Annotated in this window: 34 protein-coding genes and 1 pseudogene; 19 read left to right on the plus strand and 16 right to left on the minus strand. The window is 69.6% G+C overall.

The features are described 5' to 3' along the window. Nucleotides 1-83: 83 nt before the first annotated feature. A pseudogene (gene paaZ / locus PK606_RS10720) lies at nucleotides 84-1,634 on the plus strand (phenylacetic acid degradation bifunctional protein PaaZ); the annotation flags it as partial. Nucleotides 1,635-1,686: 52 nt separating this feature from the next. Here the strand turns inward: paaZ and PK606_RS10725 are convergent. After that, nucleotides 1,687-2,607, minus strand: coding sequence for a COX15/CtaA family protein (locus PK606_RS10725; protein WP_324563707.1), 921 nt, complete (start codon nucleotides 2,605-2,607; stop codon nucleotides 1,687-1,689). Between the two features lie 198 nt (nucleotides 2,608-2,805). Between PK606_RS10725 and PK606_RS10730 the strand changes: the two genes are divergently transcribed. The 9 genes from PK606_RS10730 to PK606_RS10770 all read left to right on the plus strand — a co-directional run bounded on the left by PK606_RS10730 (nucleotide 2,806) and on the right by PK606_RS10770 (nucleotide 12,812). Beyond that, on the plus strand, nucleotides 2,806-2,970 hold the full coding sequence (locus tag PK606_RS10730) for a hypothetical protein (protein WP_324563709.1): 165 nt from the start codon (nucleotides 2,806-2,808) through the stop codon (nucleotides 2,968-2,970). A 117-nt stretch (nucleotides 2,971-3,087) separates the two neighbouring features. Next, the gene (locus PK606_RS10735) at nucleotides 3,088-3,552 is read left to right on the plus strand and encodes a cupredoxin domain-containing protein (protein ID WP_324563712.1); all 465 of its coding nucleotides are present in this window, start codon (nucleotides 3,088-3,090) and stop codon (nucleotides 3,550-3,552) included. A 15-nt stretch (nucleotides 3,553-3,567) separates the two neighbouring features. Further along, nucleotides 3,568-5,268, plus strand: coding sequence for a cbb3-type cytochrome c oxidase subunit I (locus PK606_RS10740; RefSeq protein WP_324563714.1), 1,701 nt, complete (start codon nucleotides 3,568-3,570; stop codon nucleotides 5,266-5,268). 216 nt (nucleotides 5,269-5,484) lie between these two features. Continuing rightward, entirely contained in the window at nucleotides 5,485-6,333 is an 849-nt protein-coding gene (locus tag PK606_RS10745) for an SCO family protein (protein WP_324563716.1), read from the plus strand. Next, complete coding sequence (locus PK606_RS10750; RefSeq protein ID WP_324563719.1) at nucleotides 6,330-7,931, plus strand: hydrogenase iron-sulfur subunit; 1,602 nt, start codon at nucleotides 6,330-6,332, stop codon at nucleotides 7,929-7,931. The genes PK606_RS10745 and PK606_RS10750 overlap by 4 nt, the downstream gene beginning before the upstream one ends. Continuing rightward, the gene (locus PK606_RS10755) at nucleotides 7,928-8,473 is read left to right on the plus strand and encodes a hypothetical protein (protein WP_324563720.1); all 546 of its coding nucleotides are present in this window, start codon (nucleotides 7,928-7,930) and stop codon (nucleotides 8,471-8,473) included. The genes PK606_RS10750 and PK606_RS10755 overlap by 4 nt, the downstream gene beginning before the upstream one ends. Continuing rightward, entirely contained in the window at nucleotides 8,470-9,903 is a 1,434-nt protein-coding gene (locus tag PK606_RS10760; RefSeq protein WP_324563723.1) for a cbb3-type cytochrome c oxidase subunit I, read from the plus strand. Before PK606_RS10755 ends, PK606_RS10760 begins: the two co-directional genes overlap by 4 nt. Continuing rightward, complete coding sequence (locus tag PK606_RS10765; RefSeq protein WP_324563726.1) at nucleotides 9,900-11,804, plus strand: cytochrome b N-terminal domain-containing protein; 1,905 nt, start codon at nucleotides 9,900-9,902, stop codon at nucleotides 11,802-11,804. The genes PK606_RS10760 and PK606_RS10765 overlap by 4 nt, the downstream gene beginning before the upstream one ends. Before the next feature lie 342 nt (nucleotides 11,805-12,146). Beyond that, the gene (locus PK606_RS10770) at nucleotides 12,147-12,812 is read left to right on the plus strand and encodes a Crp/Fnr family transcriptional regulator (protein WP_324563728.1); all 666 of its coding nucleotides are present in this window, start codon (nucleotides 12,147-12,149) and stop codon (nucleotides 12,810-12,812) included. Nucleotides 12,813-12,849: 37 nt separating this feature from the next. Here the strand turns inward: PK606_RS10770 and PK606_RS10775 are convergent, their stop codons facing one another. Then, nucleotides 12,850-14,487 carry a cytochrome D1 domain-containing protein gene (locus PK606_RS10775; RefSeq protein WP_324563731.1) on the minus strand — a complete coding sequence of 546 codons (1,638 nt, stop codon included), beginning with the start codon at nucleotides 14,485-14,487 and terminating at the stop codon, nucleotides 12,850-12,852. A gap of 180 nt (nucleotides 14,488-14,667) precedes the next feature. Between PK606_RS10775 and nadC the strand changes: the two genes are divergently transcribed. Beyond that, nucleotides 14,668-15,540 (plus strand): carboxylating nicotinate-nucleotide diphosphorylase, encoded by an 873-nt coding sequence (gene nadC, locus PK606_RS10780; protein ID WP_502920830.1) that lies wholly within the window; start codon nucleotides 14,668-14,670, stop codon nucleotides 15,538-15,540. Next, complete coding sequence (nadA, locus tag PK606_RS10785) at nucleotides 15,537-16,652, plus strand: quinolinate synthase NadA (protein ID WP_324563733.1); 1,116 nt, start codon at nucleotides 15,537-15,539, stop codon at nucleotides 16,650-16,652. The genes nadC and nadA overlap by 4 nt, the downstream gene beginning before the upstream one ends. 50 nt (nucleotides 16,653-16,702) lie before the next feature. Here nadA and nirJ read toward each other — a convergent pair whose 3' ends face one another. From nirJ to PK606_RS10815, 6 genes are all read right to left on the minus strand, one after another. Continuing rightward, complete coding sequence (nirJ, locus tag PK606_RS10790) at nucleotides 16,703-17,950, minus strand: heme d1 biosynthesis radical SAM protein NirJ (protein WP_324563735.1); 1,248 nt, start codon at nucleotides 17,948-17,950, stop codon at nucleotides 16,703-16,705. A gap of 101 nt (nucleotides 17,951-18,051) precedes the next feature. After that, nucleotides 18,052-19,095 (minus strand): siroheme decarboxylase subunit beta, encoded by a 1,044-nt coding sequence (ahbB, locus tag PK606_RS10795; protein ID WP_324563737.1) that lies wholly within the window; start codon nucleotides 19,093-19,095, stop codon nucleotides 18,052-18,054. Further along, nucleotides 19,085-20,086 carry a siroheme decarboxylase subunit beta gene (ahbB, locus tag PK606_RS10800; protein ID WP_324563740.1) on the minus strand — a complete coding sequence of 334 codons (1,002 nt, stop codon included), beginning with the start codon at nucleotides 20,084-20,086 and terminating at the stop codon, nucleotides 19,085-19,087. Before ahbB (PK606_RS10800) ends, ahbB (PK606_RS10795) begins: the two co-directional genes overlap by 11 nt. Nucleotides 20,087-20,097: 11 nt before the next feature. Beyond that, nucleotides 20,098-21,294 carry a cytochrome D1 domain-containing protein gene (locus PK606_RS10805; protein WP_324563778.1) on the minus strand — a complete coding sequence of 399 codons (1,197 nt, stop codon included), beginning with the start codon at nucleotides 21,292-21,294 and terminating at the stop codon, nucleotides 20,098-20,100. Then, nucleotides 21,294-21,653, minus strand: a complete 360-nt coding sequence (locus PK606_RS10810) for a c-type cytochrome (protein ID WP_324563742.1) — start codon at nucleotides 21,651-21,653, stop codon at nucleotides 21,294-21,296. The genes PK606_RS10805 and PK606_RS10810 overlap by 1 nt, the downstream gene beginning before the upstream one ends. Before the next feature lie 179 nt (nucleotides 21,654-21,832). After that, complete coding sequence (locus tag PK606_RS10815) at nucleotides 21,833-23,587, minus strand: cytochrome D1 domain-containing protein (protein WP_502920831.1); 1,755 nt, start codon at nucleotides 23,585-23,587, stop codon at nucleotides 21,833-21,835. Nucleotides 23,588-24,056: 469 nt separating this feature from the next. On the opposite strand from PK606_RS10815, the gene purL reads away from it, so the two are divergent. Together purL and PK606_RS10825 are read left to right on the plus strand one after the other, a co-directional pair. Next, nucleotides 24,057-28,088 (plus strand): phosphoribosylformylglycinamidine synthase, encoded by a 4,032-nt coding sequence (purL, locus tag PK606_RS10820; protein WP_324563744.1) that lies wholly within the window; start codon nucleotides 24,057-24,059, stop codon nucleotides 28,086-28,088. Nucleotides 28,089-28,095: 7 nt separating this feature from the next. After that, nucleotides 28,096-28,629 (plus strand): GNAT family N-acetyltransferase, encoded by a 534-nt coding sequence (locus tag PK606_RS10825; protein WP_324563746.1) that lies wholly within the window; start codon nucleotides 28,096-28,098, stop codon nucleotides 28,627-28,629. A gap of 17 nt (nucleotides 28,630-28,646) precedes the next feature. Here PK606_RS10825 and PK606_RS10830 read toward each other — a convergent pair whose 3' ends face one another. The 3 genes from PK606_RS10830 to PK606_RS10840 form a co-directional block, all read right to left on the minus strand. Then, nucleotides 28,647-29,630 (minus strand): calcium/sodium antiporter, encoded by a 984-nt coding sequence (locus tag PK606_RS10830; protein ID WP_324563748.1) that lies wholly within the window; start codon nucleotides 29,628-29,630, stop codon nucleotides 28,647-28,649. Further along, the gene (locus tag PK606_RS10835; RefSeq protein ID WP_324563749.1) at nucleotides 29,627-32,329 is read right to left on the minus strand and encodes a cation-translocating P-type ATPase; all 2,703 of its coding nucleotides are present in this window, start codon (nucleotides 32,327-32,329) and stop codon (nucleotides 29,627-29,629) included. Before PK606_RS10835 ends, PK606_RS10830 begins: the two co-directional genes overlap by 4 nt. 117 nt (nucleotides 32,330-32,446) lie before the next feature. Further along, on the minus strand, nucleotides 32,447-33,523 hold the full coding sequence (locus PK606_RS10840; RefSeq protein ID WP_324563751.1) for a quinone-dependent dihydroorotate dehydrogenase: 1,077 nt from the start codon (nucleotides 33,521-33,523) through the stop codon (nucleotides 32,447-32,449). A gap of 48 nt (nucleotides 33,524-33,571) precedes the next feature. On the opposite strand from PK606_RS10840, the gene rpiA reads away from it, so the two are divergent. Together rpiA and PK606_RS10850 are read left to right on the plus strand one after the other, a co-directional pair. Then, nucleotides 33,572-34,246 carry a ribose-5-phosphate isomerase RpiA gene (rpiA, locus tag PK606_RS10845; protein WP_324563754.1) on the plus strand — a complete coding sequence of 225 codons (675 nt, stop codon included), beginning with the start codon at nucleotides 33,572-33,574 and terminating at the stop codon, nucleotides 34,244-34,246. A gap of 3 nt (nucleotides 34,247-34,249) precedes the next feature. After that, a complete protein-coding gene (locus PK606_RS10850) occupies nucleotides 34,250-34,789 on the plus strand; it encodes a hypothetical protein (RefSeq protein ID WP_324563756.1) in 540 nt (179 codons plus the stop codon). A gap of 36 nt (nucleotides 34,790-34,825) precedes the next feature. Here PK606_RS10850 and PK606_RS10855 read toward each other — a convergent pair whose 3' ends face one another. From PK606_RS10855 to PK606_RS10875, 5 genes are all read right to left on the minus strand, one after another. After that, nucleotides 34,826-35,557, minus strand: coding sequence for an ABC transporter ATP-binding protein (locus PK606_RS10855; RefSeq protein WP_324563758.1), 732 nt, complete (start codon nucleotides 35,555-35,557; stop codon nucleotides 34,826-34,828). 184 nt (nucleotides 35,558-35,741) lie between these two features. Beyond that, complete coding sequence (locus PK606_RS10860; RefSeq protein WP_324563760.1) at nucleotides 35,742-36,968, minus strand: ABC transporter permease; 1,227 nt, start codon at nucleotides 36,966-36,968, stop codon at nucleotides 35,742-35,744. Nucleotides 36,969-36,973: 5 nt separating this feature from the next. After that, on the minus strand, nucleotides 36,974-38,251 hold the full coding sequence (locus tag PK606_RS10865; protein WP_324563762.1) for an efflux RND transporter periplasmic adaptor subunit: 1,278 nt from the start codon (nucleotides 38,249-38,251) through the stop codon (nucleotides 36,974-36,976). A gap of 220 nt (nucleotides 38,252-38,471) precedes the next feature. Further along, a complete protein-coding gene (locus PK606_RS10870) occupies nucleotides 38,472-39,953 on the minus strand; it encodes an amidase (RefSeq protein WP_324563764.1) in 1,482 nt (493 codons plus the stop codon). 326 nt (nucleotides 39,954-40,279) lie between these two features. Further along, nucleotides 40,280-41,092: a hypothetical protein gene (locus PK606_RS10875; protein ID WP_324563766.1), complete on the minus strand. Its 813-nt coding sequence runs from the start codon at nucleotides 41,090-41,092 to the stop codon at nucleotides 40,280-40,282. A 256-nt stretch (nucleotides 41,093-41,348) separates the two neighbouring features. Between PK606_RS10875 and PK606_RS10880 the strand changes: the two genes are divergently transcribed. The 3 genes from PK606_RS10880 to PK606_RS10890 all read left to right on the plus strand — a co-directional run. Beyond that, the gene (locus PK606_RS10880) at nucleotides 41,349-42,422 is read left to right on the plus strand and encodes a CHAT domain-containing protein (protein ID WP_324563768.1); all 1,074 of its coding nucleotides are present in this window, start codon (nucleotides 41,349-41,351) and stop codon (nucleotides 42,420-42,422) included. Next, complete coding sequence (locus PK606_RS10885; RefSeq protein ID WP_324563771.1) at nucleotides 42,419-44,050, plus strand: ShlB/FhaC/HecB family hemolysin secretion/activation protein; 1,632 nt, start codon at nucleotides 42,419-42,421, stop codon at nucleotides 44,048-44,050. The genes PK606_RS10880 and PK606_RS10885 overlap by 4 nt, the downstream gene beginning before the upstream one ends. A 1-nt stretch (nucleotide 44,051) precedes the next feature. After that, a partial coding sequence (locus tag PK606_RS10890; protein ID WP_324563774.1) for a two-partner secretion domain-containing protein occupies nucleotides 44,052-47,993 on the plus strand: 3,942 nt, incomplete at its 3' end.

The raw sequence follows: 47,993 nt of genomic DNA on the forward strand, positions 1-47,993 counted from the left end.
GTCCGCTATGCGGCAGCATGAGCGTATGTTAGGCATTTGCCTGACTGATCAATAATGCTTGGTCTAGAGAGGAAATCATCGTCATGAGCACTTCACAGCTTCAGAGTTTCATCGCCGGCCGCTGGATCGGTGGCCAGCCCGCGCAGGCACTGCGCAGCGCCATCGACGGCTCGGTCGTCGCCCACACGCACGACGAGGTCATCGATTTCGGCGAGGCGCTGCACTTCGCCCGCAGCGTCGGCCTGCCGGCCATGCTGAAGACCGACTTCAAGCAGCGCGCCGCCATGCTGAAGAGCCTGGCCAAGTACCTGGGCGAGCGCAAGGAGGAGATGTACGCGCTGTCGTTCCACACCGGCGCCACGCGCAGCGATGGCTGGGTCGACATCGAGGGCGGCACCGGCACCCTGTTCGCTTACGCCAGCATGGCGCGGGACCTGCCCAGGACCGGCAACCTGTGGCATGAAGGCCCGCAGATGCCGCTCGGCAAGACCGGTGCCTTTGCCGGCACCCACATCCTGGTGCCGCGCGGCGGCGTGGCGGTGCACATCAACGCCTTCAACTTCCCGGTCTGGGGCCTGCTGGAGAAATTTGCGCCCACCTTTCTGGCCGGCATGCCCTGTATCGGCAAGCCGGCCACGGCCACCAGCTTCCTGACCGAGAAGCTGGTGCGGCTGATCAATGAATCCGGCATCCTGCCCGAGGGCGCGCTGCAGCTGATCATCGGCGGCACCGGCGACCTGCTGGACCGGTTGCAGGTGCAGGATGCGGTGACCTTCACCGGCTCGGCCGACACCGCTGCCAAGCTGCGCGTGACGCCGAACCTGGTGCTGAACAGCATCCCCTTCAACGCCGAGGCCGATTCGCTCAACTGCGCCATCCTGGCGCCCGACGTGACGCCCGACGACGAGGAGTTCGACCTGTTCGTCAAGGAGGTGGCGCGCGAGATGACGCAGAAGGCCGGTCAGAAATGCACCGCGATCCGGCGCGCCATCGTGCCGGCCGAGCGCGTCGATGCCGTCGCTGCCAAGCTGACCGAGCGGCTGGCCAAGACCAGCGTCGGCGATCCGCGGCTGGACAACGTGCGCATGGGTGCGCTGGCCAGCAAGGCCCAGCAGGGCGACGTCAGTGAGCGCGTGAGCACGCTGCGGCAGGGCGCTGAACTGGTGTTCGGCGGCAGCGAGGACTTCGCGCTGGTCGGCGACGCGGTGGCCGGCGGCGCCTTCTTCCAGCCGACGCTGCTGCTGGCGGGCAGCGCGCGGGACCACGCGGCGCACGAGGTGGAAGCCTTCGGCCCGGTCAGCACGCTGATGGCCTACGACGGCATCGACGAGGCAGTCGCGCTGGCGGCCAGGGGCCAGGGCAGCCTGGCCGGCACGCTGGTGACCAGGAGCGCCGAGGTGGTAGCTCAGGTCGTGCCGCAGCTCGCCATGCTGCATGGGCGCATCCAGATCCTGGACCGCGTGGCAGCGGCCGAATCCACCGGCCATGGTTCGGCGCTGCCGTACCTCAAGCACGGTGGCCCCGGCCGCGCCGGTGGCGGCGAGGAGTTGGGCGGCCTGCGCGCCGTCAAGCACCTGATGCAGCGCGCCGCGCTGCAGGGATCGCCGGCCATGCTGGCGGCGGTGACCGGCGAGCCGGCGGCGAGCTAGGCGGAGCCGGGGCTGCGGGGTGCTGCTGCTGCGCTGGTCAGAGCCAGCGTGCCAGCAGCGCCAGCGTCGCCGCGGCCAGCACGTTGTGCAGCAGCACCAGCGCCAGCGGGAAACCCGTCGACGCCAGCAGCAGGCCCGATCCGAGCTGCAGCAGCAGGCAGGCGAGCAGCCACAGCGCGCCGATGATGTCGTGGCGCCGCAACGCGATGGCCAGCGGCAGGCTGCACAGCAGCACGACCACGGCGCCGAGGCGATGCAGCCACTGCACCGGCGCACCAGCCGCCTGGGCGAACGCGTTGTTTTCCGGCATCGGTACTCGCCATGGGTCGAGCACCTGCCAGGACTGGGTTTGCGCCTCCGACCAGCAGTCAAGCAGGCCGTTGCAGCTCAGCGCGGCGTGGGTGGCGCTCACCATGCCGCCCAGCGCCACCTGCGCCAGCAGCAGAAGGGCCGCGACCCAGACCCATGCCCGTAGGCTCGCTGAGCTGCGTACCGGCCTGGGCGCTGCCAGCCGCAGGCACATGGCCAGCATCAGGAAGCCGCCGAGCAGGTTGCCCAGCGTGACCGCGGGCAGCAGCGATCGCGCCGACCAGCGGCCCAGCACGGCGAGGAACAGGGTGACGACCAGCAGCGCCAGCACCAGCGCCGCCTCCCGGCGCAGGCGCGGTCGTGCGCGCAGGCAGGCGGCCAGCATGGCCAGTACCAGCAACAGCACCGCCACCGCGGCCACTCGATGCGCCAGCCGCGCCGCCACGATGGCGGCTGACGGTTCGCCCGCCTCGGCGGTGCTGGCCGCGTCGGTCAGGGCCTGCCCGTAGCACTGCGGCCAGTCCTCGCAGCCGATGCCGGACTTGTTCAGCCGCATGTAGGCGCTCAGCGTCGTCACCAGCAGCACCAGCAGCACGCAGACCCAGGCCATGCGCCGCAGCGTCGATCGACTGGCCTCAGCAGACGACATGCGGTGCGCGCGAACGGCCGTTTCGGACGGGCTTCATGGAGCGCGATGGTACTGCATACCCCCATGACCTATCAGGCTGCGCACTTGTTTTATTGAACTAGTTCAAGTCATACTTGAGTGGCGCGGTCGAGAATTGAGCAGTCGTTACCCGCGGCGGTTCATACTGATGGTGCGCGCGCTTTTCTACTGGAGGGACTTATGAGTTCACACGACGACCTGAACGATCCGAACGAGCCGATTCCCTGGATGCAGAAGTTGCTGGACAGCCCGTTCCTGCTTCTGTTCCTGGGAGTCCTGATACCCATGCTGGTGTACAACGGCTGGGGCGTGTTCGAGATCCTGATCTTGCCCGTCGGCGAGTAGGGCCGGTCTACTCATTCCCTGCAACTTGAAAGGCACACGCCAATGAGCGCAATATTGCCGCCGTCAGATCGGCTTTGGTACAAGGAACCCATCGATCGGGTCGAAGGCACGTGGATCGTGCTGTCGCTGATCTGGTGCATGGTCCTGTTCTTCATGATGGTGGGCTGGCACATCTGGGGCGACCAGAACCTGTCCACTGAAACCTACCGCACCACGCCGGACAAGTTCATGGCCAAGGCCCAGGCCGTCGTGGACAAGTACACCGTGCGTACCGAGACCGACCAGAACGTGCCGGTGGTGGCGCCGCCGCCCGGCAGCGACGTCTACATGCTGGGCCGCCTGTGGTCGTTCTGGCCGATTCTCGAACTGGAGAAAGGGCAGTCATACCGCCTGCACCTGACCGCCATGGACTACAACCACGGCTTCTCCCTGCAGCCGGCCAACATCAACGTCCAGATGGTGCCGGGCTTCGAGCACGTGCTGACCGTGACGCCCAACCAGAGCGGCACCTACTCGGTGGTGTGCAACGAGTACTGCGGCATCAACCACCACACGATGGTGGGCCGCATCTACGTCAAATAACAAGAGGGACCAATCATGGGCCAAACCACTTACCGCACTTGCCCGCGATCAGGCCTCCAGTTCGAGGCTCAGGCTGAAAAGCTGATCACCTACAACGCCGTCGCCGGCGTCGTGTTCCTGCTGCTTGGCGGCATCCTGGCCATCGGCGTCGTGCTGACGCGCTGGCCGGCCATCCACTGGCTCGAGGCCGACACCTTCTACATGGTGCTGACCGCGCACGGCCTGGACATGCTGATCTACTGGCTGATCTTCTTCGAGATCGCGATCCTGTATTTCTGCTCATCGACCTTGTTGCGATGCCGGATCGCGGCGCCCAAGATCGCCTGGCTGGCGTTCGCGCTGATGGTGATCGGCGCGGTCGGCAACAACATCGTCATCTTCCAGGGCAGTTCCAGCGTGATGATGACCTCGTACGTGCCGATGATGGCATCGCCGTGGTTCTACCTGACCATCATCCTGTTCGCGGTCGGCGCGCTGATCGGCTGCTTCGTGTTCTTCGGCACCCTGGTGGTGGCCAAGCGCGAGAAGACTTATGAAGGCTCGGTGCCGCTGGTGACCATGGGCGCGCTCACGGCGGCCATCATCGCCGTGTTCACGCTGCTGTCGGGCGCCATCATCCTGGTCCCGACCTGGCTGATGTCGATCGGCCTGGTCAAGCAGGTCGATCCGCTGATCTACCGCACCATCTGGTGGGCGCTGGGCCACTCGTCGCAGCAGATCAACGTGGCCGCGCACATCTCGGTCTGGTACCTGGTGGCGGCGGTGGTGTTCGGCGCCAAGCCGATGTCCGAGCGCGTCAGCCGCACGGCCTTCCTGCTCTACATCCTGTTCCTGCAGCTCGCGAGCGCGCACCACCTGCTGGCCGACCCCGGTCTGTCGGTGCCCTGGAAGATCATCAACACCAGCTACTTTATGTACTTCGCGGTGCTGGCCTCGATGCTCCACGGCCTCACGGTGCCGGGCGCGATGGAAGTGGCGCAACGCAGGAAGGGCTACACCAAGGGCCTGTTCGAATGGCTGCGCAAGGCGCCATGGAGCAACCCGACCTTCTCCGGCGTGTTCATCTCGATCATCGGCTTCGGCTTCCTCGGCGGCATCTCCGGCGTGATGATGGGCACCGAGCAGCTGAACATGATCATCCACAACACCATCTACGTGCCGGGTCACTTCCACGCCACGGTGGTGATCGGCACCACGCTGACCTTCATGGCGCTGACCTACTACCTGATCCCGGTGCTGTTCAAGCGCGAGATGATCGCGCCCAAGATGGCGCAGTGGCAGCCCTACGTGTTCGGCCTGTCGATGTACTTCTTCACCCTGGTGATGATGGGTGCCGGTACGCTCGGCGTGTCGCGCCGCCACTGGGACATGGCGTTCAGCGGCCACGCGCTGGCCTATGAATGGCCGGGTGCCGCCTACCTGATGATGGGTCTGGTCGGCATCACCGGCATGGCAGCCATCGCCGGCGGCGCCATGTACATCTACGTCACCGTCGGTTCGTTGCTGTGGGGCAAGAAGCTCGAGAAGGGCAGCGTCAGCGCGACCTTCACGCCAGTCCCGCGTGCCGCGCCGTCGGTTGCCGCGCAGACCAGCCATGGCTCCTCGGGCTTCGCCGCCCCGGGCACCTTCGTGCTTGCCATGGTGTTCCTGACCGCCTTCGTGCTCTACTACTTCATCAACTGGAAGTACCTGTCGACCCTGTGGGGTCTGAGCTGAGGCGATTCGAGGTCTCGCGCGACCGGCCGGTGCGGTGTGGCGAGACCGGAGAGTGATACCGGGAAAGGGGTGCCGAACCGCAGGGGACGGCACTGCTTTCGTGAGCGACAGGCGGCGCGTGTTGGGCTGCCGCCTCGTCCACAGTGGGATGAGTGAGGTATGTTGTCCTTGATCGGATCAGGAGTCGAGCGGACGGCGCGCATCGCAGCGCGAACCGTGGCTGCAGGCCTGCTGCTCGGGTTCGCGCTGGCGTCCTGGGCGGCCAAGCCGGCCAGTACCGTCCCGACCCTGGATGAGAGCACCGCGCTGGCGCTGGGTCAGGCGGTGGTCGGCACCAAGGTGCCGGATTACACCCTGCTGGATCGCCAGGGCAAGCCGATCCGCCTGTCGGAGTACCGCGGCAAGCCGCTGCTGGTCAGCTTCATCTACACCGGCTGCTTCGAGATCTGTCCGACCAACACGCGCATGCTGCACGAGGCGGTGAAGGGCCTGGACAAGCTGCTGAGCCCGAACCAGTTCCATGTCATCAGCATCGGGTTCAACCAGCCCTTCGATTCGCCGACGGCGATGCGCGCATTCGCGGCGCAGCACCGGATCAACTACGCGAACTGGGAGTTCCTGAGTCCGCACGCGAATATCGTCGACCCCTTGACCAAGAGCTTCGGCTTCAGCTATGTGGCCACGCCGGCCGGCTTCGACCACGTGCTGGGCGTCACGGTGGTGGATGCCGAAGGCAAGATCTTCAGCCAGGTCTGGGGTGACAACATGACGGCGCAGAAGCTGGGCGAGCCGCTGCGGCAATTGCTGGGCCGGGCGCCGTTCACGCAGACCGAGACGCTGTCCGACCTGATCGAGCGCGTGCGCATCCTGTGCACCGTGTACGACCCCGACACCGGCACCTACCGGTTCAAGTACGCGCTGATCGTCGAGATCGTCGGCGGCTTCATGTTCTTCATCGCCATGATCTGGTTCGGCGTGGCGGAACTGCTGCGCAAGCGGCGCGCACGGCGTGCGCAACGCACGCAACGGCCCCTGCTGCCCGTGCCCGGAGAGGCCTTGCGTTGATCGCATCGGCCGATGTGCTGGGCGGCGCCGAGCCTCCGGCAAGCACGCAAGGGCCTGGCTCGGTGCGCCTTCATCTGCTGCAGGCATGGCAGCAGATGGAGCGCACGCTCGACACGCTGACCGGTTCGGGACTCAACCCGCTGCGACACCTCGGCAGCCTGGGGTTCCTGTGCTTCTGGCTGCTGGCGGCCAGCGGCATCTACCTGTTCGCCTTCTTCGACACCTCGGCCACCGGTGCGTTCGAATCGATCCAGCGCTTGGAGCGGATGCAGTGGGTCTACGGCGGCTGGCTGCGCGGTGTGCACCGCTACGCCGCCGACGCGCTGGTGGTGCTGATGGGCCTGCATGTGCTGCGCGAGTGGCTGTACGGCCGCTATCAGCGGTTTCGCCGCTTTACCTGGCTTACCGGCGTGCCCCTGGTCGTGTTCGCGTTCGTCTGTGCAATCGGCGGCTTCTGGCTCAACTGGAACCAGCTGGGTCAGTTCTCGGCCGTGGCGACCGCCGAGTGGCTGGACCGCCTGCCGCTGCTGGGCACGCCGCTGGCGCGCAACTTCCTCACGGCGGACGCGGTCAGCGACCGGCTGTTCTCGCTGTTCATCTTCGTCCACGTCGGGGTTGCCCTGCTGATGGTGTTCGGGCTCTGGTTCCACATCCAGCGCCTGACGCGCGCCAGGGTGCTGCCGCCGCGCGCCATGACCATGGCCATGGTGGCGATGTTCGTGCTGCTGGCCACCTGGCTGCCGATCCGCAGCGGCCCGGCCGCCAGCATCGCGTCCATGCCGGTGGAACTGCAGTTCGACTGGTTGCTGCTGTTCCTGCACCCCCTGGTGCGCGCCACCTCGGGCGAGCTGGTGTGGCTGCTGGTCGGCGGCGCCTTGCTGCTGCTGCTGGTCCTGCCGTTCCTGCCCAGCGTCCCGGTGCCGGTGGCGCAGGTGGATCCGGCCAATTGCAGCGGTTGCCGTCGCTGCTTCGACGACTGCCCGTACGCTGCCATCACCATGGTGCAGCATCCAAGCGGCAAGCCGGGCATGGAGCTGGCGCTGGTCGACGCCGACCGCTGCGCCAGCTGCGGCATCTGCGCCGGCGCCTGTCCGTCGTCGACGCCGTTCCGCAGCATGGAGCGGCTGGTGACGGGTATCGACATGCCGCAACTGACCGTGGATGCGCTGCGCCAGCGCATGCGCAGCGAACTGGCGCGCCGCGGCGCGCAGCGGCCGATCGTCGTGTTCGGCTGCGAACACGGGCCGCGCGTGGCCGCCTTGCAGGCGCCCGATGTGGTGCCCATCGAGCTGATCTGCGCCGGTCAGCTCCCGCCGTCCTTTGTCGAGTACGCGCTGCGCGATGGCGCGGCTGGCGTGCTGATGACAGGGTGCGCGGAAGGGGCATGCGAATACCGCTATGGTCACGCGCTGACGCAGGATCGGCTGCTGGGTCGGCGTGAGCCGCACTTGCGTGCATCCGTACCCGCCGAGCGCTGGGCCATGGCCTGGGCCGACAGCCGGGACCAGCAGGCCGTTGCCGCTGCGCTGCAAGGACTGCGAGAACGTATCAAGGAAGTGGACCCCGGCACCACGCCGGAGGTCGAGGTGGTTTCATGAACAAACCTGCAAGTGGGGCGGTTGCCGAACGGCGCCAACCGATATCGATGGCGGCCATGATCGGGCAGGGCGTGCTGTACGCGGCATTCGCCCTGTTCATCGGCGTGTTCTCGCACTGGCCGACCTACAAGCCGCTCGATGCCGGGCAGGCGCTGATCAAGGTGAGCTTCGCGATGACCGGCAAGCCGGTCGGCGATTGCATCAAGCGCACGCCGGAGGAACTGGCCAAGCTGCCGCCCAACATGCGCAAGCCGATCGAATGCCCGCGCGAGCGCTCGCCGGTCAGCATCGAGGTCGACATCGGCGGCCAGACCGTGCTGAGCCGCACCGCGCAGCCCACCGGGCTGAAGCGCGACGGCACCTCGGCGGTCTACGAGCGCGTGCCGGTGCCGGCGGGCGAGCAGAAGATCGCCGTGCGCATGAAGGACGACGTGCGCGCCGAGGGCTTCAACCACCAGCACGAGGGTACCGTCACGCTGGCGCCGTCGCAGGTGCTGGTGATCGACTTCGACGCCGAGAAGGGCGGCATCACGCTCAGATGAGGACGCAAGCGCAAGCCATCATCGCGCCGCCGCGGCCTGCATTTGGTGTCGAGGCACCCCAGGCGGGGGCGGATTACGCGCTGCCGCGGCCCAACGCGGCGCAACGCGCGCTGGCGCGCGGCTGGCTCGGTCTGGGGCTGGTCGCGCTGGCGGGCTCCGGCCTGTATGCGGTGCTGCTGGTGCTGGCGCGCACGCCGGGACTGAACCAGTGGTTTCCGGTCGCCGACTTCTTCCGTGTTGCGCTGGTGGTGCACGTGGACCTGTCGGTGCTGGTCTGGTTCGCCGCCATGGCCGGCATGCTGTGGAGCCTGAACAGCACCGAGCGCTGGCAGTCCTGGAGCTGGGTGGCGCTGGGTGCCTGCGGCGGCGGTACTGCGCTGATGGCGCTGGGCGCGTTCGTGCAGCCGGGCGAGGCCGTGATGGCGAACTACATTCCGGTGCTGCAGGGCCCGCTGTTCCTGTCCGGGCTGGTGGTGTTCGCGACCGGCTTCGGCATCGAGGTGCTGCGCACGCTGGCGGCGGCGCCCAAGCTGGGCGGGGTGATCAACGGCGAGAAGGCACTGCGCTTCGGCCTCACCTCGAGCGCGGTGTGCGTGGCGGTGGCGCTGCTGGCCTTCGCCTGGTCGCTGGCCGTGGTGCCGCGGCAGCTGGAGCTGCGCGCCTACTACGAGATCCTGTTCTGGGGTGGTGGCCACGCGCTGCAGTTCGCCTGGACACTGCTGATGCTGGTGGGCTGGCTGTGGCTGGCGCAGGCCAGCGGCGCCAGCGTGCCGCTCAGCCCGCGCATCGCCTTGCTGCTGCTGGCGCTGGCGCTGGTGAGCGTGTTCGTGACGCCCTACGCCTACCTGGCGCACGATGTGGTCACGGTGGAACACCGCAACCTGCACACCTGGGCCATGCGCTTCGGCGGCGGCCTGGCGATCTTTCCGGTGACGCTGGCGGTGGTGCTGGCACTGCTGCCGCTGCGCAGGCTGCAGGACGTGCAGAAACCCCTGTGGGGCGCGCTGGTGTGTTCCATGCTGCTGTTTGCCTGCGGCGGCGTGATCGGCATGCTGATCAGCGGCAACAACGTGAAGATTCCGGCCCACTACCACGGCTGCATCGTGGGTGTCACGCTGGCGCTGATGGGCCTTGTCTACCACCTGCTGCCGGCGCTCGGCTATGCGCCCGCGCGGGGTCGCCTGGCCGCCTGGCAGCCGTGGCTGTACGGGATCGGCCAGCTGATGCACATCATCGGGCTGGTGTGGTCGGGCGGCTACGGCGTGCAGCGCAAGGTGGCGGGCAGTGATCAGGTATTGCGCAGCGGCGCGGAGGTGGCTGGTATGGGATTGATGGGACTCGGCGGTCTGCTGGCCGTGGTTGGCGGCTTGCTGTTCGTCGTCGTGGTGCTGCGCGCCACGCGGCCGGGCCGACGGGAGGTTGGCGCATGATTTCGCGACTGCAGGCGCTGATGCGCTGGGGCTTCATGCAGGTGGAGGCGCTGTTCAACCGCGCCTTCGGCGACCGCCTGAACCCCTACTACCACCTCGGCGCACTGACCTTCTTCCTGTTCTGGATCGTGGCCGGCACCGGCCTGTACCTGTTCGCCTTCTTCGACACCAGCGTCACCGGCGCCTACGAATCGGTCGAGCGCCTGACGCACAAGCAGTGGTTTGCCGGCGGCATCGTCCGCAGCGTGCACCGCTACGCCTCGGACGCCATGGTGGTCACCATGGTGATCCACATGGCACGCTACTTCGCGTTCGACCGCCTGCGCGGCTTCCGCTGGTTCTCCTGGGTCACCGGCGTGTTCCTGATCTGGATGGTCTACGTGGCGGGCGCGAACGGCTACATGCTGCCCTGGGATCAGCTGGCGCAGTACGTGACCACCGCCAGCTTCGAGTGGTTGGACTGGATTCCGATGTTCCGCGGCACCCTGATCCGCAACTTCATCTACGACACCGGGGTGAGCGACCGCCTGTTCTCACTGCTGGTGTTCGTCCACATCGGGGTGCCGCTGCTGACGCTGCTGCTGATGTGGGTGCACGTGCAGCGCGTGCCCAAGGCCACCACCACGCCGCCGAAGCCGATCGCCATCAGTGTGGTGGTGATGCTGCTGGTGATGGCCGTGCTGGTGCCGGTGGTGAGCCAGGGCGGGCCGGCGCACATGGCCACGGTGCCGAGCGAGCTGAAGCTGGACTGGCTGCTGCTGGCGCTCTATCCGCTGGTGCATGTCTGGTCGCCGGCGGCCACCTGGACCCTGGTGATTGGCATTAGTGCCTTGTTGCTGGTGCAGCCCTGGCTGGTCTGGCAGCGCGGGCGCGGCGCGGGCAAGAACCTGCAGTTGACCATCCATCCGGATGCCAGGCAGGCCGGCGCGCGGCCGGGCGAGACGATTCTGGAAGCCGGCCTGCGCGCCGAGATCCCGCTGGCCTACGACTGCCGCAGCGGCGGTTGCGGCGTCTGCGTGTGCACGGTGCTGAACGGCAAGTTCGAGCACGGCCCGTACCAGCCGGCGGTGCTGACCGAGGCCATGCGCGCCAAGGGCATGGCCCTGATGTGCTGCGCCGTGCCGCTGGAAGACCTGGAACTCGAGGTCGATGACCTGGCGCCGCTGGTTCGCAACGAGTTCGTCGGCACCGTGGTCGAGATGCAGCGCCTGGCGCCCGAGGTGATGCGCGTGATGGTGCAGGCGCCGCCGGGGCAGCCCGACGACTTCCTGGCCGGCCAGTACCTCAACGTGGTGCTCGAAGACGGCGAGAAGCGCGCCTTCTCGTTCGCCAACCCGCCGCACGAGAAGGGGCTGATCGAGTTGCACGTGCGGCTGATCCCGGGCGGCCGCTTCACCACCCATGTGTTCGAGGGCATGAAGGTCGGTGACCCGATCCGCCTGGAGGGACCGATCGGCCGCTTCACGCTGCGCGAGAGCGAGCGCCCGATCCTGTTCCTGGCCGGCGCCACCGGTTTCGCACCGGTCAAGAGCATCATCGAGGACGCTTTCCACCGCGGCATCACGCGGCCGATGCGCCTGTACTGGGGCGTGCGCAAGCCGTCCGACCTGTACCTGAAGGAACTGGCCGAGCGCTGGGAACGCGAGCACGAGAATTTCAGCTTCATCCCGGTGATCTCGCACGGTGATGCCGACGATGGCTGGACCGGCCGGCGCGGGCTGGTGCACGAGGCGATCCTGGCCGACTTCCCCAACCTGAGCGGCCAGGAGCTGTATGCCTGCGGCTCGGCCATGATGATCGAAAGCGCCGTGCCTGCGTTCTTCGCGCAGGGCCTGGACGAGGATGCCTGCTTCTCCGACGCCTTCGTGCCGACCCCGGCACGCGCGAAGGTGGAGGCCTGAGCAGGGCGCGGACGCAAGTCCACGCTGGCTGAGCCGCCCGCCCAGGTTCAGGTCGATCGGGGCGCGGCTCAGGTCGATCGGGCGCCGCCCGGCGCGTGGCCGGAAACGCTGCAAGCGCTGCTGTCGCGCCCGCGCCTGGCATCGCTCGATGCCGCTGGCGCATGCTTTCCCGTTCGGCGCGCCACCGCTGGCGGGGCAACTGCCACCGGCAGGCCTGGGCTGCATACCGGGAGCCTGGTGGCGTCAGATAAACTCGGGACCGATTTCCATCTGGCACGGCACCGTTTGCCGATTTCTCCCACAGTGACCCTCAGCCTAGAAAAATTCAACATCCCCCGCTACATGGCCACCCTGCCGCTGTTCTCGAAGATGCAGCAGGATGAGTTGGAGCGCATTGCCGGCGGCGCCACCCTGCGCCGGGTGGAACGCGGCAAGATCCTGTTTCGCGCCGGCGAGCCGTGCAACGAGTTCCACGTCGTCGTGCTGGGCCAGGTCAAGCTGTTCGCGATCTCGCCCACGGGTGTCGAGAAGGTGATCGAGCTGTGCGGTCCGAGCGACAGCTTCGCCGAGGCCGTGATGTTCCTGGACATGCCCTACGTGGTCTCGGCGCAGACTCTGACCGAGGGACTGGTGCTGACGATTGACAAGAGCACCGTGCTGGGCGAGATCGAAGGCAACCCGACTTTTGCGCTGCGCATGCTGGCCGGCCTGTCGCGGCGCCTGCACGGGCTGATCAAGGACGTCGAGGGCTACGCGCTGCACAGCGGTGTGCAGCGCGTCATCGGCTACCTGCTGGCCGACTGCAAGGGCGAGGATTGCGAGCCGGTCGGTCCGATGACGGTGTCGCTTCCGGTCAGCAAGGCGGCCATCGCCTCGCGTCTGTCGCTGACGCCGGAATACTTCTCGCGCGTGCTCAACGAGCTGGAAACCGCCGGCCTGATCCGGGTCGAGAAGCGCGACATCCACATCGTCGACACCGCCGACCTGGCGACCTACCAGCCGCGCTGAGGCCGCCGTCAGGCCGGCCGCGGCGGCTCAGGCCTTCTCAGTGCGAGGTGCCTTCCGAGCGCGTCACCTTGTTGAACACGTTGTACTTGCCGACGGGCTTGCGCATCGGCAGGCGCTTGACTTCCTTGAAGGTCGCCGCGTCGTAGACGATCAGCGCGCCGTCGTCCTCCCACAGGCTGGCCAGCGCGTGCTTGCCGTCCTGGGTGAACTCGATGTGCGCCAGCGTCTGGCCGGGCGGGCCCTTGATGCTGTGCACGATCTCCAGCGTGCGCTTGTCGATGATGGAAAGCTGGTTCTTGGCTGCCGGGCTCATCATCGAATCGGTCCAGGCGTAGGGCGTGTTCTCGTGGCTGCGCATGAAGAAGCCGGGCCCAGGCGTGGCGATGTCCTTGACCAGGCGCCAGTTCTTCATGTCGATCACGCTGATCACGCCGTCCTTCAGGTTGGGACTGGCCAGCACGCGCGTGCCCTGGTAGTCGAAGGTGATGCCCGAACCCAGGTGCGGCATGCCGGCAATCGGCAGCGTCGCGATCTTGCGCCGTACGTCCAGGTTGACCACCTGGCCGCTGGGCGAGCCGTCGGCGTGCGGGCGCGAGGCGCCCAGGGCGTAGGCGTAGTCCTGGCTGAAGAAGAAGTCGTCCAGCGGCTCTTCCAGCGGGGTGCGGCGCACGCCCAGGTAACCGGGCTTGGCGATGCCTTCGCCCATCTTGTAGTCGTGCACCAGGCCGTCGTAGATCGGGGCGGCTTTGGGGTCATAGCTGATTTCCCACAGCTCCGGGATGTCCTTGAGCGCGACCACGAAGCTGTTGCGCGGCGTGGCGTCGTACACCGCCGAGGCGCGTGAGCTCTTCGTGCCGTCGAGCGTGCGCGCCTCGTAGGTCTTCGACAGTTTCAGGTCGCTGTCGAACAGCACCACGTTGTGCGGCAGGTAGTTGGCCGCCATCACCCAGTTGCCGTCGCCGGAAACGGCGATGTTGCGCATGTTGATGCCGGCGCGCACCTCGGCCACGGTCTTCAGGTTCCAGAGGTCGAGCTTGGTGATCCAGCCGTCGCGCGAGCCGAAGAACACGTAGCGGCCGTCGAGCGTGAACTTCGGGCCGCCGTGCAGCGCGAAGCGGCTGGGGAAACGGTGGATAACCTCCAGCTTGTCGCCGTCGAGCAGTGAGATGTGGTGGTCGCCGGCCTCGACCACCACGAACAGGTTCATGGGGTCGGCCTTCCATTGCGGCGTCGCGGGCCAGCTGCGCCAGCCGGCGGTCTCGATGCGGCTGGCCTGGATGTCGGCGTCGGTCCAGGTCGGCGCGGGCGTGACCGGGGTGTAGATCCAGTCGGCCAGCGCGGCGATTTCCTCCGGCTTGAGCTGCTCGGCATAGCCCATCATCTGGGTGGCGGCGCGGCCGTCGCGGATCACCCGCAGCGCCTCGGGTTTGCGCAGGCGCGACAGGCTTTCGGGCAGCAGCGCCGGGCCCATGGCGCCCAGGCGCTGCTCGCCGTGGCAGGCGGCGCAGTGCTGCTGGTACAGGGCGGCGGCCTTGATCGAGGCGCGGGCGGGCGCAGCGGTGTCGGCGCTGCCGGCCGAAGACGCGGCTTGCGCCGTGCTGATGGCGGCGCCCGCGATGCCCGCCAGGCAGAACCGGAGCAGATTGCGAAGTAACGGGGCTTGGGGCAGAGGCATGGCGGCGGCTTCGATCGGCTGATGGCGGCGCCGGGCGACGCCAGTGGAGGCTGATGATAGATCGGTGGCCTGATGGGGCCATGATGTGAGTCAATTCGCGGCCGGCGTGCTGATCCCGATCAAGACCGGTGCGCGCGCCTCGCCGGAGCGGCGGCCGGAGCTTGCTATGCTTGCCGCTCCATGAAACCGAGTGATGACAAGTTGATGACGCCCGAGACGATGGCCGCCGTGGCGCACGAGGATGCGCGCCGTGCCCTGACGGAAGATGTCGGCGGTGGCGATCTGACCGCCGCCCTGGTGCCCGAAGGGCAGCGTGCCCGCGCCCGCGTGCAGGCGCGTGAGGTGGCGGTGGTCTGCGGTGCGCCCTGGGTGCAGGCCACGCTGTCCGCGCTGGATCCCGCTGCGCGCTTGAGCTGGCACGTGGGCGAGGGCCAGCGCTGTGCAGCGGGCCAGGTGGTGCTGGAGATCGAGGGCAGCGCGCGTGCGCTGCTGAGCGCCGAGCGCACGATGCTGAACTTCCTGCAACTGCTCTCAGGCGTGGCGACCAAGACCGCGCAGTACGTCGAACAGGTGGCCGGCACGCGGGCGCGCATCGTCGACACGCGCAAGACGCTGCCAGGCCTGCGGCTGGCGCAGAAGTACGCGGTACGCGCCGGTGGCGGCACCAACCACCGGCTCGGCCTGCACGACGCCGTGCTGATCAAGGAAAACCACATCGCCGCCGCCGGCGGCGTGGCGGCGGCGCTGCGCGCGGCGCAGGCGGTGGCGGCGCAGGCGGCGTTCATCGAGATCGAGGTCGAGACGCTGCAGCAGTTGCAGGAGGCCCTGGTCGCCGGTGCCACCATGGTGCTGCTGGACAACATGGATCTGCCCACGCTGCGCGAGGCGGTGCGCATCAACGCCGGCCGCGCGGTGCTCGAGATCTCGGGCGGTGTGACGCTGGATGGCCTGCGCGCGCTGGCCGAGACCGGTGTCGACCGGATCTCCATCGGTGCGCTGACCAAGGACGTGAAGGCGGTCGACTTCTCCATGCGCCTGGAGGAACTGCCATGAGTTCGACCAACCTGAAGCAGGTTGAATACGAACAGCCCGAGGGCGGCGCGGTGTGCTCGACCGAATACGCGTGGGCGCGCGTGCCCGCCGAACTGAGCCCGGCAGAGCGCACGGCGCTCAAGGACAGGATCCGCCGCCTGCTGAAGGAAAAGAACGCGGTCATGGTGTCGCATTACTACGTGCACCCCGACCTGCAGGACCTGGCCGAGGAAACCGGCGGCATGGTCAGCGATTCGCTGGAGATGGCGCGCTTCGGCCGTGACCACGCCGCGCAGACGCTGGTGGTGAGCGGCGTGCGCTTCATGGGGGAGACGGCCAAGATCCTGAGCCCCGAGAAGACGGTGCTGATGCCGGACCTGGACGCCACCTGCTCGCTCGACCTGGGTTGCCCGCCGGCCGAGTTCAGCGCCTTCTGCGACCGGTACCCCGAGCGCACCGTGGTGGTCTATGCCAACACCAGCGCGGCGGTGAAGGCGCGCGCCGACTGGATGGTCACCTCGAGCTGCGCGCTCGACATCGTGCGGGCGCTGCATGAGCGTGGCCAGAAGATCCTGTGGGCACCGGACCGCCACCTGGGCGCCTACATCGAGCAGCAGACCGGCGCCGACATGGTGTTCTGGAACGGGGCCTGCATCGTGCACGACGAGTTCAAGGCGCTGGAGCTGGAGATGCTGAAAGACCAGCACCCCGGCGCCAAGGTGCTGGTGCATCCGGAAAGCCCGCCCGAGGTGGTGGCGCTGGCCGATGCCGTGGGATCGACTTCCGCCATCCTGAAGGCGGCGCGCGAGCTGGACGCGCGCGAATTCATCGTTGCCACCGACAGCGGCATGATGCACAAGCTGCGCACGCTCAACCCGGACAAGCGGTTCTACGAGGCGCCCACCGCCGGCGACAGCGCCAGCTGCAAGAGCTGCGCCCATTGCCCCTGGATGGCGATGAACGGGCTGGCTGACGTGGCCCGTGTGCTGGAGACCGGAGCCAACGCGATCGAGGTCGACCCAGCGTTGATCCCGCGGGCGCGCCAGCCGATCGACCGCATGCTGGCCTTCACCGCCGCGCTCAAGAACGGGCAGGCGCCTGGCGCGCTGGTGCCGCACCTCGGCGCGGCCTGAGGAAAGCGATGCACGGGGCGGCAGTGGCCCGCCCCGTGGCCGAGAGCCGTTCAGGAGTCGGTCGGTGCCAGTTCGGTCGTTCGCGGGCGCGCGCCGAAGGCGGTGGTCTCGACGCGTTCGCCGCCGCTTTCGATGCCGATTTCCTCGTCGGTCAGGTAGCAGCCCGGATCTTCCTCCCAGGCGTCGCCGGTCACCTGCTGCGCACGCACACGGGTGTTGCCGCCGCAGATGGCGAGGTACTGGCACTGGCCGCAGCGCCCCTTGACCGGGCGCGGTCTGGCCTTCAGCCCGGCCATCAGCGGGTCGCTCACGTCCTGCCAGATCTCGGAGAACGGCCGCGCCTTGACGTTGCCCAGACCATAGTGCCACCACATGGTGTCGGGGTGCACATCGCCCAGGTTGTCGATGTTGGCGATGTTGACGCCCGACGAGTTGCCGCCCCAGGCGATCAGGCGGGCGCGCACCTCCTCGGTCCAGCGCGGCAGGTGCTGCTCGACCCACTGCAGCAGGTAGACGCCGTCGGCGTCGTTGTTGCCGGTGACATATTCGTGCTGGCCGCCGGCCTGGGCGTCTGCCCAGGCGGTGTCGTAGAGCAGGTCCAGCGCCTGGCGCGTGGCCAGGTGGCGCGCGTCCTTGCCGCGGTGGATGTTGCCGCGGCCGGCGTAGTTGAGGTGGCTGAAGTAGAACTTGTCGACGCCTTCGTCGCGCATCAGCTGCAGCAGATTGGGCAGGTCGTGCGCGTTCAGGTCGGTCATGGTGAAGCGCAGGCCGACCTTGGTCCCAAGCTTCTGCAGGTGGCGCACGGCGCTCAAGCTGAGGTCGAACGCACCAGCCAGGCGGCGGAACTTGTCGTGCGTGGCGCCGATGCCATCCAGGCTGATGCCGACGTAGTCGAAGCCGGTGGCGTGGATGCGCCGGGCCAGCGGCTCGTCGATCAGCGTGCCGTTGGTCGACAGGCCGACGTAGAACTTCATCGCCTTGGCGCGCTCGGCGATCTCGAAGATGTCGGGGCGCAGCAGCGGCTCGCCGCCGGAGAGAATCAGCGCCGGTACGCGGAACGCCTTCAGGTCGTCCATGACGCCGAAGACCTGCTCCAGCGTCAGCTCGCCGGGGTAGTCGTGGTCGGCGCTGAAGGCGTAGCAGTGCTTGCAGGTCAGGTTGCAGCGGCGGATCAGGTTCCAGATCACGACCGGGCCGCCGGGTCCGTCACCCTCGCTGCGGCGCCGGGTCGGCGGCGGGTAGACGCCGGTGGCCTCGGCCTTGGCCAGTTCGTGCATGAATTGGGAAATGCGGAACATTGCTTACCTTTGGGCTGGCTTGGTGTCCAAGCGCCGATGATAGGCCGGAGCGCCGATCCGGCCATGACTTGAGTCAATTTGGCCTGGCGCGCCGCCCGTGTTCAGGCCGCCGCACGCAGCCGCAACCCGGTCTTCTTCAGGATGGCGCTGGAAAACAGCACGTCATGGGCGCGGCAGGCACTGCCCAGCAGCGCGGCGACGTGCTCGGCCTGGGCCAGCACCTCGGCACGGCTGTGGCCGTGCAGCATGGCGAACAGGTTGTAGCGCCACACGCCCGGCTTGCGCGGGCGGCGGTAGCAGTGGCTGACGGCGGGCTGGCTGCCGAGCAGCTGGCCCAGGCGGTCGACCTCGGCGTCATCGACATCCCACACGCTCATGCCGTTGGCGACGTAGCCGAGGCGGTAGTGGTTGGGCACGGCGGCGATGCGGCGCACCACGCCGGCCGCCAGCAACTCGCCCAGGCGCGCACGCACCGCCGGGCCGCTGCTGCCGATGGCGGCGGCGACGGCGTCGTAGGGACGCGGCTGCAGCGGCAGGCCGGTCTGGGTGACGGCGATCAGGCGGCGGTCGAAGTCGGTCAGGCTGAGCGGCGCGCTGGCGACGACCGGTGCATCGGTGGCATGCAGCGTGTCCAGGCTGGTGCGCGGCGAGTCGGCCAGCAACGGCAGGTACAGGCCGACGAAGAACTCGCGCTCTTTCGGGAAGGCATGCACCGGCAGGCCGGTGATGGCCTCGATGCGCTCGCAGGCGGCCCAGGCGCCCTCCGAGGTTTCGGCGGCGACCACGAACCACATGTTCAGCGTGTGCTCGCGCCGGTAGTTGTGCGCCACCTCTGGCAGGGCGTTGACCTGGGCCGTGACCTCGTCGTAGCGGTCCTCGGGTGCCTGCAGTGCCGCCAGGATGAACTGGCCGCCGGCCCGCTCGATGTGGAACAGCGGGCCGAAGCGGGTCAGCACGCCGTCAGCCAGCAGGCGGCGCAGGCGCTCGATGACCTGCTGCTCGTCCAGGCCGAGTTCGGCGCCGACATCAGCGAACGGGCGCTCGGTGAGGGGCAGGGCGCGCTGCAGCAGATCGATCAGGCGCGCATCCTGGAGATCGACGCCGGCCGGCAGGGCGGGGACGGTGGCGGGGGTATCAGCGGGCATCGGCGGTCTCGGGCAGCGGGCGGAAGTAGCGCGCCCCGGTCTGCTTGAAGCGGCGCCGGCTGAACAGGGTGGCGCGTGGCTGCGCGGCGAGGCCGGCGGCGTCGATGGCAGCCTGCAGCAGCGCCAGCGTGTCCTCGCGGCTGCGACCGTGCACCATGCAGTACAGGTTGTACGGCCAGCCCTCGGCACGCTCGCGCCGGTAGCACAGGGTGATGCCAGGCTGGGTAGCCAGGCGCGCACCCAGCGCATCGACCTCGTCGTCCGGGATGTCGAACACCGTCATGGCATTGGCTGAGAAGCCGACCTCGTGGTGGCGCACCACCAGGCCGAAGCGGCGCAGCGTGCCGGTGTCGAGCCAGGCCTGGATGCGCGCCAGCACCGCATCGGTCGAACAGCCGAGCTGGCGTACCCAGCCGGCGAAGGGCTCGGGCTCCAGCGGCAGGCCGGCCTCAACCAGTGCCGCCAGCGCGTGGTCGGCCGGCTCGACGCGGGGCGGCCGGTGCTGGATGGCGCTGCCGGCGACGGCCGGGCGGTGCAGATCGAAGCCAAGGTCGATTCGGTAGGGCCGCACCATCTTCAGCCGGGTGACGGGTAGGGCGGTTTCCTGCTCGATGGTCGTGAGCGCCTGGTCCAGCGGCTCGGTACCGGTCCCGGTGATGACGAACCACAGGTTCAGCCGGTGCTCGCGCTCGTAGTTGTGGTTGACGCCGGGGTGCGCCGATACCAGCGCGGCCACCGCCTCCAGGCGCTCGGGCGGCACCGCCATGGCGCAGAGCAGGGCGGCGCCGCCGACACCGGGCGCCCAGACGCCGCCGATGCGGCTGATGGCGCCGCGCTGGCTGCCGTCGCGGCAGGCCTGGATGACCTCGGACTCGCTGGCACCGAAGCGCTCGGCCAGCGCCGCGAAGGGGCGCGGGGTGAGTGGGAAGTCGCGCTGCGCTTCGTTCAGCAGGCGCTCGCGCAGGGTTTGTGCGGCGTCGCGGACCGGCATGTCCAGTGCCGTCAGAAGCCGGTGCGCGCGGCGCGCGAGGTGAAGAAGATGCCGCTGGGCGACTTGGCGGGCAGCTCGGCCACGGTCTGGAAGCTCTGCGTGTCGACCACGGTGATCTTGTGATCGTCGCGCGCGCTGATCCAGACGGCGTCGCCGCGCGGCGTGAATTCCATGTGAAGCACCGCCTTGCCGGGCTTCAGGCTGTGCACGATCTGGCGCGTCTGGGTGTCGATCACCTGCACGGTGTCGTAGTCGGGCACGGCGAAGTTGACCCAGACCTGGCGGCCATCGGGCCGCGCCATCACGAACACTGGCTGGCCGGCGACCGGGATGCGGCCGACTTCCTTCCAGCTGGTGGTGTCGACCACCAGCACCTCGCGCCGGCCGATGGCGGGCAGGTAGGCGTGGCCGCCAGCGATCGACCAGCCGCGCAGGTGCGGCATCTTGAATACCGGCAGCGGCTGCTCGCCGCGGCCGTAGTTCGGCAGGATGCGCTCGACCTTGGGCTGCGCTGCCCACAGGTCGATCTTGGCCAGCCCGTCCTCGCCGAACAGGCCGGCGATGTAGGTGCGGCCGTCGGGTGAGACCAGCGCGTCGTAGGGCTGCTTGCCGATGTTCTCGAACTTGGTCAGCTGGGGCTTACGCGGATCGGCCAGGTCGGCGATCCAGGTCTGGCCGGCGTCGAACAGCGAGAAGATGAAGCGGTTGCGCGGGATGTCGGCGAGACCCACCACGCGCGAGGCCTTGCCGTCGACCAGCGCCGGGATGTCGGCCAGCTGCTCCAGCGTGCGCGCATCGAACACCTTGACGCCACCGGGCTGGTAGTTCTGCGCCACCACCAGGCTGCCGTCGGTGGAAATCGCGCCACCGATCGAGTTGCCAGCCTGCATCACGCGGCCCTCGATGCGGCCGGTGCGCAGGTTGACCTTCGTCAGCGCGCCGTCGCGGCCGAACACGTAGGCCAGCGCGCCGTCGCGCGAGAACACCGCCGAGGCGTGCGACAGGTCGCCCAGGCCAGGCACGGTGCCCAGGCGCTGGCGCGCCGTGGTGTCGAGCACGCCGATGCTGCCGCTTTCGCGTTCAATCACCAGGCCCAGGTCGCCGTTGCCGCGCTCGGGCGCGACCAGCAGTTGCGGCGCCGAGGTGGCGCAACCTGCCAGCAAGGTGGCGGAGAGAAGCAGGGCAGGGAGCAGGTGCAGGGACTTCATCATCTGGAGGCAGCCGATTCGAGCGGGAAACCCAGTTGCAGCTGGCGCGCGATCCATTGCGCGTCGGATTCGCTGATCATCGTCTTCCAGCCCGGCATCGGCGTGCCCGGGCGACCGTGGTAGATGACGGCGACCAGGCTGTCATAGGGAAAATCGGCCATGCGCTCGCGCGTGATGGCGGGGCCGAGCCCGCCGGTGAGCTGGATGCCGTGGCAGGAGCCGCAATCCTGCCGCACCATGCGGATCAGCTCGATCCGGCGTTCGGGCGAAGGTTCGGCGGGCGCGGGAGCAGGGGTCTGGGCCAAGGCGCCGCTGCACAGCAGCGACAGGGCGGCGATCCGGAACAGCGAGCGGGACATGGGGTTGATTGTCGGCGATCACTGGCAGGTGCTCCGGCCAGCGACGCAAAAACCTCAAGTATGGCGGACGGGTGTGCGGGGTGACTGCCTGCACGGCTGCATCGGCGCCCACAGGCATTTTTGCAGCGGGCATGAAAAAGCCGCCACGGCCTTGCGACCGTGGCGGCCTGAACGTCACATCAATACACGTCGTGCATCGTGTTGTAGACGTTGAACTTGCCGGTCGGGGTGACCAGGCGCTTGTCGTTCAGCACCTGCTTGCAGGTGCGGGTCTTGTCGTCGACGATCACGATGGCCGACTTCTTGTTCATCGCACTCCAGACCGAGAACCAGACCTCGTCACCCTTCTGGTTGTACTCGGGCTGCACCACGCGCTTGGCACCGTCGTCGTCCAGCTTGGCGCAGGCGGCGATGTCGATGATCTGCGGCGGCTTGTTCAGATCCTTGATGTCGAACACGGCCACGCTCTGGCTGATCTTCGGATCGGGGTTCAGCGTGGTGTCAACCCACAGGTTGGTCGACTTCGGGTGTGTCTTGATGAACAGCGAACCGCCACCCTGGCCCTTGAGCGACTGCACCACCTTCCAGGCGTTGGCCTTGTTCTTCTCGGGGTCGGTGCCGATGATGGCGATGCTCTCGTCACCCAGGCCGGAGGTGGCCCACACCGGGCCGTACTTCGGATGCTTGAAGTTGGCGCCGCGGCCGGGGTGCGGGATCTTGCCGACCGGAACCAAGGCGGCCAGCTTGCTGGTCTTGGTGTCGACCACCGCGATCTTGTCGGACGCGTTGGCGGCCGTCAGGAAGTAGCGGCGGGTCGAGTCGAAGCCACCGTCGTGCAGGAACTTGGCCGAGTTGATCTGCGTGGTCTTCAGGTTCTCCAGGTCGGTGTAGTCCACCATCCAGATCTTGCCGGTTTCCTTGGCGTTGATCAGGAACTCGGGCTTCTGGTGGCTGGCCACGATAGCGGCCACGCGCGGCTCGGGGTGGTACTCGCCGTCGATAGTCATGCCGCGGGTCGAGACGATCTTGCGCGGCTTGAGCGTGTCGCCGTCCATCAGCACGAACTGGGGCGGCCAGTAAGTGCCGGCCACCGCGATCTTGTCTTCCCAGCCCTTGAACTTGCTGGTCTCGACCGAGCGCGCCTCCAGGCCGATCTTCATCTCGGCCACGTTGTCGGGCTTCTCCATCCACAGGTCGATCAGGTTCAGGCGCGCGTCGCGGCCGATCACGTACAGGTAGCGTCCCGAGGCCGACAGGCGCGAGATGTGAACCGCGTAGCCGGTCTTGACGATGTTGATGATTTCCTTGGTGTCGCCGTCGATCAGCGCCACCTCGCCCGAGTCACGCAGGGTGACCGAGAAGATGTTGCTGATGTTGTAGTTGTTCATCTTCTTCTTCGGACGCTGCGCAACCGGCACGTACTCCTTGCGCGTCTTCTCCATGTCCTCGATCGAGTACTCGGGCGGGGTGGGAGGGTCGTGCTGGATGTAGCGCGCCATCAGGTCCACGGTCTTCTCGTCGAAGTCACCCGAGGTCAGCCAGTTGGGCATGCCGGCGGGCGAGCCGTAGCCGATGAACACCTTCAGGTAGTCGGTGCCCTTGGCAACCGTCAGGTCGGGCGTCAGCGCCTTGCCGGTGGCACCCTTGCGCAGCACGCCGTGGCAGCCGGCGCAGCGCTCGAAGTAGATCTGGCGCGCGCGGTCGAACTCGGCCTGCGTCATCGGCGGCGCCTTGGGGTTGCTGGACTGGTACATCTCCTCCTTGGCCAGCGGAGACGGCGCGCCCTGGAACGCCTGCTCGGCCGGGGTGACCTGGCCAGGGTGTCCATCCGAAGACGCCTTGTCCTGCGCGTAGGCAGCGGAGCCAAGCAACATCGCGGTGGTCAATACCGCGGTGAGCGGCGAGAGAGTGGACTTCCTCAAGAATGTTCTCATCGTGTTTTCCATGTCACCGGAGCGGCCTGAAATAATGGGAGTTGCCGGTCGATGGCCGCTTGTATCTTCCCTGGCAACCCAGATCATGCGGGCCACAGTGTAGCCCGTCCTTGACTTGGTTCAAGAGGAAAAATCGCGACCGAAACAATGGTGGAAACCCGGTCCCGAGAGGCCCGAAATGCTATAACATCCGCCTTGGTCTGAAAGCTTGATCTGCAACAAATTGCAGGCCGGTAGACAGGTGTGTGGACCGTGTTGTCGCAGGCGGACCACGCCGATTGTTCGACCACGCCGGAGCCGGGTTGCGGCTGTGCGGCGCCTCGATCTGCGGGTGTTGGCCGCCATGGCGTGGCGCCATCGTGACAGGAGGCTGCAGGGCTAGAATTGCCGGGGTGCGCCCTTGACCCGCGAGGATGGGGCGTTGCAAACCTGACCCGGCCCATTGCGGCAGCTCACCAGGCCACCCCCAGTGACCCAGCACATCCAGTTCTTCGACGGCGGCGTCGCGCTGAGCGATTTCCGCATCCGCCAGCTGCTTCCCCGTCTGCAGGCCGTCCATCCAGCCATCGAGCGCATCGCGGCGCGTTTCCTGCACCTGGCCGCGTTCGATGCGCCGCCATCAGCGCAGGAACTGCAGCGGCTGGCTGCGCTGCTGAGCTACGGCGACCCCTATGAAGGCCCGGGCGAGGGCGAACTGCTGCTGGTGGCGCCGCGCCTCGGCACGGTGTCGCCCTGGGCCTCGAAAGCCACCGACATCGCGCGCAACTGCGGCATCGCGCTGCACCGCATCGAGCGCGTGCTCGAGTACCGGCTGGGCCTGAAATCGCCGCTGCTGCAGCGCGCCCGGCTGTCGGAGCAGCAACGCAGCGAGATCGCCGCATTGCTGCACGACCGCATGACCGAGAGCGTGCTGGATTCGCGCGAGCAGGCCAGGGCGCTGTTCACCGAACTCACGCCCGAGCCACTGGCGCATGTCGACGTGCTGGCCGGCGGCAAGGCGGCGTTGGAGAAGGCCAACGCCGACTGGGGCCTGGCGCTGGCGCCAGACGAGATCGACTACCTGCTTCATGCTTTCACGCAGCTGGGCCGCAACCCCACCGACGTCGAGTTGATGATGTTCGCCCAGGCCAACAGCGAGCACTGCCGGCACAAGATCTTCAACGCCGACTTCACCATCGACGGCGTGGCGCAGGGCATGACCCTGTTCGGCATGATCCGCCACACGCATCAGCAGCATCCGCAGCACACCGTCATCGCCTACAGTGACAACGCGGCGGTGATGGAAGGCCATGCGGTGGATCACTTCGTGGCGCGGGCGGCACTCGACGGCGCCAGCCGCTACAGCGGCGAGGCGGCGACACGCCACGTGCTGATGAAGGTGGAAACGCACAACCACCCCACCGCGATCAGCCCGTTTCCCGGCGCCAGCACCGGCGCCGGCGGCGAGATCCGCGACGAGGGCGCCACCGGGCGCGGCGCGCGGCCCAAGGCGGGGCTGATGGGCTTCACCGTGAGCAAGCTCTGGGACGGCCTGAGCGACACCGCCGGCGGCAAGCCCGAGCACATGGCCAGCCCCTTGCAGATCATGACCGAGGGACCGCTGGGCGGCGCGGCGTTCAACAACGAGTTCGGTCGGCCCAACCTGGTCGGCTACTTCCGCGAGTACGAGCTGAACGTGGGCGCGCCGGGCCACGAGCTGCTGCGCGGCTACCACAAGCCGATCATGATCGCCGGCGGCGTCGGCAGCATCGACGCGCGGCTGACCAGCAAGATCGCCTTTCCCGCCGGCAGTCTGCTGATCCAGCTCGGTGGACCCGGCATGCGCATCGGCATGGGCGGCGGCGCGGCGTCGTCGCTGGCCAGCGGCACCAACGCCGCGCAGCTCGACTTCGATTCGGTGCAGCGCGGCAACCCCGAGATCCAGCGCCGCGCGCAGGAAGTCATCACGCAGTGCCAGGCGATGGGCGAGGGCAATCCGATCCTGGCGATCCACGACGTCGGCGCCGGCGGGCTGTCGAACGCCTTCCCCGAGCTGACCCACGACGCCGGACGCGGCGCGCGTTTCGACCTGCGCGCCGTGCCGCTGGAAGAAAGCGGCCTGGCGCCGAAGGAAATCTGGTGCAACGAGAGCCAGGAGCGCTATGTGCTGGCGATCGCGCCAGAATCGCTGCCGCTGTTCGAGGCGCTGTGCGCGCGCGAGCGCTGTCCGTTTGCCGTCGTCGGCACCGCCACCGAGCAACGCCAGCTTGTCGTCGCCGATGAGCAGGCCGGCGCGCAGGAGCAGCCAGTGGACATGCCGATGGACGTGCTGCTGGGCAAACCGCCCCGCATGCTGCGCGACGTCAAGACCGTGCAGCGCGAGTTCACGCCGCTCGACCTGCACGGCGTGACACTGCAGGACGCCGTGATCCAGGTGCTGAGCCACCCCACGGTGGCCAGCAAGCGCTTTCTCGTCAGCATCGGCGACCGCAGCGTCGGCGGCCTGACGCACCGCGACCAGATGGTCGGCCCGTGGCAGTTGCCGGTGGCCGACTGCGCCGTCACGCTGGCCGATTTCAAGGGCTTCGGCGGCGAGGCCATGAGCATGGGCGAGCGCACGCCGCTGGCCGCGCTCGATGCCCCGGCATCCGGCCGCATGGCGGTCGCCGAGGCCATCACCAACCTGCTGGCGGCGCCGGTCGAGCTGCCGCGGGTGAAGCTGTCGGCCAACTGGATGGCCGCCTGCGGCGAGCCGGGCGAGGATGCGGCGCTCTATGCCACCGTGAAGGCCGTCGGCATGGAACTCTGCCCGGCGCTGGGCGTGTCGATCCCGGTCGGCAAGGACAGCCTGTCGATGCGCACGCAGTGGCAGGACGAGGCCGGCGCCACCAGGAAGGTCACGTCGCCGGTCAGCCTGATCGTCAGCGCGTTCGCCACCCTGGATGACGTGCGCGGCACCCTGACGCCGCAACTGGACGCGCAGACCGAGGACAGCACGCTGCTGCTGATCGACCTCGGCAAGGGCCGGCACCGCCTGGCCGGCAGTGTGCTGGCGCAGGCGCTGGGCCAGTCCGGCTGCCCGGTGGTCGATGGCGTGCCCGACCTGGACGAGGCACAGGACCTGAAGGCGCTGGTGGCCGCGGTGAACGCGCTGCGTGCCGACGGCAAGATCCTCGCCTACCACGACCGCAGCGACGGCGGCCTGCTGGCCGCCGTGGCCGAGATGGCCTTTGCCGGCCAGGTCGGCGTGGCGCTCAACGTCGACATGCTGGTCACCGAGGGCGATGGCATCCAGGACAGCCGCGCCGAATACGGCGACGCCAAGAACTGGGCACAGCAGATCAGCGCGCGCCGCGAAGAGCTGACCTTGCGAAGCCTGTTCAGCGAGGAGCTTGGCGTGGTGCTGCAGGTGCGCACGGCCGAGCGCGACGCCGTCATGCAGGTGCTGCGCGCGCACGGCCTCTCGCGATGGAGCCACGCCATCGGCAAGACGCGCCCGGCGGCGTCGGCGATCGACAAGGGCAAGGGCAGCCTGGGCATCTGGCGCGACACCAAGGAGGTGTTCAGCGCCTCGCTGCACGACCTGCAGCAGGTCTGGGACAGCGTCAGCTGGAAGATCGCCCGTGCGCGCGACAACCCGGCCTGCGCCGATGCCGAGCATGCCGCAGCGGGGCAGCCGGGCGATCCGGGGCTGCACGTGCACCTGAGCGATGCGCTGCGCAGCGCGCTGGCCGCTGGCGCGCCGGCCGTGCTGAGCGCGCGTCCCCAGGTCGCCATCCTGCGCGAGCAGGGCGTCAACTCGCACGTCGAGATGGCCTATGCCTTCACCGAGGCCGGCTTCGAGGCCTTCGACGTGCACATGACCGATCTGCAGGCCGGCCGCGCCAGCCTGGCGCAGTTCCAGGGCATCGTGGCCTGCGGCGGCTTCAGCTATGGCGACACGCTCGGCGCGGGCATCGGCTGGGCGCGCTCGATCATGTTCAATGCCCAGATCGCGGAGCAGTTCAAGGCCTTCTTCGCGCGTGGCGACACCTTCGCGCTGGGCACCTGCAACGGCTGCCAGATGTTCGCCGAACTGGCCGACATCATTCCCGGCGCCGACGCCTGGCCGCGCTTCACCACCAACCGGAGCGAACGCTTCGAGGCGCGGTTTTCCCTGGTCGAGGTGCTGGACTCGCCCAGCATCTTCTTCCGCGGCATGGCCGGCAGCCGCCTGCCGATCGCGGTGGCGCACGGCGAGGGCTTCGCCAACTTCCGCTACCGCGGCAAGCCAGACCAGGTGATCGCCGCCATGCGCTTCGTCGATCACCACGGCCAGGCCACCGAGGCCTACCCGTTCAACCCCAACGGCAGCCCGGGCGGCCTGACCGCGGTGACCACGGCGGATGGCCGCTTTACCGCCCTGATGCCGCATCCCGAACGCGTGTTCCGCAATGTCCAGATGAGCTGGACGCCGCAGGGCAAGGACGGATTCAGCCCCTGGATGCAGATCTGGCGCAACGCGCGCCGCTGGGTCGGCTGAACGCGCGGTGTTCGCGCAGGCAGCGCTCGAACTGCTCCCCATCACGCAGGCTGATCTCGCCGGCGTGATGGCCGTGCAGGCGCGTGCCTACGGACACGCCCTGCTGGAATCGCCCGAGGTGCTGGGCAGCAAGCTGGGCGCGCCGGGCAAGACCTGCTGGGGCGCCTTCGCCGCCCCGGCGCCGGGTGGCGGCGTGACGCCGACGCGCCTGTGCGCCTACGCGATTGCCCATGTCCAGGCGCCCGGGGTGCCGCTGGGCCTGAACAAGGCGCTGGATCGTGCCCGCGCGCCGGCGCCGGGTGACTGGCTGTACGTGCACGACATCGCGGTCGATCCGGATCATGGCGGTCGCCAGATCGCCGAACGCCTGCTCGCGCGGGTGCTGGCCAGCGCCCGGCGGCAGGGCCTGCGGCGCGCCATGCTGGTCGCCGTGCAGGGTGCCGAAGCCTACTGGGCGCGCCACGGCTTCGCCGCGCGGCCGGCGCCGATGCCGGTGTGCGGCTTTGGCGCCGATGCGGTGTGGATGGTGCGCGAGATCTAGCCTCGAGCCGCCCCGCCTCAGACCCGCGTCAGCAGCAGCGCCAGGTAGGCGCCATAGGCGCACACAAACAACAGGCCTTCCAGGCGCGAGAGCATGTGGTCGCTGCGGAACACCGGCCAGCACGCCAGCGCCACCGCCGCCGCGATCGGCAGGTCGATCAGCAGCAGTTCGCGGCTGACGTCGATGGCTTGCGGCGACACCAGCATCACCGTGCCCAGGATCGCCAGGATGTTGTAGACGCCGCTGCCCAGCAGGTTGCCGATGGCCACGTCGCGGTCGCCGCGCAGCGTGGCCACCACGGTGGTGATCAGCTCGGGTGACGAGGTGCCGAGCGCGACGATGGTCAGGCCGATCACCGCGTCCGACACGCCGAATGCCGCGGCCAGCGCCGAAGCGCCGGCCACCAGCAGGTCGGCGCCCAGGATGGTCAACCCGATGGCCAGCGCCAACAAGCCGCCGTGCAGCAGGAACTGCTTGCGGCGCTCGGCCAGCGGCGGCAGCGGGGTGGCGTATTCGTGCAGGAATTCGTCGGCCACACGGCGCCGGTCGCGCCGGCTCGACTGCACGATCAGCGCCGTGTAGAACAGTGCCGCCAGCATCAGCAGCGCACCCTCGGTGCGCGTCAGCACGCCGTCGAGCGACATGATGACCAGCGCCAGCGCGGCACCGATCATGGCCGGCACTTCCAGCCGCAGGCTGTAGGGCTGGATCGGCAGCGGCGAGATGGCGGCGGACAGGCCCAGCACCAGCAGCAGCACCATGATGTTGGCGCCCGCCACGTTGCCCACCGCCAGCGTGCCCTTGCCTTCGGCAGCTGCCGTGATGCCGACCGCCAGCTCCGGCAGGCTGGTGCCGATGGCCACCACGGTGAGCCCGATGACGATCGGGCTGACGTGCAGCATGTTGGCGATGCGCGTGGCGCTGGACAGCAGCAGCTCGGCGCCGAGTACCACCACCAGCAGCCCGCCCAGGAAGACGAACGCCGGGTGGATCGCCATCATGCGGGCTGCGCGCGCGGCGCGACGGGTGATCCGTGGCGGCGCCAGGCCTTTTCAAGCTCCACCACCACGAAGACCAGCGCCGCGAGCGCGAGGCACAGGCCGAGTTCCCACGCCGCCAGCGGCTGGGTCTTGAAGATCGGGTTCAGCCAGGGCACGTAGATGGTCGCCAGCTGCAGCACGAAGGTCAGCAGCACCGCGCCCAGCAGCGGCTTGTTACTCATCAGGCCCAGGGAGAACAGCGAATCGGTGTCCGAGCGGATGGCCAGCACCAGCGCCATCTGGCCCAGAGTGAGCACGGTGAACACCATGGTCTGCCAGTGCGTGTCGCCGTGGGCGATGGCCCATTGCTGCACGCCCAGGCACAGCGCCGCCAGCAGCCCGCCGATCAGCAGGATGCTCCAGCCCAGGCCCTGCGCGAACAGGCTTTCCCTGGGCGGCCGCGGCGGGCGCCGCATGATGCCGCGCTCGGCCGGTTCGGCCGCCAGCGCCAGGCCGGGCAGGCCGTCGGTCACCAGGTTGACCCACAGGATGTGGATCGGCAGCAGCGGCATCGGCAGGCCGAGCAGCGGCGCTGCCGTGAGCGTCAGCACCTCGGCCGAGTTGCCGGTCATGGCGTAGCGCACGAACTTGCGGATGTTGTCGTAGATGCGCCGGCCCTCGCGCACCGCCGCCACGATGGTGGCGAAGTTGTCGTCCAGCAGCACCAGCGCCGAGGCCTCGCGCGCCACGTCGGTGCCGCCCTTGCCCATGGCGACGCCGATGTCGGCGGCCTTCAGCGCCGGCGCGTCGTTGACGCCGTCGCCGGTCATGGCGACGAACTGGCCGTGCGACTGCAGCGCCTGCACGATGCGGATCTTCTGCGCCGGGTCGACCCGGGCGTAGACGTGCACCTCCTGCACCTGCGCACGCAGGGCGTCGTCGTCCAGGGCGCTGAGTTCGGCGCCGGTCAGCACCCGGGCCGCGCCATCGCCCTCGATGCCGAGTCGGCGCGCGATCGCCAGCGCCGTGGCCGGGTGGTCGCCGGTGATCATCACCGGCGTGATGCCGGCGCTGAGGCAGTCGCGCACGGCGGCGGCCGCTTCCTCGCGCGGCGGGTCGATCAGGCCGATCAGGCCGATCAGCGCCAGCCCGCTCTCGATCGCCTCGACGTCGGGCGCGGGCGGCAGCTGCGGCCAGGCACGGCTGGCGAAGGCCATCACGCGCAGGCCCTGTGCGGCCAGACGCTCCGCCTCGGCCAGCATGGCGTCGGTGTCGAGCGGCTGCAGGCCCGCCGGCGACCAGTGCGCCGTGCAGCGCGGCAGCACGCTTTCGGGCGCGCCCTTGGTGAAGGCCGTGAACACCGCGCCGTCGCGGTGGAAGGTGGTCATGCGCTTGCGGTCGGAGTCGAACGGCAGCTCGCGCACGCGCGGTGTTTCCCTCTCCAGCTCGGGCTTCAGCAGATCGGCCTGTGCCGCCACGGCGGTCAGCGCGGTTTCGGTCGGATCGCCTTGCCAGACCACGTGGCCGGCGTCGTCGCAGTCGCCGCTGGGACAGGCGTCGTTGCACAGCGCGGCGGCGCGCAGCAGCTGCAGGTGCTGCGGCGAGGGCGCGGTCTGCTCGGCCTCGGTTGCCGTCGGGTGCCAGGCCTGACCGGCCGCCAGCACCAGCTCGGCGTGCATGCGGTTCTGCGTCAGCGTGCCGGTCTTGTCGGAGCAGATCACGCTGACCGAGCCCAGCGTTTCCACCGCCGGCAGGCGCCGGATCAGTGCGTGGAAGTCGGCCATGCGCCGCGCGCCGACGGCCAGCAGCACGGTGACCACGGCCGGCAGCGCCTCGGGGATCGCCGCCACCGCCAGGCTGATGGCGGTCATCAGCATCACCAGCACCGGCTCGCCGCGTAGCAGGCCGATGCCGAACAGCGCGGCGCTGATCAGCAGCACGATGACCGAAAGCTGCCTGGAAAAGCGCGCCAGCCGCTGCTGCAGCGGCGTGCCGCGGTCCAGCGTGTCGTTCAGCAGGCCGGCCACCTGGCCCAGTTCGGTGCGCATGCCAGTGGCCACCACCAGGCCGCGCGCGCGGCCGTTCGTGACGGTGGTGCCCTTGAAGCCCAGGTTCACGCGGTCGCCCAGCGCCAGTTTCTCGCCCGTGAGCGCCTCGGTGCGCTTCTCGACCGTGACCGACTCGCCGGTCAGTGTCGATTCGTCCACCTTCAGCTGCGCCGCCTCCAGCAGACGCAGATCGGCCGGAATCTGGTTGCCGGCCTCCAGCAGCACGATGTCGCCCGGCACCAGGCTGCTGGCCGCCACCGGCTGCGGCTGGCCACTCCGCAGCACCTGCGCCTGCGCCGCGGCGAGCTGGCGCAGCGCGGCGATCGCTTGGTCGGCCCGGCGCGCCTGGCTGAAGCCGATCACCGCATTCAGCAGCACGATGACGACGATCACCAGGGTGTCGATGAGGTCGCCGACCAGCCCCGACACGATGGCTGCCGCCAGCAGCACCAGGATCATGAAATCCTTGAACTGGTCCAGCAGCAGCGCCCACCAGGGGCGCAGGCTTTGCGTCGCCAGCTCGTTCGGGCCGTGCCGCTGCAGCCGGCGTGCGGCCTCGTCGGCGCTGAGGCCGCTGGCGGCGTCGCTCTGCAGGGCCTGCAGCGCCTCGGCGGTGCTGCGCAGATGCCAGTCGGGCGCCGCGGGGTCGGGCGTGGAAGCGGGGTTGGTCATGTACTTCGCTGGCTCAGGTGTGTCCCATTGTGCACAGCGCGCATGACGCAGGCACGCGGGCGAAAACCATGGCCGTCGTGCCGGTCCGGCCCGGCAAGCCGCCGCCGTGCCCGCTGCTCAGACGCCGCCGGATCGCAGCGCGCGCAGTGCCTGGGCCGCTTCGCGCACCAGCGCGGGGCCACGGTAGATCAGGCCGGTATAGAGCTGTACCGCGTCGGCGCCGGCCTCGATCTTGGCGACGGCATCGTGCCCGCTCAGGATGCCGCCGACGCCGATGATCGGGAAGTCCGCGCCCAGCGCGGCGCGCAACTGGCGGATGACCTGGTTGCTGGCGTCCCGCACCGGCGCGCCCGACAGCCCGCCGGCCTCGTCGGCGTGCGGCAGCCCCTGCACCGCATCGCGCGCCAGCGTGGTGTTGGTGGCGACCACGCCGTCGATGCCGTGGCGGCGCAGCGCCTGGGCGATCGCCTGCACCTGCCCGGCGTCCAGGTCGGGGGCGATCTTCAGCAGCAGCGGCACCTGGCGGCCGTGCTGCTCGCGCAACTCGGCCTGGCGCGACGTCAGCGCCGACAGCAGCGCATCGAGGGCGGCGTCGCCTTGCAGGTCGCGCAGATTCTTCGTGTTGGGGCTGGAGATGTTCACCGTCACGTAGTCCGCGTACGGGTACACGCCGGCCAGGCCGAGCAGGTAGTCGTCGGTCGCGCGCTCGATCGGCGTGGCGGCGTTCTTGCCGATGTTCAGGCCCAGCAGCATGCGCGGCCCGGCGTCCGCACTGCGCCGTTCGCGGTGGAAGCGCGAGGCCTGCACGTTGGCGACGAAGGCCTGCAGGCCATCGTTGTTGAAGCCCATGCGGTTGATCAGCGCCTGGGCCCGCGGCAGGCGGAACATGCGCGGCTTCGGGTTGCCGGGCTGCGCCAGCGGCGTCACGGTGCCGACCTCGACGAAGCCGAAGCCCATCGCGCCCAGGCCGTCGATGGCGCGCGCGTTCTTGTCCAGGCCCGCCGCCAGGCCGACCCGGTTCGGAAAGCGCAGGCCGGCGAGCTCGATCGGGTCGTCGATGCGGCCGTTGCACCAGGTCCATTGCAATGGGGTGCCGTGCGCGCGTGCCAGCGTGTCGATCGTCAGGTCGTGCGCCGCCTCGGGGTCGAGCTTGAACAGAAAGGGCCGCGCCAGGCCGTAGGGAAGCAGTGCCATCGGATAATTCTTCGCGATTCCAATCAACGCAAGGGGAAATTGTCGCAAATGACGCAGGACGAACTGAAGGCCATGGTCGGCCAGGCCGCCCTGGACCATGTGGTCGCGGGCGAGATCGTGGGCGTGGGCACCGGCTCCACGGTGAACAAGTTCATCGATGCGCTGGCCGGCATGAAGGACCGCATCCAGGGCGCCGTGTCCTCGTCCGAGGCCTCGACCGCGCGGCTGGTGGCGCTCGGCATCCCGGTGTTCGACTGCAATGACGTCGGCGAGATCGCGGTCTACATCGACGGCGCCGACGAGATCGACCACCAGGGCTACATGATCAAGGGCGGTGGCGCGGCGCTGACGCGCGAGAAGATCGTCGCCGCGCAGTCGCGCCGCTTCGTCTGCATCGCCGACGAGTCCAAGCTGGTGCATCGGCTGGGTGATTTTCCGCTGCCGGTGGAAGTGATCCCGATGGCGGCGCGGCGCATCGCGCGCCAGTTCGCCGAGTTCGGGGCCGAGGCGACGCTGCGGCTGAAGGACGGCCAGCCCCTGGTGACCGACAACGGCCAGCACATCCTGGACGTGCGTGGCCTGGGCATTGCCGACCCGCTGGCTTTCGAGAGCGCGGTCAACCAGTGGCCGGGCGTGGTCACCGTGGGCGTGTTCGCGCACCAGAAGGCGCAGACCTGCCTGCTGGGCACCCCGGATGGCGTGCGCACACTGAAGTTCGACTGAGTCTTGGACGAACGGCGAGCGCTGGCGTGGGCGTTGCGTGCCATGGTCGCGCTGGCGGCCCTGGTGGGCCTGACCTTCGGCTGGCGCTACGCCAGCGGTCCGGCGGAGCCTGATGGGCCGCCCAGCGTGCGCGTGCTCAAGTTGCTGCCGGGCACCTTCATGTGGGCCGACGCGCCGGCCGATGCGCGCTACCTGCCCGCGGGTCTGGCCGCGGCGGATGCCGAGCGGCTCAAGCTGCTGCTGCTGCGCGGCGAGGACGGCGTGCTGCGCGCCTTCTACCTGCCGCGCAGCGGTGGGCAGGTCGGCCTGCCGGGCGGCGCGTCGCCGGCCAGTCCGGGCCTCCCGTGCCGCGATGTCGCGCCCGATTTCGGCCGCGCCGACATCGCCTGCCGCCAGGCCGCGCCGGGCTTCGAGTTCGCGCTGCGCCACCGCTGGGCGCTGGACGGCAGCAGTCTGACGCCGGGTACGCCGGCGCTGGCAGCCGTGCACGGGCGCGAGGTCGATGGCGATTGGGTGTTCGAGCCGGCCGTGCCGGGCCGCTGAATCGGGGTCGACGCTGCGCCGGTGCAGCGGCCGGGGTCAGGGCGCCGCGACCGCCTGGTCGCTCGCGATGCGCCCGTCCACCAGTTCGACGATGCGGTCGCAGCGCTGCGCCAGGCGCGGGTCGTGGGTGACGACGATGAAGGCGGTGCCGCGCCGCTCGTGGATCTGGCGCATCAGCGCAAAGGCGGCGTCGGACGCGGCGGTGTCGAGGTTGCCGGTCGGCTCGTCGGCCAGCACCAGCGGCGGGTCGTGCACCAGCGCACGCGCGATCGCCACGCGCTGCTGCATGCCGCCCGACAGCTCGGACGGGCGCTTGTGCGCCGCGTCGGCCAGGCCGACCGCCTCGAGCAGGGCGCGCGCCTGCTCGCGCTGCTTCGTGCTGACGCGGCCTTCGCTCATCAGTGCCGGCAGGGTGACGTTCTCCAGCGCGGTGAAGGCCGGCAGCAGGTGGTGGAACTGGAACACGAAGCCCAGCGCGCGCCGGCGCAGCAGCGTCAGCGCCTCGTCGTCCAGGCCCTGCACCGCCTGGCCCTGCAGCTGGTAGCTGCCGTCGGTCAGCGGCTCCAGCAGGCCGAGGATGTTGAGCAGCGTGCTCTTGCCCGAGCCCGACGGCCCGATCAGCGCCAGGAACTCGCCGTGCGCGATGTGCAGGTCGATGCCGTGCAGGATCTCGGCCTCGTTCGGCTGGCCGAGGTTGTAGCTCTTGCGCAGCTGGTGCAGCTCGATCAGCGCGGTCGCCGTGGCGGCGTGGTTGTGCGTGCCGCTCATTGACCAGGCTCCGCGCTGCCGCGCTGCGCCATGAGCGCTTGGGAGCGGCCCGGCGCGCGCACTGGGTAGGCTCCGTGCTGATCGCGCTGCGCCATGAGCGCTTGGGAGCGGCCCGGCGCGCGCACTGGGTAGGCTCCGCGCTGATCGCGCTGCGCCATGAGCGCTTGGGAGCGGCCCGGCGCGCTCATACGCGGATCGCCTGCGCCGGGTCCATGCGGGCGGCGCGGCGCGCCGGCGCCAGCGCCGCCAGCACGCCGCAGAGCACCGCCAGCAGGGCCGTGCGCACCGCGGTTTCCAGCGGCAGGTGGATGTTGAACAGCGGCTGCCCGTCCGAACCCAGCGCCAGCACGGTGAACAGCCAGATCAGCGTCATCGACAGCAGCACCCCGAGCACCGAACCGAGCGCGCCGACCACCGCGCCCTCGACCAGGAACACGCGCTGGATCTGGCCGCGCGTGGCGCCCATGGCGCGCAGGATGCCGATCTCGCGCTGCTTCTGCACCACCGACACCACCAGCACGCTGGCGATGCCCAGCACCACCACGATCGCCACCACGATGCGGATCACGCCGGTGCTGATGCTCTGCGCCCGCAGCGCCGACACCAGCTGCGCGTTGGTCTCCTGCCAGCTCTCGATCTGGTAGGGCAGGCCGCGGCGCAGCTGCGCCGCCACCCGCTCGGCGGCCCAGACGTCGTGCACCTGCAGCTCGATCACGGTGGCGCCGCCGGGCAGATTGAGCAGGCTTTGCGCGCTGCGCAGCGGCACGATCACGGTGCGCCGGTTCAGGTCCTTGATGCCCAGGTCGACCAGCGCCGTGACGCGCATCGACTCGGTGACGCGGCCGGTGTTGACCGAGAAGCGGTCGCCCACGCGCAGGCCCAGATCCTTGGCCAGCTCGGTGCCCAGCACCGCCTCGCCCGGCTCCAGCCGCAGCCGGCCGCTCACCACCTTGCGGCTCAGCTCGGTCATGCGCTCGTAGCGCGCCAGCTCGACGCCCATCAGCGCGATCGATTGAGAGGCCTCGCCGCGCAGCGCCAGCCCGCTGCCCGACACCATCGGCGAGACCGTGCGCACCTCGGCACGCTGCTCCAGCAGCGGCAGCAGTGCCTGCCAGTTGGCGACCGAGCGCAGCCGCTGGGCGCGCGCCTGGGTCTCGCTCAGCACCTCGGTGCCGGGCGCCTGCGGCCAGGACGGCGTCACCGCGTCGTCCGGCGCGCGCAGGCTGATGTGGGCCTGCGTACCCAGGGTCTTGTTCACGGTGTTGGCCTGCAGCCCGTTGACCAGCGCCGTCACGTAGGCGATCACCGCCACGCCGGCCGCGACGCCGATGATGATCAGCAGCGTCTGCATGCGGCCCTCGCGCAGGAAGCGCAGCGCCACGCGCCATTCGAAACCCAGCCAGTGCGGCACCGCGGTCAGCGCCCCATGGTATTGACGACCGAGTTCACGCCGTCCTCGCGCGTGCCGCCCCAGTGCTTGACCGCCGCTTGCCAGCTCACGATCCGGGTGCGCACGCGCTGGCCGGGCGGCGCGCCGGGGCCGACCAGCACCTGCTCACCCTCGGCCACGCCGGCCAGCACTTCGGCCGCGTCGAGCGTGCGCAGCCCGAGCTGCACTGCGCGCGCCTGCACCCGGCCATCGGCGACAACCCAGACGGTGCCGTGGCCTGGCGTCGCTTCATCGCGCAGCCCGCTCAGCGGCAGCACCAGCGCGGCGGCGCGCTCGCCGGTCAGCACCTCGACCGACAGCGTCATGTCCTCGCGCAGGAAGGCCGGCGGCGCTTGCCCGGGCGCCAGCTTGACCTCGACCGAGCCGCGCTGCGCGTCAACCGCCGGCGCGATCGATTGCACGCGCGCGGCGAACGGCTGCGCCGGGAAGGCATCGGCCACCACGCTGGCCGGCTGGCCGGCCTGCAACTGGTCGAGAAAGCGCTCGTCCACCTGCGCCACCAGCTCGGTCGGCCCGGCCAGCGCCAGGCTCAGCAGGGCGCTGCCCGGCTGCACGATCTGGCCTGGTTCGACGTTTCGCAGCAGCACGCGGCCATCGGTCGGGGCGCGCAGCGTGGCCTGCGCCAGGCGCGCCTGGCCGGCCTCGATCGCCGCCTGCGCCTGCGCCAGCTGCGCCTGCGCCTGTGCCAACTCGGCGCCGCTGTCGCCGACCGCCTGCAGCTGGGCGCGGGCGCTGGATTGCTGCGCACGGGCCACGTCGACCGCGCGGCGTGCCTCGTCCAGCCGCGCCACGCTGATGAAGCCGTCGGCGATCAGCTGCTGGGTGCGCGCCAGCTCGCGCTCGGCGGCGCGCAGTGTGGCGCTGGCCTGCTCCAGCTGCGCCTGCGCCGTGCTGCGCACGCTGCCACGCAGCCCGGCCACGCGCGCCTGCGCCTGCCGCGCATTGGCCTGCGCCTGCGCCAGCGCGGTGCGCAGCTCGTCGGGTTCGAGCTGCAGCAGCACCTGACCGGTGCGCACCGCGTCGCCCTCGCGCACCTGCACGGCGGCCACGCGCCCGGTGATGGTGGCGCCGATGTTGACGCGCGAACTGGTCGCCACCCGGGCCGAGAACTGCAGCGTGCGCTGCAGCGCGCTGCGCTTGAGCTCCACCACCTGCACCTCGGCCGGGCGCATGCGGTATGCGATCACCGCGGCCGCGGCGAGCAGCAGCACCAGCACGATCCAGGGCCAGCGACGGCGGCTCATGCGGTCCCCTGCGGCCGGGCATGTCGTGTGGGTGTGGGCTGAGAGGGCGCAGAGCCCGCCTGCTGTCTTGGCGTTGCCAGTGCGTGCCGGCGCTTCAGCGCGGAGGGAAAGTGCAGGCGCACGGTTTCAGGGCGCTGCATGGAGTCGAGACACATGGCGGCCCATTGTGCAGCACGGCGCGGCGGCTGCCTGGCGGCGCCTGCCAGCGGCTGCGGCGACGTCACAGTGGCGGCGTGCCGTGCGGCGGGATGCGCGTCCGGGTGGCCTGCTCGAAGGCGTGCGCGTAGCCGAGCAGCCGCGCTTCGCTCCAGTCGGGCCCGAGCAGTTCGACGCCGATCGGCACGCCGACCGGCGCCTGCTCGCTCGGCGCGGAGAAGCCGGCGGGAAAGCAGATGGCCGGCATGCCAGTGGCGTTGGACAGCACGCCGTTGCGCTCGGTCTGCGCCTCGGCATCGACGGGCACGACCAGAATCTTCTGGTGCGGGTACAGGATGGCGTCGAGCCGGTGCCGCGCCATGACGTGGAGCAGGGCGGTGCGCAGGCGGTCGCGGCGCACGAAGATGCGCGCGTAGGCCGGATCCGCCATGCCCCGGCCCTCGACCGCGGCGCGCAGGCTGGCGGCGACGCTGGGGTGGAAGCCGCCGCCGGCCACGATGGCGGCCAGGCTCGCGGTGGCGGGCGTGGTCGCCATGCCGCCCAGGTAGCGGTCGAAGGCCGCGCGCATTTCATGGTCGCTGGTCACCTGGTCGGCCGTCAGCTCGTCCAGTTCGGGCACCGCGATGTCCACCAGCATCGCGCCCTGCGCCGCCATGGCGTCGGCGGCGGCGAGCACCACGCGGTTCACCTCGGCATGCCGCTCGGCGCTGCCGAACAGCGCACGCAGGATGCCGATGCGCGCACCCGCCAGCCCATGTTGGTCCAGTTGCGCCGCGTAGCCGGCGGTCTGCCGATTGGGGCTGGCGGCGCTGGAGGGATCATCGGCGTCGAAGCCCGCGATCACGTCGAGCACGCGCGCTGCGTCCTCAGCGCTGCGTGCCAGCGGGCCCACGGTGTCCTGCGTCAGACTGGCCGGCATCACGCCCGAGCGACCCACCAGCCCGCGCGTCGGCCGCAAGCCGACCAGGGCCAGGGCCGAGGCGGGCGAGCGCACCGATTGCCCGGTATCGGTGCCGATGCCGACCAGCGCCAGGCTGGCGGCGACCGCCACCCCCGAGCCGCCGCTTGAGCCGCCGGGTGTGCGGCCGAGGTCGTAGGGATTCAGCGTCTGGCCACGGAGCGAACTCACGGTGAGGCCGGCGAGCGCGAACTCGTGCAGATTGGTCTTGCCGATGATCAAGGCGCCGGCGGCGCGCAGGCGTGCCACCACGTTGGCGTCGCGCGCGGCGGTCAGCTGCGCCAGCGCCGCGACGCCGCCGGTGGTCGGCAGGCCGCGCATGTCGATGTTGTCCTTGACCACCACCGCCATGCCGTGCAGCGGCGGCAGCGCATGCGGTGCCGCCTGGCGCGCGCGATCGAGTGCCGCGGCCTCCGCCATCAGCGCCGGATTGATCGCCAGCATGGCATTCAGGCGCGGCCCGGCCGCATCGTAGGCGGCGATCCGTGCCAGGTACTGCTCGGCGAGTTGCACGCAGGTCACGGCGCCGCCCAGCAGCGCGGCGCGGGTGGCCTGGATGGTGGCTTCGAAGACGTTGAACGCGATCAAGTCGGTGGGGCTCGTAGGTGGATGCGGTCGTGCCTGCGTCGCGGCCTGGGCACGGGAACGACGGTGGCGATGCAGGGATTGTGTCCGAGTGACGCGTTCGACCCGGGGCGGCGCCTGTGGTGCGCCGCCAACGGGCTGTTCGGCGGCCCGCACGGTGCCGGCAGTGTCCCCCATGGCCCACGGCGCCCGCAGACGGCGTAAACCGTTCGCCCTAGGCCATCTAGCGCATTGGAGTGCCGCAGCCGGCCGCCTAGACTGGCCCGATCAGATCCGCAGTCGCTGCAGCGCGGTGCCTGTCGTCCGGGCGCGTTGCCTGCGCGGCTGCTCTAGCGGGGGTGCGGCGCATGAAGGCAGTGATTCGGGGTGCACCGAAACGGGGGCTGTGGGCGATCGCCCTGTCGGTGGCCCTGATGGGCGCGTTGCCGGCAGCCAGCGCGCAAACCGTGCTGGACGCCGAGGCCGCGGCGCAGCAGGCCGAGCGCGCGCGCCTGGCCGACACCGACACCTTGCTGGCGCTGACCAGCGACGGCGCCATCCTGTATGCGCAGGACACGGTCAAGCTCGACGGCTACCAGTACTGCAGTCAGGCGGTGGCGCTGGCCGAGGCGGGTGAGTTCCGCCAGAGCGTGCGGGCCGCCAGCAAGGCGCTGCACCTGGCCAACGCCAAGGGCGACGAGAACCTGAAGGCGCTGGCCAACCGGGACCTGGCGATCGTCTACAGCTACTCGGGCCAGCTCGACAAGGCGGCCGAGTTCGCGCGCGAGGCGCTGCGCTACCCGGCGCGGGACCCCAAGGTCGTGGCCGGCCCGGCGCACAAGATCATCGGCGACGTGCGCGCGCGCCGGGGCGACCTGACGGGCGCGGTGCAGAGCTACGAGGAGGCGCTGGCGCAGAGTTCCGAGCGCTACGCGCCGCTGGTGCAGGGCTCGCTGGTGAACGCGCTGATCGACAGCGGCGAGATCGCGCGCGCGCGCCAGTTGGTCGGCACCATCCAGCCACCCAAGGAAGCGCCCTTGCGGGCGCAGCTCGACCGCACCCAGGCGCGCCTGCTGCTGGCCGAGCGCAAGCCGGCCGAGGCGCGCGATGCCTACCGGCTGCTGACGCAGCGCCAGTACGGCCCCGACAGCGAATATTTCCATCTGTGGGCCTGGGATGGGGTGGCGCGCAGCGAGCAGGCGCTGGGCGACCGCGCGGCGGCGGTGGCGGCGGCCGACCAGGCCATGCAGCGCATCGACAGCGTGCGCGCCAGGTTCCGCAGCGAAGAGTTCAAGATCGGCCTGTTCTCCGACCTGCAGGCGGTGTTCGAGCGCGCCATCGGGCTGTACAGCGCGCTGGGCGATCCGGCGCGCGCGTTCGAGGTCAGCGAGCGCAGCCGCTCGCGCGCTGCTGGATGCCGTGCGCGGCCGCGCCGACCTGGCGCCCGAGGCGACGCAGGCGCTGCAACTGGCGGCGCTGCAGGCGGTGCTGGCGGCCGACGAGCGCGTGCTGCAGTTCCATGCGCTGCCCGAGCAGTTGCTGGTCTGGGTGGTCGGCCCGGCGTCGATCGAGCTGCACCGCCTTGCCGTCGGGCGCGAAGAACTGGCCGAGCTGGTCGACGGCTTTCGCAACAGCGTGGTGCGTGGCCGCCGCACCGCGATCGCCAACGCCGACAAGATGGGCGAGGCCCTGATCGGGCCGCTCGGCCTGGGCGCCGGCCAGCGGCTGGTCGTGGTGCCGCACGGCCCCTTGCACTACCTGCCGTTCCAGGCGCTGCGGGTCGGCGGCCGCTACCTGATCGAGGCGCATCCGCTAGCCGTGGCGCCCAGCATGAGCGTGGCGGTGCAGCTGGCGCAGCGTGCGCCGCGCGTGTCCGGCAGCCTGACCGCGTTCGGCAACCCGCGCATCGAGGACAAGTACGACCTGCCCGGCGCCGAGGCCGAGGTCAGGCAGCTGGCGCGCCTGTTCCCGGACAACAGCCTGTTCACCGGCGTCAACGCCAACAAGACGCAGTTCCAGCGCGCATCGGCGCGCGCGCCGATCATCCACGTGGCGGCGCACGCCGAGGCCGACGAGGTCGACCCGCTGTACTCGCGCATCCTGCTGGCCAACGAGGACGGGCGCCGCAACTTCCTCGAGGCGCACGAGATCCTGCGCATGCGCATGCCCGACACCGGGCTGGTCACGCTGTCGGCCTGCGAATCCGGGCTCGGGCGCATCGCCCAGGGCGACGAGGTGCTGGGCTTCACGCGCTCGTTCCTGACCGCCGGCAGCTCCAGCCTGATCGCCTCGCTGTGGCCGGTGTCGGACGACGCCACCGCGGTGCTGATGGCCACGCTGTACCACCAGCTGGCCAAGGGGCAGGACGTGCAGCGCGCCATGCAGGCGGCCCAACTGGCGGTGCTGCACGATCCGAAGATGGCGCATCCGTTCTTCTGGGCGCCGTTCAACGTCATCGGCAACTGGCGGCTCAAGGTGGGGGCGGGGACATGAAGCAAGGTCGATTCCGGCACATCCGTGTGCGCGCCGCGCTCGCGGCACTGGGCCTGGCCGGCCTGGCGCCGCTGGCGCACGCCCAGGCCAGCGCCAGCGCCGACCCGCAGACGCTGCCGGCACCGGCGGCGCCGGCCCAGCAGCCGAGCTTCCGGCTGAACGACGTGCGTCTGGCCGGCGCCCGGACGCTGCCGGCCGACGAGTTGCGCGCGCTGGCGCAGCCCTACATCGGGCGCGACGTCAGCCTGGCCGACCTGGAGGCGCTGGCGCGCCAGATCACCCAGCACTACCGCGAGCGCGGCTACTTCCTGGCCCAGGCCATCGTGCCGGTGCAGACGGTGCAGGGCGGCGTGGTCGAGATCAGCGTGATTGAGGGCCGGCTCGGCAAGATCGATGTGCAGCTGGCGCCCGACGCACCCATCAGCGAAGAGCGCGTGCGCGGCTTCCTGGCCCCGCTGGCCGTCGGCGAGGCGGTTAATGCGCCGACCTACGAGCGCGTCATGCTGCTGCTGTCCGACCAGCCCGGCATCCGCGTGTCGTCCGGCCTGCAGCAGGGTGCCGAGCCGGGCACGGTCGACCTGGCGGTCGAGGTCGCGGCCGGGCCGCGCTGGGCCTTCGCGGCCGAGGCCGACAACCACGGTACGCTGGAGGTCGGCCGCTACCGCGTCGGCGGCACGGCGCGCTGGTCCAGCCCGGCCGGCATCGGCGACAACCTCGACGCCCGGCTGATGGTGTCCGACAAGTCGCTGGTGTTCGGACGCCTGTCCTACGAGCTGCCGCTGGGCACCAGCGGGCTGCGCGCCGGCCTGGGCGTGTCGCGCGTGCAGTACCAGCTCGGCGGCGACTTCGAGCCGCTGGACGCGCGCGGCACCGCCGACGTCATCGACCTGTCGCTCAGCTACCCGCTCATCCGCCAGCGCCACCACAGCCTGTTCACCCGCCTGTCGTTCGAATCCAAGACGCTCAAGGACGAGTTCCGTGCCGTCGACTACACGCTGAGAAAGCGCGTGCACGCGGTCGGCCTCGGCTGGGCCTGGGAGCGCCGCGACACCGTGCTGGGCGGTGGCTACTTCGCCAGCACCGGCACCTTGTACAACGGCCGCCTGCGCATCCGGGACGCCGACGTGCGTGCCGCCGACCAGGCGCCCGGCGGGCTGCACACCAGCGGCGGCTTCAGCAAGCTGGTGGCGCGCGTGTCGCGCCTGCAGGCCATCGCGGCAGGGCACTCGCTCTACTATTCGATCGGCGGCCAGTGGGCCAGCAAGAACCTCGACGCGTCCGAGAAGCTGGCCTTGGGCGGTGCGCGCGCGGTGCGCGCCTATCCGTCCAGCGAGGCGCTGGTCGACCAGGGCTGGGTGCAGAGCCTGGAGTGGCGCTGGGCTGCCACCGACACGCTGACCCCGTTCCTGTTCTACGACGCCGCGCGCGGGCGCCAGATCAAGAGTCTTGGCGGCATGCCCGGCAACTCGGTCAGCCTGCGCGGCTACGGCATCGGCCTGGCCTGGGGTAAGCCCGGCGACTTCTCGGTCAACGCCACGCTGGCCTGGCGCGCCGGCACCCGGCGGGCACTGACCGACGGCGGCGGCCACCACCCGCGTTTCTTCATCCAGGCGCAGAAGGTGTTCTGACATGAAAACCATGGCCCATCGGCGCGGCTGGAAGCCGGCCGCCGCACTCAAGCCTTTGATCGTCGCCATGGCCTGCGCCGGCGTGCTGCCGGCGCTGGCGCAAAGCACGCCCGGTCTGCCGCAAGTAATGACCGTGCCCTCCAATGCGGGCGCGGTCGACCAGTCGATCGCTGGTGACACCATGACCATCACCCAGACCACGCCGCGCGCAGTGGCCAACTGGCAGAGCTTCGTGATCGGCCCTGGCAAGACCGTGACGATCAACCAAACCCAAGGGTCCTCCAGTGTCCTGCTCAACCGCGTCCTCGGCGGTGCCCAGTCGACCATCGACGGCAACCTCCATGCCAACGGACATGTCTATCTCATCAACCCCGGCGGCATCGTTTTCGGGTCTCGTGCGCGGGTAGACGTCGGCGGCATCGTGGCGTCGACGCTCGATGTGAGCGACGACAATTTCATGAATGGAGGGGCGCTCACCTTCACGGGCACCGCAACCAGTGCATCCAGCCCGGTGAGCAATGCGGGCAACATCACGGCGGCCGGGCGCGTGGCCTTGCTGGGCGGCGGCAGTTCCTCAGCGGTGGGCAACAACGGCAGCATCACGGGCAGCACCGTCATCCTGGCCGCGGGCCAGCAAATCGTTATCGATCCTGTGGGTGACGGACTGACGACCTTGCGCGTCGTGGCGGGTTCCGAGCGCGGCGCATCCGTTGGCAACAGTGGCAGGCTTGAAGCCCCGGGCGGTCAGGTGCTGTTGTCCGCGGCGGCCGCCACCGGCGATGCGACGGTCCGCCAGGCCGGCAGCATCGAGGCCTCGGGTGGTCAGATCAGGCTGGTGGCGGCGGCGCAGGGCGGCGCTGCCGACATCCAGCACATGAGTGACGCTGCACTGAGCACGGCCTCCTCGACCGGCGATGGCGGCCGGATCGTGTTCGATGCCGGCACCGGCGATGCCGACAGCCGCGTCTACGTCATGGGCGAGGTGCTGGCGGGCAGCACGACGGCCAAGGGCGGCTCGGTGTCGATGCGCAGTGCAGGCAATGTGCTGCTGAATACCAAGTTCCCCACCAGGGTCGACGTCAGCGGCGCGACGTCGGGCGGCGCGATCACGCTGCATGCGGGCGGTTCAGTGGGGATTGGAGCCGAGTCGAAAGAGCCGGTTGAACTGCTCGCCAAGGGCGATACGGGGGCCGGCGGCACGGTCGACATCCGGGCCTCGGGCACTTCGGCGGCTTCGGGCAGTGGTGCCGTCGCGTTCAACTCCGCCAGCGTCATCGATGCCAGCGGCGCTTCGGGCGGCAGCGTGTCGCTGGTCGGCACCAAATCGCTGCGTGCACACGGCACCATCAAGGCCGGTGGGCCGGGGGGCGGGGGCTACATCGAGACATCGGCACCTGCATTCGACGTGCGGGGCCTGAGCGTCGACGCGGGAGCCGGTGGCACCTGGCTGGCTGACCCCTCGAACATCACCATCACCAGCGACCCGAGGGCTGCTGACTTGCCTGTTTCGGGCTACTTCAGTCCGCCGGCCAGCTCAAGCCTCAACACCAGCTCAATCAATGGGGCCTTGGATGCCGGCACGAATGTCACGATCCGCACCCATGCGGATGGAAGCGGTGCCGGCGACATCGAGTTTGCGACTGAGCCCGTGTCTGGTGTATGGCAGTCCGCGGTCATCAAGCGCGACGCCGGCACCGAACCGGTCACCCTGACCCTGGATGCGCATGGTTCGATCCTCGGCTCGACTTTCACCTCTGACACCGGAACAAGCTCGCCTGCGATCATCTCGGACGCCGGGGCGCTGCACGTCAACCTGCATGCCGGGCTCGGCGGTAGCCACGGCAGCATCGACTTCGATGGTCCCATCAGCACGAACGGCGGTGCGGTCAATGCCACGACGCCGGTGGGCTCGATCGCCCTGAAAAGCGTCGTGACCGATGGTGGTGCGGTCACGCTCGATGCGAGCGCCAATCCGACGGCGTCCTGCGCCATCTGCCTGCAGGGGAGCAGCATCGACACCCGGGTCGGGCAGGACGATGGCGGCGCTGGTGGTGCCGTGGTTATCAAGGGACTGGGTCGCCAGACCGATGGCAGCCCGACGGCCGTCGTCGAGCTCGGCAATGCCGTCATCGAGACTTCGACCGGCAGCATGACGATTGAGGGTCATGTCGCCGCATCCTCGGACCCGGCGGTTCCGTCCTTGTCCAGCGCCGGCGTCCATGCGTCAGGTGCAGCGCTGAGCGCCACCTCGGGCGCCATCACGATCAGGGGTTCAGCGCCGAACACGATGGGCGTGAATTTCGATGGCGGCACGCGCGTCGCATCGAGTTCGGGCCCGGTGGCGATCCATGGCAGCGGAGGTCTCGCCGGCACGTCGGTCGAGAACAGCGAGATCAGCAGTGACTCCGGCGCCATCCGGATCGCGGGTGTTGGTGAAGGCTATGAACTGCTGTACGGCTCGACTGCCGTCAACTGGAGTCATGGTGTGCTGCTGGGCAGCCAGACCAGCGTCCGCAGCGGCAGCGGAGCCATCCAGGTGAGCGGGCATGCCAACACGACGACCGGCATGAACCAGGGTGCCGGTGTCCACATGCAGGCCGGCAGCACGCTGCAGACCACGGACGGTGGCCTGATCGAGGTGACGGGCAGCGCGTCGAGCGCGTTGGCTGGGGTTCTCCTGGCCGGCGTGAGCGATGATGGGCAAGCGCCCGCTGCGATCGACGGCAGCGGCGTCGTGGTGCTGCGCGCGGCGTCTGATGCGACCACCGATGCGCTGCAGATCGACGGCCAGGTCAGTGCCGGCACGGTGCTGAACCTGCGGCCGGGGGCGGTCGACAGCAGCGGGGTCGCCGCGGACCGCGTGGGCGATCAGATCGCGCTGGGTGGTACCGCGAGCACGGGCTTTGCTGTGTCGCTAGACGAGTTCGACCGCATCACGGCGCCGACCATCGTCGCGGGCAGCGACACCCACGCTGCCGATATCGACGTCGTCGGCCCGCTCGGCCTGGGCTCGGGCACCACCGCGCTAACGCTGCAGAACGACGGCGGCGGCCGTATCCACCTCGGTGCCCCGCTGAGCGTCGCCACGGTGGGGCTGTCCAGTTACGGCGATGTGACCCAGGACACGAATGCGCCGATCACCGCCGATACGGTGCTGGCGCGCGGTGGGCGCACTGTCTGGCTGGGTAGCCCCGGCAACGACGCCGCCGCCAACACGGTGGGCGGATCGGCGCTGGGTTCGTTCACCTGGGTCGATGCCAACGCCGTGCGCATCGGGCCGGTGTCCGTCACCGGCATGGCTGCGGCCACCAACACGCCTCAGGCGATCGCCGCCACGGAGTTGACGGCCGATGTGGTGCGGGTCCAGACCCTGAGTGGCAACCTGAGCCTGGGCATGCCGGTCGTCGGCGTCGAGTCGACCGACCTGATCGCTGCCGCCACCTTCCAAAACACGGGCGGCGGCAGCATCTCGGGCGCGCCGTGGCGTGTCTGGGCCAACACCTGGGTGGGTGAGACCCGAGGGGGCATCAAGGGATCGGGCACCTATCCGAACCTGTATGGATGCGCCTACCCCGGCAGCTCGTGCCGCGTGACTGTCTCGGAGACCGACAACCATTTCATCTACGCCCAGCGGCCCACCGCGACGGTGACGATCCACGACGCCAGCCGGCAGGTGGGACAGTCCAACCCGAGCTTCACGTCGACGACGACCGGACTTATTCTGGGCGACACGGGTGCCGGCATCACCGGCACCCCCACCACCACGGCCACGCCGTCGAGCCCGCCTGACCAGTACCCCATCACGGGGAGCTACACGTCCGCCGAAGGCTACATCGTGAATGTGGTGCCGGGGACGCTGACGGTCGCACAAACACCACCACCGCCACCGCCGCCACCGCCACCACCGCCACCACCGCCACCGCCACCGCCACCGCCACCGCCA

Origin of the sequence: Ottowia sp., from assembly GCF_035444425.1 — a bacterium.
In the GTDB taxonomy this organism is placed as follows: Bacteria; Pseudomonadota; Gammaproteobacteria; order Burkholderiales; family Burkholderiaceae_C; genus Ottowia.

Bases quoted from the DNA above. Each gene is read 5' to 3' on its own strand.
- PK606_RS10855 (WP_324563758.1), bottom strand. From the start codon at position 35,557: ATGAGCGGCACGCACAACCACGCCGCCACGGCGACCGCGCTGATCGAG.
- PK606_RS10755 (WP_324563720.1), top strand. From the start codon at position 7,928: ATGAACAAACCTGCAAGTGGGGCGGTTGCCGAACGGCGCCAACCGATA.
- PK606_RS10830 (WP_324563748.1), bottom strand. From the start codon at position 29,630: ATGATGGCGATCCACCCGGCGTTCGTCTTCCTGGGCGGGCTGCTGGTG.
- PK606_RS10740 (WP_324563714.1), top strand. From the start codon at position 3,568: ATGGGCCAAACCACTTACCGCACTTGCCCGCGATCAGGCCTCCAGTTC.
- PK606_RS10875 (WP_324563766.1), bottom strand. From the start codon at position 41,092: ATGGAAATATTCGCTGTCGGGGCCGTACTGGCGCTGCGTCAGCAGCCG.
- PK606_RS10885 (WP_324563771.1), top strand. From the start codon at position 42,419: ATGAAGCAAGGTCGATTCCGGCACATCCGTGTGCGCGCCGCGCTCGCG.
- PK606_RS10805 (WP_324563778.1), bottom strand. From the start codon at position 21,294: ATGAAGTCCCTGCACCTGCTCCCTGCCCTGCTTCTCTCCGCCACCTTG.
- PK606_RS10775 (WP_324563731.1), bottom strand. From the start codon at position 14,487: ATGCCTCTGCCCCAAGCCCCGTTACTTCGCAATCTGCTCCGGTTCTGC.
- nirJ (WP_324563735.1), bottom strand. From the start codon at position 17,950: ATGTTCCGCATTTCCCAATTCATGCACGAACTGGCCAAGGCCGAGGCC.
- PK606_RS10865 (WP_324563762.1), bottom strand. From the start codon at position 38,251: ATGAGCCGCCGTCGCTGGCCCTGGATCGTGCTGGTGCTGCTGCTCGCC.
- ahbB (WP_324563737.1), bottom strand. From the start codon at position 19,095: ATGCCCGCTGATACCCCCGCCACCGTCCCCGCCCTGCCGGCCGGCGTC.
- nadC (WP_502920830.1), top strand. From the start codon at position 14,668: ATGAAACCGAGTGATGACAAGTTGATGACGCCCGAGACGATGGCCGCC.
- PK606_RS10835 (WP_324563749.1), bottom strand. From the start codon at position 32,329: ATGACCAACCCCGCTTCCACGCCCGACCCCGCGGCGCCCGACTGGCAT.
- PK606_RS10760 (WP_324563723.1), top strand. From the start codon at position 8,470: ATGAGGACGCAAGCGCAAGCCATCATCGCGCCGCCGCGGCCTGCATTT.
- PK606_RS10730 (WP_324563709.1), top strand. From the start codon at position 2,806: ATGAGTTCACACGACGACCTGAACGATCCGAACGAGCCGATTCCCTGG.
- PK606_RS10770 (WP_324563728.1), top strand. From the start codon at position 12,147: ATGGCCACCCTGCCGCTGTTCTCGAAGATGCAGCAGGATGAGTTGGAG.
- rpiA (WP_324563754.1), top strand. From the start codon at position 33,572: ATGACGCAGGACGAACTGAAGGCCATGGTCGGCCAGGCCGCCCTGGAC.
- PK606_RS10810 (WP_324563742.1), bottom strand. From the start codon at position 21,653: ATGTCCCGCTCGCTGTTCCGGATCGCCGCCCTGTCGCTGCTGTGCAGC.
- ahbB (WP_324563740.1), bottom strand. From the start codon at position 20,086: ATGCCGGTCCGCGACGCCGCACAAACCCTGCGCGAGCGCCTGCTGAAC.
- PK606_RS10840 (WP_324563751.1), bottom strand. From the start codon at position 33,523: ATGGCACTGCTTCCCTACGGCCTGGCGCGGCCCTTTCTGTTCAAGCTC.
- PK606_RS10725 (WP_324563707.1), bottom strand. From the start codon at position 2,607: ATGTCGTCTGCTGAGGCCAGTCGATCGACGCTGCGGCGCATGGCCTGG.
- PK606_RS10765 (WP_324563726.1), top strand. From the start codon at position 9,900: ATGATTTCGCGACTGCAGGCGCTGATGCGCTGGGGCTTCATGCAGGTG.
- nadA (WP_324563733.1), top strand. From the start codon at position 15,537: ATGAGTTCGACCAACCTGAAGCAGGTTGAATACGAACAGCCCGAGGGC.
- PK606_RS10815 (WP_502920831.1), bottom strand. From the start codon at position 23,587: ATGAGAACATTCTTGAGGAAGTCCACTCTCTCGCCGCTCACCGCGGTA.